The sequence below is a fragment of the Conexibacter sp. JCM 18997 genome, from assembly GCF_055391915.1.
The window spans coordinates 937,497-988,192 of the sequence record NZ_AP043885.1 but is presented as its reverse complement, the minus strand read 5'-3'; the positions used below and the strand labels follow the sequence as shown (position 1 = coordinate 988,192).

Here is a 50,696-nt window from a genome sequence, read left to right as displayed (position 1 = left end):
TCGCCCCCGCGATCGCGCTGCTCTCGGTCGCGGCCGCCGCCGGCGTCGGCCTCGGCTATCCGCTCAGCGGGCTGATCGCCGACGGGTTCGGCCTGTCGGCCGCCTACTGGTTCGGTGCGCTGGTCGGCGCCGTCGCGCTGCTGGCCACGCTCGCGGTCGTCCCCCGCAGCAGCAGCACGACGACCGCCTCGCTCGACATCGCCGGCGCGCTCCTGCTCGGCGCCGCCCTGATCGCGCTGCTGCTGGGCATCGCCGAGGGCAAGACGTGGGGCTGGTCCTCGCCCGAGATCATCGCCCTGTTCGTCGGCGCGCTCGTCCTGTTCGCGGTGTGGACCCGCCATCAGCTGCGCACCAGCGCGCCGCTGGTCGAGCTGCGCCTGCTGCGCCATCCCGCGGTCCTGACCAGCGACGCCTGCGCGATCGTCCTCGGCGTCGCGATGTACATCTACCTCTCGCTCGTCACCGAGTTCGTGCAGACGCCCGCGGTCACGGGCTACGGCTTCGGGGCCTCGGTCGTCGTCGCCGGCCTCTGCCTGGTGCCGTTCTCGGTCTTCAGCGTCGCGGCCACGCGGCTGCTGCCCTGGTTGAACCGCACGGTCGGCGAGCGCGCGATCCTCCCGCTCGGCTGCCTGGTCGTCGCGTTCGCCGGCGTGTTCTTCGCGCTGGCCCACGACGCGCTCTGGCAGGCGTTCGCGACGATGGCGATCATCGGCGTCGGGCTGGGCACCACCTTCGCCGTGATCCCCGGCCTGATCGTCCGCTCCGTGCCCGAGGACGAGACGGGCAGCGCGATGGGCTTCTACCAGGTGGTCCGCTACGTCGGCTTCTCGCTGGGCAGCGCGCTGGCGGCCTCGCTGCTGGCCGCGCACACCGCTCCCGGCGAGCACCTGCCCGACATCTCCGGCTACACGCAGGCCCTGTGGATCGCCGTCGGCGTCTGCGTCGCCGCCGGTCTGCTGGCCTGGTTCCTGCCCGAGCGCGGCGCTCGGCGAACCAGCAGCCGCCTGGGCGAAGAGGACGCCGAGCTGGGTGCCGCCGGCCTGGTGGGCATCGAGCGCCCGTAGCCTCTCGCGGCATGTGCACGCGGATCTTCTGGAACGACAACCCGCAGGCCAAGGTCGTCTCCCGCACGATCGACTGGGAGTTCAGCGACGAGCCGCGGATGTGGGTGCTCCCGCGCGGTCTGCAGCGCGGTGGTGACACCGGCGCCGGCACCGCGCAGTGGACCTCCAGGCACGGCAGCGTCTCGCTCAGCGCCTGGGACGCGGGCACCGGCGAGTGCTTCAACGAGCACGGGCTCGCCGCCCACGCGCTGTACCTGGGCGCGGCCGGCTACGAGCCGCCCGACGCGCGGCCCGGCGTCAGCAACGTGATGTGGACGCAGTACGTCGTCGACCACTTCACGACGGTGGCCGAGGCGCTGGACGGGCTGGCCGACGTGCGGGTCGTGCCCGAGCTGGTGGCCGGCCAGAACCTGCCGCTGCACCTGGCGCTCGAGGATCCCAGCGGCGACAGCGCGATCGTCGAGATGCTCGACGGCCGGGCGGTCGTCCACCACGGCCCCGAGCACACCGTGATGGCCAACGACCCCGACTACGAGCAGCAGTTGGCCAACGCGCGCCGCTACACGGCGTTCGGCGGCGACCTGCCGCTGCCCGGCGACATCGTCTCGGCCGACCGCTTCGTCCGCGCGAAGTACTTCCTCGAGCACCTGCCCGAGCCGGCCGACGAGCTGGAGGCGGTCGCGGGCGTGATCGGCCTGGCCCGCAACGTGGCCATCCCCTTAGGAGCGCCCGACAACCTGTTTCCGTCCTACCCGACGTGGTGGCTGAGCTGCGCCGACCTGACCGACCGCGTCTACTACTTCCAGTCGACGCGCTCGCCCAACGTGATCTGGCTCGAGCTCGACGCGCTGGACTTCTCGCCGGGCAGCGGCGTGCGCGCGCTGAACCCGCGCGAGGTCACGCTCGTGGGCGACGTGCGCGATCGCCTCGCGCCCGCGCAGCTGCCGTTCGGCCTGCCCACGGACGGCTGATCGGTCAATCAGCCGAACGGTGTAAAGAACCTGGGTCATCAGGCCGATGGCTCGGGGTGATGGCCACGCGCCTCGCCCACTGGCTGTGCCCGACGGAGCTCGACCGAGCGCGCATGCTCGACAACTCGGGTCGGATGCTGCGCGCCCGCGCGATCACCGCGGCGGCCGTGGGCGCGACGCTGATCTACTTCGCGCCGGAATACGGCTGGTGGACGCTGGTCCTCTTCGCCGTCGCGCTGGCCAACCTGCTGACGCTCGACCGGCGCATCGCCGCCAGTGCGCATCCGGAGCTGCACGTCGCGTCCAGCCTCGTGCTGATGGAGGCGGTGCTGGCCGCCGCGGTCGGCCTGTCGGGCGGCCCGTCCAGCCCGGCGCTGCCCTGGCTCGTCTTCCCGGCCGCGTTCTCGGCCGCGCGCTTTCGCGGCTCGGTCGTGTTCGTCTTCGTCGGCCTGGCCGTGGCGATGCTGGCCGCGGCCACGGCGGGCGTGGACACCGCCGCGTTCCTGACCGACCCGGCGCCTGTGCTGATCTCGACCGTGCTGCTGGTCGGCGTGACCGCGTGCGTGTACGTCCTCAACGCCGCCGAGGCCGAGCAGCGCGAGGGCGCGGGCCTGGACCATCTGACCGGCCTGCTCAACCGCACGTCGCTGCAGCTGCGCTTCGACGAGCTCGTCCAGCAGGCGTCGCTGTTCGGCGAGGCCGTCAGCGTGATCGTGCTGGACCTGGACCACTTCAAGGCGATCAACGACGAGCACGGCCACGCCCGCGGTGACGCCGTCCTGCGCGAGGTGGCCTACACGCTGCGCCGTCAGCTGCGCTCGTTCGAGCTCGTCTACCGGGTCGGCGGCGAGGAGCTGCTCGTGCTGCTGCCCGGAACCGACGTGATGGCCGCGGCCGCCGTGGCCGAGCGCCTGCGCCGCGCGATCAGCGGCGCGCAACCCGGCGGCCTGCCGGTGACCGCCTCCTTCGGGGTCGCCGAAGCCAGCGAGCACGCCACGCTGGACGAGACCTTCGACGCGGCCGACGGCGCGCTGTACGCGGCCAAGACCGCCGGGCGCGACTGCGTGCGCGTGGCCGGCGGCATGCAGGCCGCGCTGGCCGAGGCCGCTTGACGTCGCAATAGCCTGCCGTCCGGTGCTGATCACCGTCTCGGTCAATGGCCAGGAGCACACCCGCGACGTCGAGCCGCGGCTGCTGCTCGTCCACTTCCTGCGCGACCAGCTCGACCTGACCGGCACGCACTGGGGCTGCGACACGTCCAACTGCGGCACGTGCGTCGTGCTCATGGACGGCGAGCCGGTCAAGTCCTGCACCGTGCTGGCCGCCACCGCGACGGCCTACGAGATCACCACCGTCGAGGGCCTGGCCCGCGACGGCCAGCTCGATCCCGTCCAGCAGGGCTTCCACGAGGAGCACGGGCTGCAGTGCGGATTCTGCACCTCGGGCATGATGCTGACCGCCCGCGCGCTCCTGGACGGCAACCCGGACCCGACCGACCAGGAGATCCGCGAGGCGATCTCGGGCCAGGTCTGCCGCTGCACCGGCTACGCGATGATCGTGCGCTCGATCCGCTGGGCCGCCGAGCACCCGGACGCCTGACCGCCTCAACGACCCCGCCGTTGTCCGATTCGACCCGGATAGCGGGACCGAGCGGACAACGGCCGCGGGGCCGGCAGCGCGCGGCTCAGCCCTCGGTCACCCCGCGCCAGAGCGTGACGTGCGTCTTGGGCCGCACGCGGGTCGAGACGCTCCCGGCGCGGCCGGTGGCGATGGCCTGCGTCGCGTCGGGCGTCGTGGCGAAGCGGGCCAGCGCGAGGGCGGCGGGCAGCGCGCGGCCGACGCCGAGCGTGTTGGCGTGCCACAGCTCGACGACCGGGGTGCCACGCACGTCCAGGCGGACGAGGCCGTGGCGGCGGACCTCCTCGACGACCGCGTGGGCCAGCGCGAGCACGATCCCCTCCCCCGCCGCGGCGGCGGCCAGGGCGGCCGCGCTGCTGCTGTAGGTGACGATCTCCGCGGGGTCCAGGTCGTGGCGGGCGAAGAACAGGCCGGTCCCGGTGGACACGTCCAGCTCGGGCTGGCCGACGACCCAGCGCTCGCCGGCCAGGTCCGCCGGGGCGATGTCGCGCCGGCCGGCCAGCGGGTGGCCGGGCGCGGCGACCAGCACCAGCCGGCAGCGCAGGAACGGCGCGGAGGCGATCGCCGTGCGCTCGGGGCCGGGCGCCGGGCCGAGCGCGACGTCGGCCCGCCGGTGCTCCAGCGCGTCGGCGAACGCCTGGCCCGGGACGGTCTCGACCCCGATCTCCAGGCCCGCGTCGCGCGCGCTGAACGCGTCGATCATCGGGCCGATGTGCTCGGCCACCAGGCCGCTGGCCACGACCTGCAGCGTGCGCGCCGAGCCCGGCGAGTCCTGCACGGAGCGGCGCGCCTGGTCGGCCAGCCCGAGGATCTCACCGGCCAGGGCGGCCAGCCGCCGGCCGCCCGCGGTCAGCGCGATCCCGCGGCCCTCGCGCACGAACAGCTCGTCGCCCAGCTCCTTGCGCAACGCGGCCACGGCCACCGACACGGCGGGCTCGGTCACGTCGAGCTCGGCGGCCGCGGCCTTGACCGAGCCGTGCCGGGCCACCAGGACGAAGGACTGCAGTTGGGCGAGGGTCATTCGGGGTTGCGACTTTGGCCTAAGTGATCCCTTAGGTCACGTTTGACGCCACGACCCTAACAGCGGGATGGTTGCCCAGGAGAGAGGAGCTGAGGGTCCAACTTGCAGGTACCAGCACCGTTTGACTACGAGCGTGCGACCAGCGTCGACGAGGCGCTCGCGCTGCTGCAGCAGCTCGGTCCCGACGCGCGTCTGCTCGCCGGCGGCCACTCGCTGCTGCCCATGATGAAGCTGCGCCTGGCCGCGCCCGCGCACGTGATCGACATCGATCCGCTGGCCGCCGAGCTGGGCTACGTGCGCGAGCACGACGGCGAGGTGCGCATCGGCGCGATGACCCGCCATCGCGCCCTGCTGGAGTCCGACCTGCTGGCCGCGCGGATGGCCATCTTCGTCGACGCCGAGCGCCGCATCGCCGATCCGATCGTGCGCAACCGCGGCACGATCGGCGGCGCGCTGTGCCAGGCCGATCCCTCTGAGGACCTGTCGGCCGTGTGCGCCGCCATCGACGCGCTGATGGTCATCCGCGGCAGCGACGGCGAGCGCGTCGTCGACATGGCCGAGTTCCACGTCGGCCCGTACCGCACCGCGGTCGGCCCGGCCGAGATGCTGGTCGAGATCCGCGTGGCGCTGACCGAGCGCACCGGCAGCGCATACGAGAAGGTCGACCGGCGCGTCGGCGACTGGGCGGTGGCCGCCGCGGGCGCCGCGCTCACGCTGGACGCCGCCGGCATCGTCACCCGGGCCGGTGTCGCGCTGGCCGCGGCCGGCGGCGAGATCACCTCGCCCGAGGCCGAACGCTCGCTGGTCGGCCACCCGCCGACCGAGGAGCAGATCGCGCAGGCCGCCCGCCTGGCCGCCGCCGGCTGCTCGCCGGTGACCGACCAGCGCGGCTCGGCCGACTACAAGCGCCACGTCGTGGGCGTCCTCACCGAGCGCGCGCTGCGGCGCGCGGCGGCGCGGGCGCGAGGAGAGGAAGTCAACCCAGGAGGTGAGGCATGCCGGCGTTGATCGGCGCGTCCACGGGCTGGTACGTCGGGCTGGCCATCGGGATCGTGGTGCTCGCCGTCGTCGCGGCGATCGTCATCACCATCGTGGTGCTGGCCCTGCGGATCGCCAAGCAGGCGCGCACCGCCGTCGCGGGGCTGGAGGTCGTCCGGGCGCAGACCGCCGGGCTGGAGGGCATCGACCGCATCAACGACTCGGGCGTGCGCATCCTGCACTCGGCCCGGGCGCTGCGCAAGGTGGCGGTGGGCAAATGAGCGGCACCACCGTCTGGACCATCAGCCTGATCATCGGGCTGGTCGCCGCGCTCGTCGTGGCCGGCCTGCTGGTGATGCTCGTGCGCGCGGTGGCCGACATCCGCACCTCCACCGGGCGCCTGCTCGGCGTCGCCGTCGAGGTGGCCGGCCAGACCGCGCACATCCCCAAGCTCGAGGCGACCGCGCCCGTGCTCGGCCTGATCGTCACGGAGGCCGTCGTGCAGGACAGCTACATGAACGCGCTGACCGATGGCTACGGGCCGGTGAACGCCGGATGAGCACCCAGGACACCCTCATCCTGCTCAGCGTGATCCTGGCCGTCGTCGTGGTCGCCGTGCTGGCCACCGCGCTGATCCTCGTGCGCCGGGGCCTGGAGGCCGCCGCCGACGACCTGACCACGCTGGCCGGCGCGCTGACCGACGTCGAGGCCGGACACCTGCGCCCGCTGGAGCCCGCGGTCACCGCGATCAACGGGCAGTTCGCCACGATCCTCGGCGCGCTGCCGGGCATCGGGGCCAAGGCCGCGATCGTGGCCGAGAGGAGGCCGTCATGACCCTGCTGTGGATCGGCGACGCCGTGCTGCTGCTCGTCGTGCTGCCGATCGTCATCTACCTGCTGCGCGGCGTGCTGGGCGCGGTCAACCGCATCGTTCCCGCGGTCGAGCAGATCGGCACGGCGGCCGCGGCGCTGTCGCGCGATCTGGACGCCGCGCCCCTGCTGCTGACCACGCAGGACCAGGCCATCCAGACGATCGCCGGGGTCGCCGCGTACGGCGGCTCGCTGGACGTGATCGTCGACGACTACGTCCCCGAGGAGGCTCACGCATGAGCGCCGCCGCCGTCGTCCTGATCGTCGCGGTCGTGCTGATCATCGCCGCGTTGGCCGCGTTCCTGCTGCCGGTGATCGTCGGGCTGGTCCGGATCAACAAGGGCCTCGATGCGGCGATCGCCTCGGTCGGGGAGATCATCGAGAAGACGACCCCCGTCAACGACGTCGTCCAGACCATCAACGCCAACCTGGACGCGGGCGTCGACGCGCTCGAGGGTCTGCTGGTCAAGAAGGCCGGCCTGCCGGACGCGATGGGGCTGATCGACGGGCTGTACCCCGGCGCCGCCGCGGCCGGGCTGCGCAACTTCCCCGACAGCGCCACGACCCGGGGGCCGCGCATCGCCGAGGTCTACACGCGCGGCGTCCTGACCCTGGCCCGGCTGGGTCGCGAGGCGCCGATCGCCGCGCTGAGCCCCAACGGCCCGGCGCTGCGCAACCCGTCCTACGGCGCGCACGCGGCGATGGACCTGTACCCCGACGTGCGCCACACGCGCCCGTCGAAGCTGCCGCGCTCGCCGGTGATCGGCACCGACGCCCCCGTCCAGTACCCCGAGAGGAGTCTCGATGCAGACGCCAGCGCCGTTTGAGTACGAGCGCGCCACGAGCGTCGACGCGGCAATCGCGTCGCTGGAGCGCCTCGGGCCCGAGGCGCGCATCATCGCCGGCGGCCACAGCCTGCTGCCGATGATGAAGCTGCGTCTGGCCAACCCCGCGCACCTGATCGACATCAACGGGCTCGGCGAGCTCTCCTACATCCGCGAGGAGGGCGACGAGATCGCCATCGGCGCGCTCACCCGCCACGTCGACCTGCAGCAGTCCGCGCTGCTGGCCCAGTGGTTCCCGGTATTCGCCGAGGCCGAAGACGTGATCGCCGACCCGGTCGTGCGCAACCGCGGCACGATCGGCGGCTCGCTGTGCCAGGCCGACGCGGCCGAGGACCTGTCGGCCGTCTGCTCGGCGCTTAAGGCGCGGGTGGTCATCCGGGGCGCCGAGGCCGAGCGGGTGGTGCCGATGGACGGGTTCCACATCGGGCCGTACATGACCGCCGTGGGCGCCGGGGAGCTGCTCACCGAGGTGCGCCTGACCAAGCGACCCGGCGGCGGCAGCGCGCACGAGAAGGTCGAGCGTCGCGCGGGCGACTTCGCGATCGCCGCGGCCTCGGCCGCGGTGTGGCTGGACGGCGGCGTGATCGCCGACGCCGGGATCGCGCTGGCCGCGGTCGGGCCGACGACCGTCGACCTGCACCGCGCGGAGGAGCTGCTGCGCGGGCAGGCGCCGTCGGAGGACCTGTTCGCCCAGGCCGGCGAGATCGCCGCCGAGGACTGCTCACCCGTGGCCGACAGCCGCGGGCCCGTCGACTACAAGCGCCACCTCGCGGGCGCACTGACCAAGCGAGCGCTGCGCCGGGCCACGGCCAGCGCGCTGCGCCAGGAGGCCTGACATGCAGGTGACGATGACCGTCAACGGCGAGCAGGTCACGCGCGACGTGGAGCCCCGGCTGCTGCTCGTGCACTTCCTGCGCCAGGACCTGGAGCTGACCGGCACGCACTGGGGCTGCGACACGTCCAACTGCGGCGCCTGCGTCGTGCTGGTCAACGATCAGCCGGTGAAGTCGTGCACCACGCTGGCCGTGATGTGCGAGGGCGCCGAGGTGCGCACCGTCGAGGGGCTCGAGGTCGACGGCCGGCTGGACCCGATCCAGCAGGGCTTCCACGAGATGCACGCGCTGCAGTGCGGCTTCTGCACGCCCGGCATGCTGATGACCGGACGCGCCTTGCTGGACGAGAACCCCAACCCCACCGACCTGGAGATCCGCACCGCGATCTCCGGCGCCATCTGCCGCTGCACGGGCTACCAGAACATCGTCGCCGCGGTCCGCTGGGCCGCGGAGCACCCCGCCACCGAGACCCAGGAGGTCTGAGCATGGCGACCATCGAGAACCTCCCCTCCCCCGAGACCGAGCGTCCGATCGGCTTCGGGCGGCTGAAGCGCAAGGAGGACGCGCGCTTCATCCGCGGCCAGGGCAAGTACCTGGACGACATCGTCCTGCCCGGCATGCTGCACGGCGCGATCCTGCGCAGCCCCTACGCGCACGCCGAGATCGTCTCGATCGACACCTCCGAGGCGCTCGCGCACCCCAACGTCGCGGCGGTCGTCACCGCCAAGGACCTGGAGACGCTCGGGCTGGCCTGGATGCCGACGATCTCCTACGACACGCAGGCCGTGCTGGCCGGCGACAAGGTCCGCTTCCAGGGCCAGGAGGTCGCGTTCGTCATCGCCACCGACGAGTACTCGGCCCGCGACGCGCTCGCGCTGATCGACGTCGAGTACGAGCCGCTGCGGCCCGTGGTCAACGCGCGCAAGGCGCTGGACGCCGACGCGCCGCTGATCCGCGACGACAAGGTCGGCCAGGTCGACAACCTGGCCAGCCCGACCTGGGAGGCCGGCGACGAGGAGGCCACCCAGCGCGTCTTCGCCGAGGCCGACGTCGTGGTGACCCGCGACATCATGTACCCGCGCTGCCACCCGGCGCCGATGGAGACGTGCGGGATGATCGCCGACTTCAACCCGAAGACCGGTCAGCTGGACCTCTACAACGGCAACCAGGCGCCGCACGTGCACCGCACGGTCTACGCGCACGTGGCCGGGCTGCCCGAGCACATGATCCGGATCATGTGCAACGACATCGGCGGCGGCTTCGGCAACAAGGTGCCGGTGTACCCGGGCTACGTGTGCGCGATCGCCGGCTCGATCGTGGCCGGCGCCCCGGTCAAGTGGGTCGAGGACCGCAGCGAGAACCTGATGTCCACCGGCTTCGCCCGCGACTACATCATGCACAGCTCGATCTGCGCCAAGGACGGCAAGATCACCGGCCTGAAGGTCGACGTGATCGCCGACCACGGCGCGTTCGACTCGACCGCGCAGCCGACGAAGTTCCCCGCCGGGTTCTTCCACATCTGCTGCGGCTCCTACGACCTGGAGGCCGCGCACATCAAGGTCAAGGCGGTCTACACGAACAAGGCCCCCGGCGGGGTCGCCTACCGCTGCTCGTTCCGCATCACCGAGGCGGTCTACCTGGTCGAGCGCATGGTCCACGCGCTGGCGCTGGAGATGGGCATCGACGAGGTCGACCTGCGCATGGGCAGCTTCATCGGGCCCGAGCAGTTCCCCTACGAGACGACGACCGGCTGGACCTACGACTCCGGCAACTACGCGCATACGATGCGGGTGGCCATGGACATCGCCGGCTACGAGGATCTGCGCCGCGAGCAGGCCGAGAAGCGGGCGCGCGGCGAGCTGATGGGCATCGGCGTGTCGTTCTTCACCGAGGGCGTCGGCGCCGGTCCGCGCGCGCACATGGACATCCTCGGGATGTCGATGAACGACGGCGCCGACCTGCGCGTGCACCCGTCGGGCCAGGCGGTCGTCTCGCTCAGCGCCCAGACGCAGGGCCAGGGCCACGAGACGACGTTCGCTCAGATCGTGGCCGAGGAGCTGGGCATCCCGCCCGAGGACGTCGAGGTGCGCCACGGCGACACCGACAAGTCGCCCTACGGGCTGGGCACCTACGGCTCGCGCTCGACGCCGGTGTCGGGCGCCGCGGTGGCGGTCGTCTCGCGCAAGGTGCGCGACCGGGCCCGCCTGATCGCCGCGCAGATGCTCGAGACCCGGCCCGAGGACCTGGCCTGGACGAAGGGCCGCTGGCACGTCAAGGGCGACCCCGAGCAGGGCGTCGACATCGGCGACATCGCCGGGCGGGCCTACAGCGGCGAAGCGCTGCCCGAGGGCCTGGAGGGCGGCCTGGACGCGCAGGTCATCTACGACCCGCCGAACCTGACCTACCCCTACGGTGCGTACATCGCCGTCGTGGACATCGACCCCGACACGGCCTACGTGAAGGTGCGCCGGTTCATCGCCGTGGACGACTGCGGCGTGCGCATCAACCCGATGATCGTCGACGGGCAGATCCACGGCGGGCTGGCCGAGGGCATCGGCATCGCGCTGATGGAGGTCATCACGTTCGACGACGAGGGCAACTGCCTGAACTCGTCGTTCATGGACTACCAGATCCCCACCGCGCTGGAATGCCCCGAGTTCGAGCTGGGCGAGACGGTCACGCCCTGCCCGCACCACCCGATCGGGGCCAAGGGCGTGGGCGAGTCGCCCAACGTCGGCTCGCCGCCGGCGATCGTCAACGCGGTCATCGACGCGCTGCACCAGACGCACGGCGTCACGCACATCGACATGCCCTGCTCGCCGGCGCGCGTGTGGGCCGCGATGCAGGGCCGCCCGGAGCCGCCCCAGTGACACCGGGCGCCACCGGCGACGCGGCGGGCGAGGTCCGCCATCTGGTCCCCGACGTGGAGACGCTGGCCCAACGGCTGGCCGGCGTCGACTACCTCGTGGACGAGGGCCTGGCCACCGGCATGTTCCTCAGCCTGCGCCTGCCCCAGCCGCTCCTGTTGGAGGGCGAGGCGGGCGTGGGCAAGACCGAGGCGGCCAAGGCGCTGGCCCAGATCCTCGACACGCCGCTCGTGCGGCTGCAGTGCTACGAGGGCATCGACGCCGCCGAGGCGCTGTACGAGTGGAACTACCCGCGCCAGCTGCTGGCCATCCGGCTGGCCGAGGCCCAGGGCGAGGGCCTGCGCGAGGAGGACCTGTTCGGGCCCGACTACCTGGTCGCCCGACCGCTGCTGCGCGCGCTGCAGCACCCCGGGCCGCGGCCCGCGGTGCTGCTGATCGACGAGGTCGACCGCGCCGACGACGACTTCGAGGCGTTCCTGCTCGAGCTGCTGGCCGAGGCGGCCGTGACGATCCCCGAGCTGGGCACGATCCGGGCCACGCACCCGCCGGTGATCGTGCTCACCTCCAACCGCACCCGCGACCTGCACGACGCGGTCAAGCGGCGCTGCCTCTACCAGTGGATCGACTACCCGTCGCCCGAGCGCGAGGTCGACATCATCCGCCGGCGCGTGCGCGGCGCGGCCGAGACGCTGGCCGTGCAGGTGGCCGACGCGGTGGCCCGCATGCGCGACAGCGACGTGCAGAAGCCGCCGGGGATCGCCGAGGCGATCGACTGGCTGGCCGCCCTGGAGCTGCTGGGCATCGCCGCGCTGGACGCCGCCGCGATCGACCGCACGCTGGGCACCGTCCTGAAGTACGCCGACGATCAGGCGCTCGTGCGCGAGGCCGGCCTGGAGACGCTGGTCGGCGGCGATGGCTGACTTCGGCGTCGAGACGATCGAGCTGGACCTGGCGCTGCTGGCCGGCGTGTTCGGCCGCCGGCTGCACGACGCCGGCGTCCCGGTGACCGCCGAGCGCGCCGCCCGCTTCGCCCAGGCGCTGGCGCTGGTCCGCCCGCTCTCGCGTCGGCGCCTGTACTGGACGGCCCGCGCCGCGTTCGTCTCCGGCCGCGGCCAGGTCCCCGCCTTCGACGCCGTGTTCGCCGACGTGTTCGGCGCCCGCCACGAGGGCACCCCGCTGCCCGACGCCGAGCACCTGCGCCGCGTGCCCGCGCCGCCCGACGCGCGCCCGATGCACGAGCGCACCGCCAGCCAGGCGACCGGCGCTCCGGGGCTGAGCGCCTCGCCGGCCCCCGGCCACCAGGGCGACGGCGAGGACGAGCCCCCGCGCGACGTGACCGTGCCGATGGTGGCCAGCGCCGACGAGGTCCTGCGGGCCAAGCGCTTCGAGACGCTGGAGCCCGACGAGCTGGTCGAGCTGGACCGGCTCATGCGCCGGCTGCGGATCGCCACGCCCGAGCGGCGCACCCGCCGCCGCGTGCGCGAGCGCCACGGCGAGCGCATCGACCTGCGACGCACGCTGCGCGGCTCGCTGCGCACGGGCGGCGACCCGATCCGCCTGGCCCGCCGGCGCCGGCGCGTGGTCCCGCGCCGCCTGGTCATGCTGCTGGACATCTCCGGCTCGATGGAGCCCTACGCCCGCGCCTACCTGCAGTTCCTCAACTGCGCCGCGGGCGCCGGGCCGAACGCCGAGGCGTTCGTCTTCGCCACCCGGCTGACGCGCGTGACCCGCGCCCTGCGCGACGGCACGCCCCAGCGGGCGCTGCAGCGCGCGGCCGACGCCGCGCCGGACTGGTCGTCGGGCACGCGCATCGGCGACGCGCTGCGCGCGTTCAACGACCGTCACGGCCGGCGCGGCATGGCCCGCGGCGCCGTCGTGGTGATCCTGTCCGACGGCTGGGAGCGCGGCGATCCCGAGGCGGTCGGCCGCGAGATGGAGCGTCTGGCCCGCCTGGCCCACCGGATCGTCTGGGTCAACCCGCGCGTGGCCGCCGCCGGCTTCCAGCCCCGCGCCGGCGGGATGGCGGCGGCGCTGCCGCACTGCGACGCGCTGGTCAGCGGCCACACGCTGGACGCCCTGACCGCGGTCGTCAGCGCGATCGCCGGCGACGACCCCGACGCCCCGCGCTGGTCGCCCGAGCCCGAGCCCGAGGAGGAGGCGTGGGCCAGCGCCACGCCGCTGCCCGGGAGCTCGGTGGCGATGCCCAGCGGTCACGGCCCCAGCCGCGGCAACACGACCCCGGGATGGTCCCGATGAACGAGCCCCGCGTCCCCATCTGCATCTACCCCGGCTGCGAGCGTGCGGCGATGGCCGCGCACGCGCTGGGCGGCCCGCCGTCGGCGTTCTGCGACCGCGAGGACCACAACGCGCTGACCGCGCACCAGGAGCGCGTGCGTCGCGCCAACGATGAGGAGAGGAGTGCAACCCGTGGCTGACGAGGCCTATCGCGCGGTGTTCCTGCGCGTGCATCCGACGGGCAAGATGGTGCTGAGCCTGACCACCGAGCCCGACGGCAACGAGGGGCGCTACGCCCAGCTCGTGGCCGACCGGCTCGGCGTGCCGCCGCTCGACGTCAAGGTCGTGCCCGCCGACACCAACCGCTTCGGCGTCGGCCACGGCTTCAACACGGCGCCGTCGGGTGGCGTCGTCGCGGCGATCGACAGCGCCAGCGAGAAGATCCTGACCAAGGCCCAGCTGCTGGCCGGCGCGGAGCTGCAGACGCCGCCCGAGCAGCTCACCTGGTCCGACGGCGCCTTCCTGGCCGGCGCGGAGGCCAAGCCGCTGACCATCGCCGACATCGCCATGTACGCCCACGGCAGCGGCGCGCTGCCGCCCGGCGTCGAGGGCGGCCTGGACGCGCAGACCGTGTACCGCGACTGACCATGGCCATCCCGGCAGGCACCTACGTCCTCGGCCCCGACCAGGCTTCGCTGACCGTCCACACCCGCAAGGGCGGCGCGGCGGCCAAGGCCGGCCACGACCTGACCATCGCGGTGACCGACTGGCAGGCGACGCTGACCGTCGCCGACGACCCGGCCCGGTCCGCGCTGGAGCTGAGCGCGCAGGCCGACTCGCTGAAGGTCCTCGAGGGCCACGGCGGCATGATGGCGCTCGGCGCCGAGGAGACGTCCAGCATCGAGCAGTCGATGCGCGAGGACGTGCTCAAGAGCACCCCGATCGCCTACCGGTCGACGAGCGTGGCCTCCGACGGCAACGGCGGCCTGCACGTTGACGGCGCGCTGGAGCTGCACGGGCGCCAGGTCCCGATCGGCTTCGACCTGACCGTGACCGACGGCCATCTGACCGGCTCGGCCACCGTCAACCAGACCGCGTTCGGCATGAAGCCCTACTCCGCGCTGTTCGGGACCTTGAAGGTCCTCGACGACGTCCGCGTCGAGGTCGACGCCCCGCTGCCCCCACCTTCGTAGACCCACAGGAGCACAGACACATGGTTGAGCTGGATCACGCATTCCCGACGGGCCCCGACACCTGGGCGACGATCACCGACCTCGAGCGGGTCATCCCCTGCGTCGAGGGCGGCCGCGTCGTCGAGGCCACCAGCCCCGAGGAGGCCAAGGCGGAGATCGTCGTGAAGATGGGCGCGATGTCGATGACCTTCACCGGCACGGTCAAGCTCGTCGAGCGCGACGACGACGCCCAGCGCGCGGTGCTGAAGGTGCGCTCCAAGGAGAAGGGCGGTCAGGGCTTCGCCAACGCCGAGGCGACCTTCACGCTGAACGGCGACGGCGGCACCCTGCACACCGCGGCGCAGATCAGCGGCAAGGCGGCGTCGATGGGCGAGGGCGTCGTGCAGAGCGTGCTCGACGCGCTGATCAAGGACTTCACCGGGAAGCTGGCGACCGCTTGATCAAGACGATGCGCGAGGTGGGCGCCGGCGAGGTGCCGATGGGAGGCGGGACGGCGGTCCAGGACAACCCGGACCGCCCCGTCTTCCGCGGCAACGGGCCGGACGACTACGTGTGCGTGTCGTGCGGGAACGTGCTGGCGGCGGAGATGGACCCGGCGTACATGAGCAAGCGCGTGCGCATCAAGTGCGGGCGCTGCCGGACGGTCAACGTCGTCGCGCTCGACGAGTCGGTGGACCCGCGCACGCTGCGCGGGTTCGGCCCCAAGGGCGTGTCCTGATGAGCGCGACCGAGGAGCGCCCGATCGGGTTCGGCCGGCTGCGGCGCAAGGAGGACGCGCGCTTCATCCGGGGCCAGGGCCGCTACGTCGACGACATCAAGCTCCCCCGAATGCTGCACGGCGCGGTCCTGCGCTCGCCGCTGGCCCACGCGCGCATCGTCTCGATCGACACCACGGCGGCGCTGCAGCATCCGCGCGTGCACGCCGTGCTGACCGGCGCCGACCTGGACGCGCGCGGCATGGCCTGGATGCCGACGATGTCCAGCGACACCCAGGCGGTGCTGGCCACCGACAAGGTGCGCTTCCAGGGCCAGGAGGTCGCGTTCGTGATCGCCGACGACCACTACGCCGCCCGCGACGCCCTCGAGCTGATCGACGTCGACTACGAGCCGCTGGACGTCGTCGTCGACGCGCGCGCGGCGCTGGAGCCCGGCGCCCCGCTGATCCGCGACGACCACGTCGGGCGCACCGACAACCACGTGTTCGACTGGGAGTCGGGGGACGCGGCGGCCACGGCCGCCTCCTTCGCCGCAGCGGACGTCGTGGTCGAGCAGGAGATGGTCTTCCCGCGCTCGCACCCGGCGCCGATGGAGACCTGCGCCGCGCTGGCCGACTGGGACGCCGTCGGCGAGAAGCTGACGGTGTGGTGCACCACCCAGGCGCCGCACGCGCACCGCACGATGTACGCGCTCATCACCGGCCTGCCCGAGCACAAGATCCGCGTGATCTCCCCCGACGTCGGCGGCGGCTTCGGCAACAAGGTGCCGGTGTATCCCGGCTACATCTGCGCGATCGTCGGCGCGATGACCGTCGGCCAGCCCGTCAAGTGGGCCGAGGACCGCGCGGAGAACCTGATGTCGACCGGCTTCGCCCGCGACTACCGGATGGTCGGGCGCATCGCCGCGACGACGGCGGGCCGCATCACCGCGCTGGAGGTCGAGGTGATCGCCGACCACGGCGCGTTCAACGCCGCCGCCCAGCCGACGCGCTATCCGGCGGGATTCTTCAGCGTCTTCACCGGCTCCTACGACATCGACGCCGCGCACTGCCGCGTGACCGGGGCCTACACGAACAAGGCCCCGGGCGGCGTGGCCTACGCGTGCTCGTTCCGCATCGCCGAGGCGGTGTACCTGGTCGAGCGGATGGTCGACTGCCTGGCCCGCGAGCTGGGCACCGACCCCGCGCGGCTGCGGCTGGACAACCTCCTGCGCCCCGAGCAGTTCCCCTACGAGAGCAAGACCGGCTGGGTCTACGACTCGGGCGACTACGCGGCCACGCTGACCCAGGCGCTGGACCTGGCCGGCTACGACGCGCTGCGGGCCGAGCAGGCGCAGCGCCGGGCCCGGGGCGAGATCATGGGCATCGGCCTGGGCTTCTTCACCGAGGCGGTCGGCGCCGGCCCGCGCAAGCACATGGACATCATGGGCCTGGGCATGAACGACGGAGCCGCGCTGCGCGTGTACCCGACCGGCAAGGCGCAGCTGTCGATCAGCGTGCAGACCCAGGGCCAGGGCCACGAGACGACGTTCGCCCAGATCGTCGCCGAGGAGCTGGGCATCCCGCCCGAGGACGTCGAGGTCGTCCATGGCGACACCGACACCACGCCCTACGGGCTGGGCACCTACGGCTCGCGCTCGACGCCGGTCAGCGGGGCGGCCACCGCGCTGGCCGCCCGCAAGGTGCGCGAGCGGGCGCGGGTCGTGGCCGCCGCGATGCTCGAGGTCGCCCCCGACGACCTGGAGTGGGTCAAGGGCCCGCCCTCGCGCTGGGCGGTCAAGGGCGACCCCGAGCAGGCGGCCACGCTGCCGGACATCGCGCTGGCCTCCCGGGGCTCGATCGAGCTGCCGCCCGGGTTCGAGGCGGGCCTGGACGCCGAGGCGGTCTACGACCCGCCGAACCTGACCTTCCCGTTCGGCGCCTACCTGTGCGTGGTCGACATCGACCCGGGCACCGCCGCGGTGACCGTGCGGCGCTTCGTGGCCATCGACGACTGCGGCACGCGCATCAACCCGATGATCATCGAGGGCCAGGTGCACGGCGGGCTGACCGACGGCGTCGGCATGGCGCTGATGGAGACGATCGCCTACGACGAGGAGGGCAACTGCCTCGGGGGGACGCTGATGGACTACCTGATCCCGACCGCGCTGGAGGTCCCCGACTGGGAGACCGGCTTCACGGTCACCCCGTCCCCGCACCATCCGATCGGGGCCAAGGGCATCGGGGAGTCGGCGACCGTCGGCTCGCCGCCGACGATCGTCAACGCGATCTGCGACGCCCTGGAGCCGTTCGGCGTCCGGCACATGGACATGCCGTGCACCCCGTCGCGGGTGTGGGAGGCGATGCAGTCGTGATGAAGCCGGACCTGACCATGCGCGCGTCGCAGCTGATCGCCGACCGCGAGCCGTTCGTCTACGCCACCGTCGTGCGGGCGGCGGCGCCGACCAGCGTGCGGGCGGGCGACACCGCGCTCGTGCACCGCGACGGCGCGATCGACGGCTTCGTCGGCGGCGTGTGCGCCGAGGCGTCGGTGCGCCGCTACGCCGAACGCACGCTGACCACCGGCAAGGCGCTGCTGCTGCGCCTGGAGCCGTCGGTGGGCGAGGAGCACGACGAGGAGGATCGCGACGGCATGATCGTGGCCCACAACCCGTGCCTGAGCGGCGGATCGCTGGAGATCTTCCTGGACCCGCAGCTGCCCGCCGCCCGTCTGGTCATCGCCGGCGACATGCCGATCGCTCGCGCGCTGGAGGAGATCGGGCGCGCCGCCGGCTACGACGTCGTGCGCGGCGAGCCCGACGAGGTCACGCCCGCGGCCGGCGACGACGCCCTGGTGATCGCCTCCCACGGCCGCGGCGAGGAGGTCGTCCTGGCCACCGCGCTGACCGCCGGCGTCCCGTACATCGCCCTGGTCGCCTCGCCCAAGCGCGGTGCCGCCGTGCTCGCCTCGCTGGACGTCGCCGACGACGTGCGCGCCCGCGTGCACACCCCCGCGGGCCTGGACATCGGCGCCCGTTCCCCCGGCGACATCGCGATCTCGATCCTGGCCGAGATCATCGGCCTGCGCGGCTCGGCGCGGGTGCCCGTCCCCGCCGTGGTCGAGCCGCCCACCCTGGCCATCGACCCGATCTGCGGCATGGAGGTCGTGGCCAGCGAGTCGAGCATCCACCTCGACCACGACGGCGAGCGCTTCTACTTCTGCTGCGACGGCTGCCGCGCGATGTTCGTCAAGCAGCAGGCCACCGTCTGATCAGCGCTTCTGGAAGTGGAGGATGAATCCGCGGGTCGACGGGTCCGACGGGTTGTGGCCGGCCTCGTGACACGTCCACATGCGCATGAGCCCGTTGCTCGGGCGGCGCGCACACTGCCAGCCGTGCGGCGTGCGGTCGTGGATGACCTCCACGGCGAGCGGGGTCGCTTCCGCGCAGGGCATCCTCAGAGCCTCGAACTTCGTGACCCCGAAGCCCGGGACGTGCGGAAACGGGGTGCATGGGGTGGCCAGGGCGGCCGGAGCGCCGAGCGCGCCGATGGTGATCGCGGCGCCCGAGAGGGCCGCGCCGGCGAAGGCGGTGCGAAGTCCGTTGCGCATGACGCGAACGTACCCGCGCCGTGCGGGCTTGGTGGGGGAGCTAGCTCCCCAACAGCTCGCCGGCCCGGATGCGCGCGGCCATGTCGTCGGACTCGGCCCGGTAAGCCGTCCCGTCGGGCAGCTCGATCACCGGCAGGTACTTCTGGCCGCTGAGCGCGACGATGTCGGGCCGCTTGCCCTTGCCGTAGCCGTGCTTGACCACCTCGTAGTCGATGCCCTGCTCGTCGAGCGCGCGCTGGACCTTCCAGCACGCGTCCATGTCGGTGTGCAGGAACGTGTAGGAGCAGCGGTGGAGCTTCACGGTCGCCATGAACGCGACCCTACGCGAAACCTGCTGGGGCTCGCGCCGAACTTGGCGTGGAAGGAGCGGCTGAAGTGGGCCGCGCTGCTGAAGCCCCACCGGGTGGCGATGTCGAGCACCGGCTCGTCGCTCTGCCCGAGGTTCTCGCGCGCACGCTCGAGGCGGCGGTCCTTGATGGTGCTGCGCACGCCGTCGCCGGCGTAGAGCCGGTTGAGATAGCTGCGCGAGATGTAGTGCGCGCGGGCGATCGCCTCGGGGTCGAGCGCCGGGTCACCCAGGTGGCGGTCGATGTAGGCGTCGATGCTGTCGCGCAGCGTCGGCGCCGGTGGCGACAGCGCTCCCAGCAGGTCGACAAGCGCCTCGGCCAGGTGGTCGCGGGTGTGGGCGTCGAAGGCGTCGCCGTCGAGGCCGGCGTGCACGTGCGTGAGGTAGCCCGCGACGACCGCGCCGATCGAGGTCGTGCCGGGCAGCGTCTGGGCGGTGGAGCGGCACAGACGCTCGGCGTGGGGCCCGACCACGCGCCGGGGGACGTGGACGACGAGCGCCTCGAAGCGCGTGCGGCCGGCCACGATGTAGGGCCGCGAGGACTGCCAGGTCGTCAGCTGCCCGGGATGCACCAGGCAGGCGCGCCCGTCCTGGCTGACCGCGCAGGTGCCGCGCAGCTGCAGCATCAGCGAGACGAGCTCCGGGTCGCCCTGGCGGATGAGGCGCTCCGTGCGCACGGCGGCGGACGGGTCGGCGGCCATGTGGTCCAGCTCCACGGGGCCGACGCTGTGGCGCTCCAGGCGCGCCGAGAACGGGCGCGGCGTGTCGCGCCGGACCTCCAGCGGCTCGAAGACCTGCGACGAGACCTCCGCCCAGGCGGCGAATCCGTCGTCCGGTGCCATCTGCGCGGTATCGATCACCACGCTCACGCGGCGCTCCTCTCTCTCGCGCCGAACTGTAGATGGACGGGCAAGCCGGTGTGGCCGCGCGGTCATGCGGGCCCGCCCGGCTCGGCGTACCGTCGCATTCGTGCCCATTCCCGTGACCCACGTCGGGAGCCTGGTCCGCCCCGACGACCTGATCGCCTTCCTGCGGGCCATCGACGCCGGCGAGCCGGTGGACGAGGCCGCCTACGAGGCCTGCCTGACCTCCAGCGTGCGCGACGTCGTGCGCCGGCAGCTGGAGGCCGGCGTCGACATCGTCAGCGACGGCGAGTACGGCAAGTCGTCGTGGAACTACTACGTCTACCGCCGGCTGGGCGGCTTCGAGCTGCGCCCCGCGCCGCAGGTGCGCATGAACGCGGTCACCGAGGAGTCCCGCGCAGAGGACCCGACGATCGCCACCGACTGGGCCCGTTTCCCGGAGTTCTACGCCCACTACTTCGCCGCCGAGCAGGGCGACTACGAGGAGCCGGGCGGCGTCTGGGTCTGCACGAGCGACGTGACGTACACCGGCCAGGACGCGATCGCGCGCGACATCCGCAATCTGCGCGACGCGATGGACGCCGAGGGCGCGACCGACGGCTTCCTCCCGGTCGTCGCCCCGGCGTCCTGCTTCCCGACGCTCGTCGACGAGCACTACGGCTCCGAGGAGGCGGCGCTGATGGGCGTGGCCGAGGCGCTGCGCGAGGAGTACCGGGCGATCGTCGACGCCGGCCTGTCCGTGCAGGTCGACGACGCCTTCATCCCGTTCATGTACGACGTCCTCGTGCCCCCGGGCACCATGGACGACTACCTGGCCTGGGCCCGCCCGCGCATCGCCGCGGTCAACCACGCGCTGGAGGGCCTGCCGGAGGACAAGGTCCGCTACCACGTCTGCTGGGGCTCCTGGAACGGCCCGCACACGAACGACATCCCGCTGCGCGACGTGCTCGAGCTCGTCTTCTCGGTCAACGCCGGGACGTATCTCTTCGAGGCGGCCAACCCGGCCCACGAGCACGAGTGGCGCGTGTGGCAGGACGTCGCGCTGCCCGCCGGCAAGAAGCTCGCACCGGGCGTCATCTCCCACGCGACGAACGTCGTCGAGCACCCGGAGCTGGTGGCCGAGCGCCTGGAGCGCATCGCGCGGCTGGTCGGCGCCGAGAACGTGTTGGCCTCGACCGACTGCGGGTTCGCCCAGGGCCCGTACCTGCGCCGCGTGCATCCGACGATCCAGTGGGCCAAGCTCGAGGCGCTGGCCGAGGGCGCCGCGCTGGCCTCGCGCGCCCTGGCCCCTACGTCGTCTTGATCAGGCCGCCGTCGATGACGAACTGCGCGCCCGTCACGTTCTGACTGCGCGGCGAGGCCAGCAGCGCCACGAGCGTCGCCACCTCGCGCGGGTGGGTGAAGCGGCCGGACGGGATGCCGCCCATGCCGGCGACGATCTGCGCGCGCGCCTCGTCGATGCTCACGCCGGACGCCTTGGCCGCGGTGGCCGCGACGCCGTTGGGCCCGAGCCACAGGTCGGTCTCCACCGGCCCGGGCGAGATCGAGTTGATGCGGATCCCCTTCGGTCCCAGCTCCTGCGAGAGCGACTTGGCCAGGTTGACGCCCGCGGCCTTGGCCGCCCCGTAGTCGATCACGCCGCCGTCGGGCTCGTAGAACGCGTTGACCGAGGCGACGTTGACGATCGTCCCCTCCCCGCGCGGCAGCATGTCGGCCACCGCCGCCCGCGTGGCCCGCAACATCGAGAAGAAGTTGATCTCCATCGAGGCCTGGAAGTCGGCGTCGCTGACCGCCAGGAAGCCTTCGAGGCGCAATGGCGCCCGTCCGACGTTGTTGACCAGCACGTCGACGCGCCCGTGCTGCTGCACCGCCGTGGCGATCAGCGCGGCCGGCCCGTCGGCCGAGCCGAGATCGACGGCGACACCGGTCACGTGCTCCAGCTCGGCCAGCGCGTCGACGTTGCGCGCGCCGGCCACGACCTCCATGCCCTCGGCCACGAGCTCCTCGACGATCGCCAGCCCGATGCCCTTGCTGGCCCCGGTGACGACGGCGACCTTCCCTGCCAGTTCCAAGTCCATGGCGCGAACCTACGCCATCGCGGGCCTCGCGCCGACGCGACGCGCTACGGCTGGCTGGACCGGAGGATCTTCTCCATGGACTTCCCGCGGGCCAGCTCGTCGATCAGCTTGTCGAGGTAGCGGATCTCCCGCATGGTCGGCTCCTCGACCTCCTCCACCCGCACACCGCAGACGACCCCACGGATCAGCTCGCGTGCCGGATTCGGTGTGGGCGCCTGCGTGAGGAACGTCTCGACATCGGTCTGCGCCTCCAGCTGCGCGTCGAGCTCGGCCTGGGTGTAGCCCGTCAGCCAGCCGATGATCTCGTCGACCTCGGCCTTCGTGCGGCCCTTGCGCTCCGCCTTGGCCACGTAGTGGGGGTACACGCTCGCGAAGCTCGTGGTGTAGATCCGGTGCTTGGTTGGGCTCACGGACGAGATCCTGCCAGAACGAGAAAACCCCGCCGGAGCGGGGCTTTCGTGAGGTGGGCGATACTGGGCTCGAACCAGTGACCTCCGCCTTGTCGAGGCGGCGCTCTCCCAGCTGAGCTAATCGCCCTCAGCTGTGGCGCAGTAGGGTAGCAACGCGGCGCGGGGACCGCCGCGGAAGGGTCTCGGGGCGGCGGGCGATAGCCTGAGGCGCCCAACCTGGCGACGTGGCGGAGTGGCTACGCAGCGGCCTGCAAAGCCGTGTACACCGGTTCGATTCCGGTCGTCGCCTTATCGGGTGTTGCGGGGGTGGTGGTCGGGGGGTAGCCCCTGTAGGAGAAGCCGTGCACGCTGACGGCGATCTCGTCGAGGGTGGGCCGGTCGACGTAGGTCGTGGCGGTGGTGGAGACGTCTTGGTGGCCGAGGAGGGCCTGGGCGGCGCGTAGGCCGGCGTATTTGGCGACGTGGTCTCCGTAGGCGTGTCGGAGCAGGTGCGGGTGGACGTGCGCATGGATGCCGGCGCGTTGGGCGAGTTCGACGACGTTGCTCCAGATGGCGCGGGCGCTGGCGGGCCGCTTGCGGTTGAGCTTCCATCGGGTGTTGTGCGGCGGGTCGGCCGGGTAGCGGTTGGGGATGACGTGTTCGTCGTCGGCGAGTTCGGCGCGGATCTCGTCGACGATCGGGGCGAGTTCGGGCAGGACGGGTGCCCAGCGTTCGCGTCGGCCTTTGGCGATGTCGGCGCTGAACCAGACCCAGCCGGGGCGCGCGAAGTGGCGGCCTTGGAGGCCGCGGAGTTCTTGGTTGCGGGCGCCGGCGAGGACGCCGAGGTGTATGAGCCAGCGTTCGCGTTGGTCGCTCATGCTGGTGTCCATGAGCTGGATGACCTCGAGGCGGTTGAGGCGGTAGACGGTGGTGGCGCGCTTCTTGGCGCGGCGGACTTGGCGGGCGGGGTTGTCTTTGCGGATGCCTTCTTCCATGGCCCAGTCGTAGAAGCTGACGAGCACGGCGTGCGCGACGCGCTGGGTGTTGGGGTGGTCCCAGCGGCGGAGGGTCTTCTTGACGTCGTCGCGGCCGGTCTTGGCGGGGTCGCGGTTGTTGACGTCTTGGGCGTGCGCTTCGAGGCGGCTGCGGTAGCTGGTCTCGGTGCCGGTGCTGTTGATGCGGCCGTAGGTGCGCTGGTCGGCGAGGTAGCGGTCGATGGCGACGACGAATCTCATGCGCCGCCGCCTGGAGTCATCGCGTGCGCGCTCGCGCGAGGGGTCCTGTTGCGCGTTTGCCCGACTCCTGACTCCACCCCGCCGTTTTCCCTGTTGGAATCGGCGTTCACGGTGAAGTCACCGTATCGCTGCCCGCTGATTCCGTGACTCTGTCGGCTAGTCATCTGCGGCCGCCTCGAGGATGATCGCGGGGCCGCGGTAGTAGCGGGCGGTGGTGCGCTTGCGGTCCTTGCCGCTGCCTGAGGAGTTGTACTGGATCGCGGCGGCCTTGAAGCCGAGATCGGTGAGCGCGGTGCGCAGATCGCTGGCGCTGACGACCTCGCTGTACTCGCGCTTGAGCCAGCGCGACAGGTTCTCCGCGTGCACGTAGATGTCGCCGTCGCGCGTGAACGGCTCGCGCAGCGCGGCCGCGCCGTCAGGGTCGTTGGTCGAGATGCCTGCGACGTACTGATCGAGCCAGTCGAGGAGGCGGTCGGCGAGCGCCTCGTGCGGGGCTTCCTCGACGTCGATCGCGTGTAGAAAGAGCGCGCCGATGGCGGTGCGCCAGTCGGCGGGCTTGCACGGCAGGACGACGCTGCCGATGGTGACGGCCATGACCTTGGCGAGCTCGGCCTGGGACCAGAGCGTCTTGATGGTGCCGACGCGGACCTTGGTGCCGTCGTCCATGTGGAAGGTGAAGGTGGCGGTCTGCGGGTCGCGGCCGCGTTGGGTGACGACGCCGATCGGCGGCAGCCCGGTGAGGGTGCTGAACTCCTCGAGGACCTCGGCGCGCAGCTCGCTCATGCGACTGTCTCGGCGTTGCGCAGGTCGATCGCGTCGAGCGCGTTGCGGACGTCGTCGGCGCTGCAGGCGACGATGGCGATGCCACCGGCGCGTTCCACCTGGCGCATCTCGTGCGCCTGCAGGGGCTGGACGCGGCCGCCGGGCTGCTTGTACTCGATGGTGAGGCCGACGCCCTGGTAGATGACGACGCGGTCGGGGGTGCCGCGCCGGCCGGTGACGGTGCCGTGCACGTTGATGAACCAGGCGCCGCGGCGGCGGAGCTCGCGGTCGCAGGTCTGGGCGAGGTTGGTCTCCATCAGGCGGGGTCCTTCTTGAGGCGGGGCGGCAGGCAGGGCTGCAGGATGGTCTGGGCGCGGTGCTCGTCACCGACGGCGAGGGTGACCGCGGCGAGCGCCTTGCGGTAGCTGACGCGAACGTCGGGGTTGCGCTTGCGTTGGCCTTGGCGGCGGCGCAGGGCGTCACCGTTACGCGGGCGCGAGGGGTTGGTCTGGTTGCGCACCGCTTCGAGGCTGAGGCGGATCTCGATGCCGGCGTCCTGGGCGGCCGCGGCGACCTTGCGGCGCTGGGCGCGCTGACGGCAGCGGTCACGCAGGTTGTACTTCGATCCGGGCGAGGCGGGCTTGCCGCACAGGCAGGCGCACTTGCCCGCGGCGGTGGCGGCGTCCTGGTCGGCGGCGAGCTGCTCGAGCGCGCTCACGCGGCGGCCGCCTCGAGGTCGAAGAGGACGGTCTGGCGGCGGGCGGCGCGCAGCTGCCCGAGTCGCGGGCTGGTGATCAGCCACAACAGCAGCGGGGCGTCGCCCTTGCTGCTGTTGCACTGCAGGCAGGCGCCGGTGAGGTTCTCCCACTCTCCCCCGCCGCCGGCGGCGAACGGCACGATGTGGTCGGGCTGCATGTGCCCGTCCGAGGGCGCCCCGCAGTAGGAGCACGGGTCGCGGGCGAGCATGACCTCGTAGAGCAGGGCGGCGTCGTCGCTGTCGCGGAACCGGGCGCTGAAGCCGCGGTAGGCCGGCGGGTCGAAGCTGGGCTGCAGGCGGTCGTCGAGGAAGACGCCCTGGCGCGGCGTCATGCGGTGCAGGCGCTGGCGGTAGGCCTTCCAGGAGCGGCGCGCCTTCACGCGGCGCTGGCACTCGGGGTCGGCGCAGTACAGCCGGGCCGGGCCGGTGCTGGGGAACGCGAACGACCGGCCGCAGCCGCGGCACGTTCCGGCGCGATTGGCTGTTGCTACGGCGGTCACGCGGCGACCGCCTCGAGGTCGGCGGTGAGCAGCTGCAGCGGCACGTGCTCGGCGCCGGCCCCGTTGAGGATGGTGACCTTGTGGCGGGCGCGGGTGAGCGCGACGTAGATCATCCGGATGATCTGGTCGCGGCCGGCGCCTCCGGGGTGCCAGCCGCTCCACATGCCGGTGCGGCTGAGGTCGGGGAACACATAGACGCTGTCGGCCTCGCCGCCCTTGACGGAGTTGTGCACCACGGCGCCCCCGCTGACGTAGTAGTGGTGCGGCGGGACGTCGAGCCCGTACACCGGCCCGGCGTACGGCTCGAAGCTCGCCGTGGCGGGCATTGCGATCGTCGAGCGCGCGGCTCCCGAATGGGTCGCCATGGCGACGCGGCCGCTGAGCGGGACGAGGTTCGCGGCCTCGGTCACGAACCAGCCGCGGAGGTTGCGCTTCGACTTGCCGTCCTCGTCGACGCCGCGCTGGTAGAGCGGCCACGCAGGGTCCATGCCCATGTCCCGTAGCGCCTTGACCGCTCGCGGCGCAACATCGCCGGCGGTTGCCGAGTGGACGGCGTGCAGCGCGGCGCTGTCGAGGGCCCGGGTCTTCGCAGCTTCGAACGTCAGACCGGGGATGCCCCAACGGGACTGCACGTAGGCCTCTGCGGCGAGGGCGCTGCGGCGATCGTCGTGCACGCTGAGGATCCAACCCGCATCCGCCTGCTCGGTCGCGAGGCGTCCGCTGACACCGCCGGACCGATACGGCCGATGGGCGGAGGTGCAGATGCCGACGCGCCACCAGTCGCCGCGACGCATCATGTACACGACCCAGCGCTCGCAGAACTGTTCCTCGTCAAACCGGGCCAGCACGCGGTGGTTCGGGGTCACCCGGGTCTTGCTGGCGGCCGTGACGATGGTGACCAGGTCGCCCTTGAAGGGTCGCACGCTGCGCTGGAAGGTGTAGCCGCGCGTATTCGGATGGGTGCCCGCGCCGAGGACGCTGTTCGTTCCGCGGTGGTAGCCGACGAGACGATCATCCTCGCGGAGCTCGGCGATCGGGACGGGCCCGCGCTTGGTTGAGACGAGCTCGTCCGGCGGTGAGCAGTGGATGGTGCCGATGACGACCTTGGGCTTGTCGAGCAGCACGCCGGGTCGGCTGGGGTTGCGGCGCAGGACCTCGAGCGGGTAGTCGAGGCTCTTGCGCTTGGACGCGAGGAGGTTGTCGGCCCACCAGTCGTAGTTGAGGCGGAACACCGGGTGGCGGAGGCTGGCGCCGCCGAGCAGGGTCATGAGCGTCTCGGTCGGGACCTCCTGGTCGGCGAGGCTTTCGCCGAAGCGGTCGGGCCGGCACTTCTCGGCGATCGACTCCTTGGCGCCGCGGGCGAGGACGCCGCGCGCCTGGAGCGGCTCGGTGAAGAGGCGGAGGTCGTCCCAGGTCCACAGGCGTGACTGCTCGGGCCCCCAGACGCGCTCGTCGGGGCGCAGGAACGCCAGTAGCCGGTTGGCGGCGCGCATCGGGTTCCAGGCGCCCTGCTTGACGCGGTAGGGGTTGTGGAACGGGATGCCTTCGCGGCGCAGGACCTTCAGCACCGGGGCGAGCATGTAGCCGCAGCTGGTGAGGACCATCACGGTGCGCCCGGCGTCGAGGTCTTCGCGGATGGCGGGGATGAGCCGTTCGGGGTGGTGGAGCGTTGCCGTGTGGCGGAGGGTCTCCCCCGGCTGGTCGGTGGGCTGGTAGGCGCGGACGATGTCGGGGCCGAGCTGGTTGACCCAGCGGACGGCGATGTCGTGCACGGCGCGCGGGACGCGGTAGCTGCGGTCCAGGACGCGTTCGCCGGCGAGCGGCATGTTGGTGAGCGCGTCGGGGTCTGAGCCGCGCCAGGCGTAGAGGGCCTGGCAGGGGTCGCCGACGACGACGGTGGTGTCGGTGTGCTCGGACCATTTGAGGGCGAGGTCGAGCTCGAGGCGGCTGAAGTCCTGGGCCTCGTCTAGGAGGAGGACGCGCGGGTTGGCGGGGTGGCGGGGTACGTCGTGCAGGCAGCGTTCGATGAGGTCGGTGAAGTCGAGGAGCTCGTGGCCGGCTTTCCAGTCGGTCCAGGTGTCGTGGTAGTCGCGCTGCAGGGGCGTCCACAGGTTGGTGGGGGTGCGCCGGGCCCGGTGGTTCATGACCTGGGCGTGGAGGTCGTCGCCGGCGCCTTGGCCGCCGTCGAGGTCGATGGTGTCCTCGAGCTGGTCGCGGGCGCCGCCGCTGAGGGCGAGGTGCGGGTGGGCGGTGTTCCAGGCGCGGATGCTTTCGGGGGTCTCGGCGAGCTTGGGCCGGTCGAGGGCGCGGAAGCAGTGGGCGTGCATGGTGCCGACGAGGTCGTCGGGGATGCCGGTGTCGCGCCCGCCGATCTCGGCGGCGGCGGTGCGGGTGAGGCTGGCGATTGCGACGCTGCTCGGGGAGTGTTCTTGGGCGGCGCGCTTGGCTTGGCGGGCGAGGTAGGTCGTTTTGCCGGTGCCGGGGGGCCCGTGGATGAGGAACATCTTGGAGCGGGACTCCGCCTGGCTGGTCGCACCGGTCATCCGGGGAAGCCTCCGAGGTCGTTGAAGCCGCAGTGGGGGCATGCGACGCCTGTGTTGCTGACGAATAGGCGGCAGCTGCCGCAGCGGGGTTGCTGGCCGTGCCGGCCGCGCGGCTGCCGGCGGATGCGTCGGTCTTCGGCTTCGAGGTAGGCGTTGTCGACGTGCTCTTCGGCTTCTTCGGTGGGGTGCGCGTGGAGTTCGGCGATGGCGGTGTCGACCTGGGCGCTTAGTTGGGCCATGTACTGCTGGTCGGTCTGGGCGGCGGCGCGGATCCGGGCGATGGCGAGGGTGAGGGCTTGGCCCATCAGAACGGCTCGGTTTCGGGGAGTGGGTTTCGGGGTGCGCGTTCGGCGAGGGCGAGCTGTAGGCGGGTTTTGATGAGTTCGGCTTCGTAGCGGGTCTCGGGTCGTTCGGCGTCGAGGAGTTCGATGGCGAGTTCGGCGATGGTGCGCCATTGGCCGCGGCTGACGGGGAGCTGGGTGCTCCATTGGTCGCGTGCGCTGGTGGTGCTAGCCGCGCCCATTGGGCTTCTCCTCGGTCATAGCGGCGGGCAGGTCAGTCTCGGCCGGGCTCCAAAGTCGTGGCTGGGTCGACGCGCGGATGTAGAGCGGATGCCGTGGGTGGCCGTCCTTCGTCAGCCCGAGTACGTACACGTCCCGGTCTCGCAGCGGACCCCAGAACATCGCCTTCTCGCGGTTGACGTAGGTGCCGCGGTTCGGGTTGGCGCCCCACGCGGCGACGATCAGCCCGAGGTTGCCGCCCTGGAGGATCGCCCAGAGGTGGTCCTCGTTCTCCCGGCCGATCGGGTCCGCCTCGTCGTCCAGTGCAGTCGGGTCGGTGGCGCGGTAGGCGTAGAGGTTCCACACGACCAGGCCGCCGTAGCCCCAGGAGCGGGCGAATCCGATGCACCGGCGGATCGTCGGGTCGTCCTGCAGCGCGTCGGCGGTCGACGGGTTGAGCATGAGGAACAGGACGAACGGCCCGTCGCCCCAGCTGCGCCCGAGCGTGTAGCGGTAGACGCCGTCGTCCGAGAGCGTGGCGGCCTTCCGGATCTCACCCGTGCCCGTGAAGAGCGTCTCGCTCATCCTGCTGCCTCGTTTCGGCTCTTGGCGAGCGCGACGGCGCGGGCGCGCAGGTCATCGGCAGTCTCCGTGTCGCCGGCCAGCGCGGAGTCCGCGCGATCGAGCGCCTGGACCGCCAGCATCTGCCACTCGTCGCGCTCGGCGAGGAGCGTCTCGTAGTCGTCACGCAGCACGACCTCGTGCATCGTGACCGTGGTCAGGTCGTCCTCGTACTCTCCGGGCTCCGGGTAGCCGCGTGGGTCCTGGATGATCGTGACGTACCGCCGGGCGCTCATCCTCGTGGCTCCTGCGTGCTGGATGCATCGCACTCGCGCGCCAGCGCCCGGAGCAGTGCGTCGTAGGCGTCCTGCGCGAGCGGTGTCATCTCGGTGAGCGGCAGGTCCTCCGCTCGCCCTTCGTTGAAGCCGGACTCCAGCAAGATGATCGTTGGCGGGTTGTGCGTGTAGGACGGCACGTGGTCGGCAACGACCTGCTCGAGGACCGTGGAAGCGAAGTCGCCGCTGGACTCGGTAACGAACAACGTCGCGCGATCCATGATCGTCACGCGGCTGTAGATGCTCTTGGGGAGATCCGGCGGAGAGGTCACGATGCGTAGCCCCCTCGCCCCTGTGCTTGGGACTCCTCCAGCTCGTAGTCGTACTGCTCGCTGAAGGTCGTCGCGCCCAACCGCTCGGCGTGCTTCACGATCTTGTCGTGGCGCTCCACGGCGTCAGGGCCGGGCTTGATCGTGATGCTGATGCTGTAGGCCAGCGCGGAGTCGTCAGTGGGCGGCACGGATCGCCTCCAGCATCTGCCGCTTCTCGGCCTCGATCTTCTTCTGGTCGATGCCGAAGTACTCGGCGAGGGCGTCCTGGATGTTGACCGGCTGGAAGTTCTGGATGGCTGTGCCGTTCCACGCCCGCGTGCCGGCGTCGCGCAGCTCGCAGAGGGTCCATCGGCCGCAGTCCAGGAACTCGCCGATCTCCTGCGAGACGTCGGAGATCGCCTGGAGCTTCTCGTGCTCGGGGTACTGCGTCAGCACGGTTTCGTTGGAAGGTGTCGCGCTCACGCGGCGGCCTCGCGAGCGTCCGGCGCGGCGACGACCAGGCCGTGGTGCTGGATCCAGTCCTCGGTGATGTCGAGGCGCCGGCCGCCGGCGATGAGGACGGCACCCTTGTCGCGGGTGACGGTGAGCGTCGTCACCGGATCCTCTGACAGCGTGACGGTCGATTCGATACCGCCGGTGAGCTCGAGGATGTCGCGGGTGGCGAGCACACGGGCTCGCAGCTGATCCTGGATGTTCATGGTGAGGGCGTCCTGAACGTCGGGTCGGCCGCAAGGGCCGCGGCGGCCTTCGCGGTGATCGAACGAGCGGTGTCGTCGCCGGCGCCGTCAAGCGCTTCGTGAACGCGACGGATCTCGGGCAGCGTCAGCACCACGTGCGGGCCCAGATACGCGGCGGTCATGCCGACCCCGTCCTTGCCAGCTGGGCCAGGCGCTCAGCGGCACTGCTGCGCTGCCCGGTGGTGCGCGCCCGGGCGATCGTCCGGCGCAGGTAGTCCAGGCGGGTCGCCTTCGCGTCAGCCGGATCCCAGAGGCGCCGGTGGTGGGCGATGAGGTCAGCGAGCTCCTGGTCGGTGAACCCGGCCTGGGCGGCCTGGGTGGCGATCGACAGGTCGTACTCGCTCATCGTCCAGCCGGCGCCGCGCTGGTGCCGCCACGCGGACGCGAACTCGGGGCTGTTGGTGACGAGCGCGTTCAGGCGGTCGGAGTCGATGCGGCCGTCACGGGCGACGATCTCCGGGAGCGCGCCGCCGGTGTCGGGGTCGCTGCTGGAGGCGTCGACGAGGACGGCGCCGGCGGTGTCGCACAGGGCGCGCAGGACGGTGAGGACCTGGCGGGGTCCCTGGTCGATGAGCTCGACGCGGGCCTGTCCCCCACCCTTGGCGTTGATCGTGCCGGGCAGGCGCAGCAGGCGGGCGAGGTCGTGCGTGTGGTCCAGGCCCCAGCCGTGCTGCTGGGCTTCGGCGCGGTGAAGTGCGTACCACTGCGCGCTCATCTGGCCAGCTGTCTGCTGCTGCTCGCGGCTGGTGAAGCGCCACGGGCCGCCGTCGAGGAGGTACCAGGCGTGCACGCCGTAGCCGCTGTTGATCAGGAGCGTCGGCGCGGCGTAGTGGTGGGCGAGCGTGATCGCGTCCTCGACGGTGGGGACGCCGCCGGTCTTGCGGTTGGGGCCGCCGTCGACGTCGATGTCGAGCCACAGGCCGGCGATGGCGACGGCCTGGTCGGCGCGGGCGCGCTTGCTGGCGCCGAGGTTCTTGTGGGCGAGTGCCACCGCGGTGTACACGTCGGCGCGTCCGTTGAGGCCGGCGGTGCCGACGGGGGCGCGGTAGTAGCCGGAGCGGCGGCGCTGCAGCTCCCAGATCTGGATGAGTCCGGGCGGGGTGCCGCCCCACAGCTCGGTGAGGAACTCGACAGGGTTCACGGGCGCGACCTCACGCGGCGCTCCACACCGCATCGCCGGCCGCGTTGGGCTCGGACGCGACGGCACCCTCGGCGAGCAGTTCCTCGAGCGTCTGCTCGAGGTTGCCGACACGGATGTCCTTCTTGGCGATCTGGAAGCGGAGCTCCGTGGTGGTCACGCCGCCGCCGATCCGCTTGATGAGCTCGACGAGCCGGGTGCGTGGGTTGTCCCCGTTGTGGGACCCCCCCCCAGCGGTCGTTGTGGCACGGTACGTGCCGTTCGGATCCAGCGCGACCTGGTCGTCGACGAGCAGCTCGCCGACAGCGAACGCGACGTCTTCGCGGTCGACCTTGAGGCGGGTCGCGAGGTCCTGCTCGCTCGCTGGCCGCGCCTGCAGGTGGGCGACGATCGCCTCCTTCAGCTCAGGCAGCGGAACGGTCGTGGCCGTTCGCGTTGGGGATGCGGCCGCGGCGTCGGAGATCTCCGGGACCGCGTAGAGGATCGGCCGTCGGCCGTTGCTGTTGCCGTTCGCGCGCTCCCCGTGACCGGCGACGACGAGCGTCCCGGCCTCGACCATGTCGCGCATCGTCGATGCGACGGTCGCCTCCCGCAGCCCGACGAGCTCGGCGACTTCGCGGGCGATCGCGGGCCGGCCCAGCTGCTGGAACGCCCAGGTGACGCCCGCGGGCCCCGGCCGGGCGGTCCTGGCGTCGGCCGGCGCCGCGCTGCGCCGTGGCTTGCGCGGCGCGCGGGCCGAGGCCGCCGGCGGCACCTCGGCTTCCTCCACGGCGCCGTCCTCGCTGCTGCTGGGGTCGAGCTGGCGCGCCAGCGTCTCCAGCTCGCGCAGAACGCCGAGGCGCTGCTCGAGCGGCTCGATCTCCGACCGGATCGCTTCGAGGATGGCGGTCATGCGGCGGCCGCCTGTGCGTTCTCGAGGAAGGCACGGCGGACGTCGTTGCCGGTGACGCCGGCCATGAGCTTGGCGTTGGCGTGATCGGCCAGGCCGGCGAGCGCCTTCTCGACCTCGGCGTTGGTCGGTGCGGGCTTGCCGACGCTCTGTCGCGGCTCGGCGCCGAAGTGGCGCGCGAGGGTGTTGACCCAGGCGGCCTCGAGATTGGAGAGGGCCATGACGTCAGGCCGCCTGCAGCGCCTTGGCGATCAGCGCTCGCGACTCGGTCCACTCATCGATCCAGCGAACGGCGATGGTCGCACGGAACGCACCTTCGGAGTTGTGGTCCGCCCCGTCGGCGGTGGGCACGTCGCCGCGGGTGATCGGCATGAACCACTGCTCGGCGGGTCGATTGGCATCGCGTTCGATGCCGATCGCCTCGAGCGTCTCACCGTCTTCCGCGTCGCCGCCCCGTAGCTTGGCGATCGTTCCGACGAGGCAGCTGCACTCGCCGGAGTAAGTCGACCCGTCGACGCGTCCTTCGGCGAGCGCGGCGCGCATGCCGGCCACCTCTCCGGGGGCGTGATCGAGCACGTCCCACAGGTCCACACGGAAGCCGCGCAGGTCCGCGGAGCGCAGGTCCGCGTAGCCCAGGTTCGCGGAGCGCAGGTCCGCGGAGCCCAGGTTCGCGGAGCGCAGGTTCGCGTAGCCCAGGTCCGCGGAGCGCAGGTCCGCGGAGCGCAGGTTCGCGTAGCCCAGGTTCGCGGAGCCCAGGTTCGCGTAGCCCAGGTCCGCGGAGCGCAGGTCCGCGGAGCGCAGGTTCGCGTAGCCCAGGTTCGCGTAGCCCAGGTCCGCGGAGCGCAGGTTCGCGTAGCCCAGGTTCGCGTAGCCCAGGTTCGCGGAGCCCAGGTTCGCGGAGCGCAGGTTCGCGGAGCGCAGGTCCGCGGAGCGCAGGTCCGCGGAGCGCAGGTTCGCGTAGCCCAGGTCCGCGGAGCGCAGGTCCGCGGAGCGCAGGTTCGCGTAGCCCAGGTTCGCGGAGCCCAGGTTCGCGTAGCCCAGGTCCGCGGAGCGCAGGTTCGCGTAGCGCAGGTCCGCGGAGCGCAGGTTCGCGTAGCCCAGGTTCGCGTAGCCCAGGTTCGCGCGCTGCCGTGTGGCCTCCTCGAGCGCCGTGCGGATGTCGCTCGCGTTTTCGGCGACGTAGAGGACTCTGCCGTCCTTCCAGGACTTGATCTCGATGCTCACGGTTCAGTCCTCCAGCCACGCGGCGGGCGCGGCGACGATGGTTCGCGGCCGGCTCTTGGCGCCGACCTTGACGGTGACCTGCTCAGCGACGACCTGCTGGGCGTCCAGGTCGATGTCCCGTTCGATGAGGACCTCGACGCGGCTGCCGTTCTGCTGGAGCTCCGCGCGCAGTTCGGTGAGGCCGCGGTCGCGGGCGATGGCGACGAACGACCGGGCGAGCTCGCGGAGCTCCTGGGGTGCCGGGGCGTCGGGCACGGCTACGCCTGGGCGGGCTCGGGCGCCGGTGCCGCGGCGGCGGCCGCTGCAGCCGCCTCGAACGTCGGGCGCAGCGTGTCGCCGTACGCGCGGGCCTTCTCGGCCGTGTCCGGGTCCAGGCGGCCGCCGACCCGAGGCGAGATCTGCGCGTATTCGGTGCCGCCCTGGTTGGCCTTCTTCTCCAGCGCCAGGATCGTGAGGACCTGGTCGTAGCGCAGGCCGGCGTTGGCGAGGGCGAGCATGTACTTCTTCAGCGCGCCGAGCGACATCGGGGAGACCTGCACGACGCTGGGCAGGAAGCCGGTGCCCATGAGGAGGAACAGCTGGCCGTTCTGCTTGCACGCCTGGCCTCGGCCGCCGTCGGAGCCGAACTGGGCCTTGGGGCACAGGGCGCAGGCGAGCTCGCGGGCGTCACCGTCGGGGTCGGGGTCCTCGCTGGTGGCCCACTGCTTGCCGAAGCCGGTCTTGGCGTCGGGGCTGCTGCAGGACGGGGGCATGCTGCCGCCGCCGTCGTCGATCGACCGCGGCCAGAACGACCGGGTCTGCTTCTGGAAGACGATGATGCCGCTGATCTCGTCGACGGTCTCGCTGCCGTCGAGGGTCGGCACCTCCCAGCGGTACTTGGTGGCCTTGCCCGACGGGACGGACAGGCGGGTGAGGTCGAACTCGTTGACGTCCTGGCCGGCGAGGTTGTCGGCGATGAAGCCCTTGACCTCGCTGATGTCATGGTTCAACGCGAGGAAGCCGCCGGGTTCGATCGTGGCGATCGCGGTGCTGGTCATGGTGACTCGTAGTTCCTTTCGAGGGCCGGCGCCGGTCAGGCGCGGGTGGAGATGACCGGGGACAACGTCACGTCGAGCAGGCCGCGCAGCTGCTCGGGGATGAGCGCGCGCAGCGCGTCCTCAGTGACCGGGGTGCCGGCCTCCTCGAGCCCCTTCTTGCGCTCGCTGAACCACGAGCTGACGGTCTGCAGGTTGAAGCCGAACTCGACGAAGTCGCTCATCTCGTCGACGTCGCGCATGACGATCGCGACCTCGGACTTCTCGGCGAGCGCCTTGGCGAAGACGCGGGTGTTGATGTGCGCGAGCCGGCCGCTCTTGGAGTGGCGCTTGCTGCTGACGCCCTCTTCGGCGAACTCCTCCAGGAGGGCGCCCATGAGGCCGCTCTCGCGGTCGCCGATCATCTTCTGCGCCTTGTCGCTGATCGCCTTGGCCTGCTTCTTCAGCTGGTCCAGCGCGATGAATAGGTCGAGCGTGGTCTCGTCGGGGGCGCTGTCGAGCTCGTCGGCGAGGCGGCGCAGGGCGTCGCCCTGGGCGAGGATGGTGTGCCGGGCCTCCGTTGGGAGTACGGCGTCGAACGGGTCCCGCACGGGTGCGGCGGGCGCGGTGGCGGTGGTGTCGCTCACGGCGTGTCCTTCCGGTTGAGGTTGTTGAGGTGGGCGAGGAACTGCTCGACCGTGTCGCGGCGCTCGATCAGCGCCCGGTAGATCGCCTCGTCGACGGTGCCCTCGGCGAGCAGGTGGATGTAGGTGACGCGGCGCTGCTGGCCGGGGCGGTGGACGCGCTTGCGTGACTGCTGGTACTGGCCCAGCGCGTGGCTGACCGTGTAGTAGATGCAGTAGCGGGCGCGGCTGAAGTCGACGCCTTCGGCGCCGGCCTGGATCTGGACGCCGAGGACGTCGACGTCGGGGTTCATGGTGCTGTCGGCGGTGAGCCCGTCGGCGCGTCGGCCGGACAGCTCGCCGTAGCGGCGGCCCTGGCGCTCGGCGACCTGGCGGATCTGGTCGAGGTCGTGGTGGAAGCGGGCGATGACGACGATCGGCTCGCGACGGGGGAGGTCCTCGAGCGTGTCGGCGAGCAGGCGCGCCTTCTCCGGCGTGTCGGTCAGCTGGTGGGTGACGCCGGTGTCGGCGTCCTTGGCGAAGCCGCTGGTGGCCTGCGCGAGTCGCAGGACGAGGACCATGGCGTTGGCGGCGGTGACGACGCCGGCGTCGACCTGGGCGATACCGTCGCGCTCGAGCTCGCCGTACACCTTGCGGGTGGCCGGCTCGAGCTCGCAGGTGCGGTAGTCATCGACGGGCTCGAGCAGGCCGAGCTGCTCGTCGAGCTGCTGCTGGGGGACGCGGAAGATGTGCGGTGCGACCCGCTGGAGGAGCTCGTCGCGGCGGTCTTCGCGGACGCCGTCGTAGATCGGCTGGCCGGCGGGCCCGTCGAGGTAGACGGGCGTGCCGTCGGCGTGGCGGTACTTGACCTTGCGGGCTCCGTAGCGGGCGCGGAAGGCGGCGTTGCTGGTGCCGAGGATCGACGTGTCCAGTGCGCGCATCTGCGCGTACAGGTCGAGCTCTGAGTGAGGGCAGCTGGTGCCGGTGAGCTGCAGGATGCGGTCGCCGTGGCGGCGGACGCGCTCGCACAGCTGGTGGGCCTTGCGCGACTGGACGCCGCCGGCGGCCTTGAGGCGGTGGCTTTCGTCGAGGATGACGAGGTCCCAGTCGGTGCCGTGGAGGATCTTCCACATGTCGCCCTGGTAGAACGCCTCGTAGTTGACGACGACGGCGGCGGGCCGGCGGGTGATGGTGCCGAGCTTGCAGTGGTCCAGGACGGCGACGGCGCGGCGGGCGACGCTGGGGTTGCGCAGCGGTCCGCGGGCGCCGACGACGTGCCCGTTCCACACGGCCCAGTCGCGCTGGGCGTGGTCGGCGAACTGGCGCGGCCAGACGCCGAGGACGCTCTTGGGGCAGAGGATGAGGACCTGGCTGGCGTGGACGTGCTCGGCGAGCGCGACGCCGCAGAGGCCCTTGCCGCCGCCCATGCCGATCTCGAGCATGCTGGCCTTACGGGCGGCGGTGAACTCGAACGCCTCGACCTGGTGAGGCCACGGGCTGGTCTTGACGGGTAGCTGCACGGCCGGCTCGGCGGTTGCAAGGGTCATCGCGCCAGCGCCATTCGGTCAGCCCACACGCGGTAGTACCGGGCGCGGGTCATGCTTGCGGCGGCCTCCGCCCGGTCGGCCTTGTCGTAGAGCTCCATCGCGCGGCGAACGGCGTCGTCATGGCCAGCCCAGGCGAGCGCCCTGGTCACCGCGCCGAGCGGATCGCGTTGAATTCCGATCAGTCGATTGACCGCAACGACATGCGCGCGGCAGGCGTCTTGGCGGTTCATAGCCCGCGGTCCCCCAGCCAGTTGGCGTACCGGCCCTCTCGGGCCTCGTCGTTGAGCTCGACCAGGCCGACGCGCGCGACGGCCGGACGGGCCGGCTTCGGCTCCGGCTTGGCGGCGTGACGGGCGCAGACGCGCAGCGGCCCGAACAGGCCCTGGACGACCGTTTCGGCGGGCCGGTCGCAGCCGCGGTCGCAGAGGTCGTCGGGCAGGATGTCGACGCTCATGCGACCACGAGCTCCCGGTCGCACTCGGGGCAGGACTGGACGGTGCGGCCCTCGTCGTTGACGACGACGTGCTCGCGCTTCCACCCGTCGCAGTCCCACACGGTGAACGCGCCGTGGCCGCACCGGCAGGTGTGCGCGCCGCCGTCGTCGGGGATTCCGACTGGCGCGTCGTCGTCCTGCTCGGCGCGCATCTGCTCGTACTCGGGCGCCCACTTCCAGGGCTCGTCGAGGAAGTAGGCGACCTCGTTGTGCGGGGCGTCGCAGCGGTCCTCGAGGAAGCGCCAAAGGTCGCTGAGGTTGGTCCGGTTCTCCCACCAGTCGGCCGCCTGGCCGGCGTCCGCACGGTCAGGAGAGGAAGGGCTCACCGCGGGTGCGCCGGCGACGCTCCGGGCCGGTGCCGTGCGACGGGTATTCAGGTCGTCGCTGTCGGTGAGCGGTTCGTGCGGGCGCCGGCCATGCGGCCGGGTGATCGGGATGACGGTCACGACGACGTACCGCCTTCGCGGTAGTGGACGGCGACACGGGCGGGGACGTATTGGACGCCGTCGGCCGGGTTGCACCAGGGGCAGTGGCCGTCGTCGCGGATGGAGCCGCAGGCGCAGGTGTCGTCTTCGAGGTCCTCGACGGTGTGGTCGAGGCGCTCGAGCACGTCGCCGCGGCTCATCGGGTGCTCCTGCCGTACAGCTGCGCCTGGACTTCGCGCTCGGTGAGGCCGGGCTGGGCACGGAGCTCGCGGCCGAGGTCGACGGCGCACCAGACGAGGCAGACGATGGCGGCGATGATGCCGAGGCCGTAGATGAGGCCGCCGGTGACGGTCATGCTTGCGTCTCCTGGACCATGCGGGTGATGCCGGCCGGGGTGAGGTCGGCGCGCGCGGCCTGCCACCAGCCGTCGTGGCGGCCGGCGTCCTGGTGGCTGAGGATCGAGAAGCGGCGGCAGTGCTCGCGCTGGGAGGCGGGCAGGGCCGGGTTGAAGTCGACGAGGTCGCCGGTGAAGTGAGGGGCGGGCTTGCCGGCGGCGTAGTTGGCGCCGCCCTCGTCGAAGCCGAGGTCGTAGGCGGTGCGTTGCGCGATGGCGTGGTCGCGGATTTGGAGGCGTCGGCGGATGGCTGCGGTGAGCTTGTGGGCGAGCCAGCCGAGGACGGTGATGCTGGCGGCGATGACGAGCGGGCTCATCGTGCGTTGCTCCAGGAGGCGTGGACGCGCTGCAGCTGGCCGTAGGCGGTGTCGCGTAGCTCGTGGGCGATGCTGCCGGTCAGCAGTTCGCAGGCGGGTACCTGGCTGGCGATGTCGTGGAAGGTGCGGTGCGCGCGCATGATCGCTGCGGCGTCGTGGCCGGCGGGCTGGTCGAGGATCGGCAGGACGGGCCGGAGTCGGCGGGCGATGGCGCGGACGGTGAGCGTCTTGCGCAGGCCGCTGTTGAGCTCGCGGTGGCGGAGGTGTTCGGCGAGTTCGTCGGCGACGCCGGCGATGGCGCGTTCGTGTTCGCCTTCGCTGGCGTTCAGCTGGGCGATTCGTTGGGCGTAGGCGAGGAGGCGGGCGCGGACGCGCGGCGGGACGCCGTATTGCTTGGTGGCGAGGATCTCCTCGATGAGGGAGTCGACTTCGGGGGTGTCGCGGGCGTCGATGAGGCGTTGTTCGGCGAGGTTGGCGCCGCGTGCTTCGAGGGCGGGTTCGAGGATCTGGCCGCGGATGGTGTGGCTCGCGATCGGGTTCATGCCGCCATCGCCTCCGTCTGCGCCGCGTTGAACGCGGCGATGGCCTCGTCGTCGTCCATGCCGGCGGGGATCGACCAGCCCTGGTCCTCGCGCAGCCAGCGGGCCATTCCGATCGGCGCGCCACCCCAGCTGAGGGTCGGCGCGACCTCGATCACGGTCCCGTCTGGCAGTGGGCCGATCGTGCCGCCATCGTCGGCGGCGTGTATGGAGATCCCGGGAGCGTTGCGAGTGAGCTCGCCGATCGCGGCCCGCTTCTCCTCGAGCGTGGCAACAGCCCGCCGCGTCACCGTTGGTTCAAACGCGTGGGACGGAGCATCGCCGGCGTCGCTGCGATAGGGCGTCGTGACAGTGATGACGTACGGCCCGCTCGCCGCGGTACCGTTATCGGTGCTCATGGAGTTGCGTCTCCGTGGGTCGTGGCGCCGGGCCTGCCAGGGCCGCGGCGCCGATCTTGTTCAGGGGTGCGGTGGTGGTCATGCCGCCTCCGAAAGCGCTGAAGAACTCGGCACGGGATGGCGGACCTCATCGATCCGCCGACCAAGGGCTGCGGCGATCGCGGCCCAGGTAGCGTCGTCGGCGTGCAGCCCGTTGACGACTCGCGACAGCTGGGACTCGTGCATCCCGATGCGGTTGGCGAGCCAGCTCTGGCGACGGCCCTCCTCCTGGAGGATCCGCTTGAGCGGGGTCATGGGCTGAGCGGCCATGACCCAAGTTGTATCAACCCACGACGTCTCGTGTCAAGAGGTCTTGAGACTGCTCGTCTATTGCCAGCCGGTCTCAACCCCGCTTGGATCACGCACGGCGTGCGAGGAGACGATCAAGCCCAGCCCTTCAGCGAACGCCTGCGCGCGCTGGCAGCCGAGCGCGGGACGAGCGTCGAGCGCGTTGGGACTGCGGCCTATGACCCTGCCGTTGAGGGCACCAGCCTGGGCATGCTGCGTAAGGTCATCGGCGGACAGCGAGCGCCTAATCGGGCACTCATCGAGGCAGTGGCCACAGCGCTCAGCGTGCATCCCGACGAGTTCGCGGAGTACCGCCTACTGGTTGCGCGCGAGTCGCTGGATGAGCGCGTCGTCGGCCTCGACGCGGCCCTAGATCAGCTCAGGCGGATTGAGAGCGCTCTTGAAGAGCGGGGCGCGCGCCGCGCAGTGACGCCTGCGCCAGGAAGTGATCAGCGTCCCGCAGCAGCGAAGCGCGCTCGTCACAGTCGGGGAGACTGAGGGCGACGGAACGAGCCGTGGTGCCGACCTCGAGGAACGCCTCCCCCAGCAGTGAACGGGTCGACTTCGGCGCAGGTTTGGTGATGGCCGGCGCGTCAGCGACCACACTGAGGCGGGGCTGCGCAGGTGGCCCTTCCCACCCGCCGGGCATCGGGACGTCGATGACGACGTCGACGGGCTCGCCGTTGAGGCCGACGACCGTTCTCGTGATCACGATCGGTCGCAGCTGGCCCAGGTCGAGTTGGTCTTCGTTGATGCCCACTAGCGCTTCCTCCGGCGCTGCGGTCGCGGTATCCCCTCCCGCCTGGTGCGGGAGACCCCCGGGGCCGGCGACCGGCGACTCCGGATCGCGAAAGCTAGAACGCTCATCGGACGGAGCAGGAGAACGCGTGTTCCCCTCGACGGGACCCTCGTTGACCGAATCGCCAATAGGCACGGAGACCAGCGTGGCACAAGACGCCGCACCTATGTCGACGCATTTGTTCCCTCTTTGCGGCAATCGTGCGAAGACCTCGCGCCGAAACGGCTGCAAATCGACCTGGCTCAAGCATGTATTGAGGGTCTTGGCGTTCGCGGCAGTCGCCCTGGCAGCGAGTCCTATGCCCTCTGAGGCGGCCGCCGTGCCTCTCCGCTCATGCGGCATCAAGACCGTATCGGCGATTTCTGGTTCGGTCCGCGCAGCGATCCGCGTCCGTTTCGTGAGATGTGCGCGAGCCAAGCAAATCGTCCGGGCCTATGTCTTCGGCCAGGGGTCCCAGCCGCCTGGGTGGACCTGCGGTGAGGCGAGAGGGCAGCTGCACTGGCGATGCACGAGATCGACGTCCAGCTATCCGTCGCTGGATCCATCACCCACCGTCGATTTCACCTACGCCTAGCAATGCCGTTTGGCTTCGATGGCGAGACTCAGGCCGTCCTCGTCCACGGCTCGGCCCTACTCCAAGCGATTGCGCGAATCCAAGATGCTTCGATCGCCGCGACCGACGCGTTCTTCCGCCTGATCGAGCGGCCGGAGTTCGTTCATCTCGATATCGGTGGCGCCGATGAGTTCAGCGACGTCCGAGAGCGACGAGACGAGCTCTTCGAGTTCTACACGGCAATGCGCGCGGACCTAGCAGACCTCCTTGCCCGCGCAGAAACGGCCCACAATCGGGGCCCCGCAGGGCCTGCGATTGCATCTGGGGCGGTCTCGATCCATCCGCCAGAGCCACTATCTGGCCTGGTTCTGACGGTCCCAGAGGGCATGCGCGTAGCGGCTGAGATCCAGGCATGGGTCCGACAGCAGCAGTCACTCGGTCGCAAGGACGCAGGACGAGCGCTAAACGATCTCATCATCTCGCTCGCGCAGTTCCCAGAGGAGGCCGACATGCGGCGTCGCCTGGGGCGATTTGCCATGACGCTCAATCGCGGAACGGTCTAGGTCGTTCGGCTCCGCCGGCGCGTCGGCTTTGAGATCGGGCGTAGGCCGGCCAGCGCCGCGACGGTCTCGCGATCGGCCGGCGGCAGGTGCTCGGCGAGGTGCTCGAGCTCGAGGGATGCGTTAGCGGCGCCGATCCATCGTGCCCACCTGGCGTTCGCGGCCCACTCGGTGGCCACGGGTACCTCGGTGAGCTCGGCCCAGTCGGCGACGTCGACCCACCGCCACAGCCGGTTGCGCTCGCGCAGGTGACTGATCGGCGGCGGGAAGTTGCCGACCCCGCGCCGGCCGGCGATCAGTAGCCGCACGCTCTCGCGGGTGCGGCCGAGTCGCTCGGCGATCTCGGCGGCGGTGACCAGGTCGTCGGGCTCGATGCGCGTGACGCGCAGCCCGCCGACGCTTTGGACGTTGGCGATCGCGGAGCTGATCGCCGCGGCCAGTGATGGCGCCTCGCGGTCGAACTCGGCGTAGTGCACGCCGTCGACCTCGCCGAACGTTGCGTCGTCGCACCCAGCCTCGAACAGCTCGTCGAGGTGGTCCTCCGGATCCCCGGAGAGGATGAGGGTGAAGTTGTGTTCGGTCATGCGCTTATTTCCTGTCATGAGGGCAGTTCCTGACAGCCCGGTCAATCGCCTTGGCGTGATTACCCGGGTTCTTCGGAGTCGACCAGATGGAGACGCTGCAACCGCAGCCGCACTCCGCCTTGCCCCAACGGTGCCCAGCGGTCGTCTGGGTGATCTTCCAGTCGGCGGCCTCGGCGCGCTGAAGGGCGGCCTCGACCTCCTTCTTCGGATGCTTCTTCGGGGGCACTCGACAAAGATAGCGCAACTGTTGGCAGTTGTCAACACTTCATTGTAAGTGAAGGGGACCCCGTCGCCTGTCCGGCATCGGGGTCCCCTCGTCACTCACGCCTTGAGAGTGCGCGCATTCCGGCGCGCTGCGCGTCACCGTTACGCGCGCAGGTCCTCCCCTACAGCTTGCGCGTTGGCGTGACCTTGGCGCGGACGACGCCGACGAACACGTAGAGCGCGATGACGAACGCGGCGATGGCGATCTTCTGCTCGTCGGTCACGGTGACACCGAACGCGACGAGCAGGACGATGCTCGCGGCCACCAGGGCGGTGATCGCGGTGAGCAGCGGCTCGTTCTTCAGGGTCTCGATCATGGGAGGTCCCTCCTAGAGGTCGATGCGGAAGAAGCGGGCGCCGGCGACCATGTCGATGTCGCCGAAGTCCACAGGCGGGCTGCCGTGACCGACGGTGCGGTCGCGGTACGTCGACCCCGCCCTGGCCAGCGCCCGGTAGGACGTCTTGCCGTCCCCATTGCCGACCCACACCTCGATGTGATGCGCGGTGCCGAGCCCGTACAGGACGAAGTCGCCGGGCTGCAGGTCGTCGCGCCCGATCTCCTTGAGGTGCGCAACCAGCGTGCCGGTGTAGCCGCCCTTGTAGCTGTTGCCGTTGGGGTCAGGCAGCCCGGCCGACCAGCACATCGAGGTTGCCAGCTGGGAGCAGTCCGACCGCTGCCCGGCGTGCTCACCGGTGATGCCGAGCTCGACGGTCCAGGTGCCGGGCTGGCTGTAGAACCGGCGGGCGACGCCCGAGTAGTACAGCCTGGCGGCCTCGAGGCACGCGAACACGACGCGCAGCCGCGGGTAGCGGACGGCGCCGGTGATCTTGTTGTCCTTGCGGGCCGGCTTGGCGGCGGCCGCGGCGGCGCGTTCCTTGGCGCGCTTGGCGAGCCACCGCTTCTGGCGACGGTACTCCGACGGGACCCGCAGCCATGGGCGGCGGATGATCGTCTGGGCGCGCTTGCCGAGACCGCTCTCGCCGATGTCGACGCCGAGCGAGGCGGCGGCCTTGCGGCCGACGGCGATCGTCTGGCGGCCTGCCTGGCCGTCGACGACGAGGCGTGTCAGGCCGCGCTGGGCGTTGCCGCGGCCGCGGGCGTTGATGGCCTTCTGGACCGCGACGACGTCGCCGCCGGTCATGGGCGGCACGGCCGGCTCGTCGCCGTCGGTGCCGCGGAAGCGCAGGATGCGATGCACCCTTGTGCTGGGCATGGTGTTCCTCCTCGAGAGGGCCGAGGGCAGTCAGCTGCCCAGCCCGCGCCCTCGAGCGGGCCGGGCAGCTACTTGGTGTCGGGGAACGGCAGGCCGCAGTCGAGCGACGGCACGAGCCGCAGCGACCGGCGCGCTGACCGGGCGCCGGCGAGGTCGAGCGAGCGCTCGAGGCCGACATCGAACTGGGCACGCTGGGCGAGGCGGTCGGCCTGGCCGCGGAACTGCTCCTGCAACGCCTCGCGGACGCCATTGGAGCGGACGCACGAGTTGCGGTCGGTCTGGTAGCCGACCAGGCCGACGACCAGCAGTGCAATGGCGACGCCGACGATGATTCGGCGAAGTGGACTCCAGCGGGCAACGCGCTCGCCGAAGCTCACGGCAGGACCTCGTCGGAGATCCCCACGGGCCGGACGCCGCAGTCGCGAGGGACGCGCTTCTTCGCGGTCAGCTTGCGGTAGTTGGCCAGTGCGTCGTAGAGCTCAGGGCTGCGGTCACGCGGAAACGGGCTGATCGCCAGCACGATGGTGCGCAGGGCCCGAGCGGTCCCGGCCTGGCGGTTCTGGACCTGGCACGTGATGTAGTTCCCCTGGGCGAGACGGAGGTCCTGGGCCCTGTTCTCGGAGACCTGGTCGCGGGCGGTCGTCGCCGCGTCGCGGGCGGTCTGTCCGCTCCACAGCGAGACCACGCCGATGATGACGGTGATCGCGTACAGCACGTAGATGCTGCGCGGCACCCGCGACCACCGCCGCCGCTCCGACTTGCGGGGCACGTCGTCAGGCGCGTCGGCCGTGTGGATGTACTCGCTGCGCTGATCGCTCACAGGTGCCCCTCGAGAACGAGCTGCAGGACGATGAGGACCGTGACCGCCGCGGTGGCTACGGCGGCCCAGATGCGCTCGAGGCGGCCCATCATTCGCCGCCGCCCTTGTCCGCCCACTTCGCGAACTGGAAGCCCATCAGGCCGAGCGCGGCGGCCATGACCCAGTAGCGGCGGTCGTTGGCGTCGAGGACCTGCCAGCCGAAGGCTCCGAGGCCAGCGAAGAATGCGATGGCCCTGGTGACCCGCGAGTAGATCTGATCCCAGTTGGACCAGATCCGGTGCCACAGGCCGCGGCGCGGCGACGTGGGCGGGGCAGGCGGACGCGAGGGGCACTCCGGGGTGGGCTGCTTTCCGGTCACTCACGGGCCATCCCTTCCAGATCGCACCATTCAGCCCAGCCAGCGAGGGATCAGCTCGAGGCGACGGTCGCGAAACTCCGCGAATGTGCCGCCGTTCTTGCGGTACTTCGCGAGGACCACGTCCCCTGCTGAGAGCGTCTTCGGACCGATCGTGCGGCCGATCGACGCCTGGCCGTTGGTACCACCCGAGCGCATCACGAGTCGATCAGCGTTCTGCGCCGCCGCAGCGCCGAGCGCGACACTCATCCACGCGTCCTGGTCGGCGTCACTATTCACCGCCAACGCCTCAAGGTGAATGTCGTACTCGCCGGAGAGCGGCACCGAGATGGACGGGCCAGTCGTAGCGAGGTTCGTGTACGTCTCGCTTGTCGTCTGCTCGCCGGCTGCGACGGCCGACGAGAGGCACGACCGCCCAAGGCCCTCCCACTTCAGCGCGCCCGCCTTGCTCGCGTCGTAGCGCAGGTGCCACTTCACGCGCGACGTCGCGTCGGCGAGGAAGAACAGCTCCTGACCGTCGAACGGGCTCGCGGGCAGCGTGTTCACCAGGGCGGCGTTGCTGATCGCCTCCCAGCTCGTGCCGGTGTCGAGGAACAGCGGCTTGCCCGCGAGGTCGGTCGCGCGGAACAAGCGCCCCTTCACGCCGGCATTCGACACGCTCGACTCCCACGACCCGCCGGCCTGGATCGTGGAGTAGGGGCCCTGGTCGTACAGGGAGGTCTTCTTCAACTGGTCGGCGTGCTGGCCGATGCTGCCGCGGAGGTCCGACACCTGGTCGGTCGTCGCAGGCTTGTTCAGCGCCACGGGCGTGGTGGTGTCCATCAGGGCTCCTCGGATTCGAGCTCGGCCAGGTCAGAGAAGTCGCCTTCGAGATCGCCGATCGTCTGCCCGTCGTAGGCGGCCTCGAGCTGGCCGATCGTCCAGCCGTCGAGCGTCTCGAAGATCACGCGCCACGCCGAAGGCGCCGCACGCTTCGCGGCAAGCTCGGCCGCGGCCGGGTCCGGGGTCTCGCTGGTGTAGGTCTGCACGAGCAGCCGGAAGAACGCGCCCTGGTAGCGCGGGGTGACCATCACGCGAGACACGGCGTCGACATCGGCGGCGACGTCGAGGTGGGAGGCGACAGCGCGCTGAATCCCACGCACCGTGGACCGGTCCTTCGCACCGCCGTGCGCGAGCAGCTGGCGGCGCTGATCGGCGGGCGTGCCGGGCAGCAGGTACTCGCCGATCACGCACGCGATCCACGGGAGCGCCTCGTCGGGTAGCGCGTCGAGATGCGCGAGGCGTGCCCAGCCGCTGCGGTTGTCGAAGATCTCGGTGACGAGCAGCACGTCGCGGAACGCGGCCGCGCGCGCAGCGCAGCGATTCGCGAGCACGTAGCCGTTCGCAGCTTCGGCGTGCGTCCACGGCTCCAAGCGCTCGTACTGGCGGCCGGCGAGCGCAGGGGAGAGGTCGATCACGTGAGCTCCTGCGTGGTGATCGAGCCGTCCGGCAGCTCGGGCAGCGCGGCCGGGCCCGGGATGGTGAGGTTCGCCGACTCCAGCTGCAGCGCCCAGCCCACGGTGATGTCGGCGGTGATGTCGATCGCCGTGCCGCCCGAGGTCAGCGCGACCTTGAACGCGTCAGCGGTCTCGTCCCGCACGAAGTAGGTCGTGTCATCCACCAGCGGGGCGCCGCCGACGAGGCCACGGAAGGTGATCTCGTCGGTGTCGACGAAGCCGTGCCCGACCGCTGTGATGACGTTCGACGACGCCAGCCCGGTCACCGCGCGGCCGCGACTCAGGAGGATCCCGTCGACCTGGTCGACGCCCTGGACCTGATCGACAGCCGATCCGATCTCGAACGGGCGGATCACCGGGGTCTCGATCCACGTGACGTAGCGCAGCGCGCCCGGGTTGCCGTAGGTCGACTTGCTCAGCTTCACGCCCATCGCCGCGCGCACCCGAGGCGCGACCTCCAGGTACGTGTAGCCGGGCAGGACGCTGAAGATCGCGTGGGCGAACACCGGGGTGCGCGTCGCGCCGTTGACCGGCGTGTTGATCCCCGGCAGCACGTTGGCCTGCAGGTCGGCCTCGATGGCGTCCATGTCATCGCCCGAGAGGTCGTTGCCGTTGGCGTCGACCACGGCCAGCCAGACCCAGCCCTCGCCCGCTTCCTCATCGTCAGGGTCGGCGGGGTTGTAGAGGTTCTTCACCAGCACCCGGGCGACCGCGGGATGGTTCAGGGCGTGCGCGGCGTAGTCGTCGTCCTGTGTCGGCCGGCCGCCGATGCGCTTCAGCCGCGTCACGCGGTCGCGGAAGTCGGCCAGAGACTCCTCGTCGCGGCCGTTGACGGTCTCGTCCTCGTCGAGCGTCGCGGTGATCCCCGCGAGCGCGTCGAGGATCTGCACCGGGCCTGAGAGACCGGTGGCCTGGGAGCCGACGATGGCCGCCGCGATCGTCACGCCGCTGACGGCGTCCTCGCCGTCCTCGAATGTTGCGTCGACGGTGGTGAGGAAGCCCTGGCCGCCGATCTTCAGCTGCACGGGCGCCTCGAGCACGAGCTCACCGTCGTCGTCGTCCCGGGTGAAGGTGACGTGCGCGGTCGCCGTCGTCGCACGGTTGCGCAGGATCCCGTCCCACTGCTCGGCGAGCTCGACGAAGAAGTCGTCGGCGCGACCGATCAGCAGCTGCTCCTGAAACGACGCCTCCTCAGCGACGCCGTCGGCCTCCAGCCAGCTGAGATCACCGGGGACGAACGTGATCCCCGGGTAGGCCTGGCGCAGTCGGTCCAGAATGCGCTCGCGGATCGCGTCGGGGTCGCCGCCGGCCTCGGTGCGCAACTGCTGATAGAAGCCGCCGGCCTCGCTGAGGGACTCAGACATTGCGCGCCACCGTGCGGACCTCGATCACGACGGCCGCGAGCTGGCTCGAAGTGTCGGGTCGGCGTGTGAGAACGGACTGGGCGTCGGGCTGCTGCATCCGGATGACTTCCTCCAGCACGTCCACGGGGTCCTTGATCGACTGCGCGACGTCGGGGGACCCGAACGTCTCGCGGCTCTCCACGAAGCCCCGAGGGCAGCGCAGCGTGGCCTCCACACGGCCGATGACCTCCTCGTCGGAGCGTTCCTCGACGAGCTCGAAGCCGGTGCCCGCAGCGTTCAGACGCGGCGGATAGGCATGATGGGGGCGCTTCAGGGCCACGAGAGCGGTCCTCCTCCGTCAGCTCGACCACACGACCGCGTACACAGCGCGGCCCTGGTGGTCGGCATGGATCACGGCAACGTCTCCAGGAGCCGGCGGCCCGTCACCCGAGGCGAGCAGATAGCGGACAGGCCCCCACGGGGATGCGCCCCACGTCGGCACCGTCAGCAAGATCCGGCCGGCCGAGTCGGGTGCGGTGTGCACGACAGCCCGGGTGGCGGCGGCCAGGACCCTCTGGCGGGGCCGCTCGGCCCGCCGGACGCGGTCGTACGTGTCGCCCATCAGGTCCCTGGCCAGTGCCGAGGGACGAAGCCGGCCGTCGGTCGATCGGTGTAGCGGAGATGCGGGCCACTGCCGCCGGACCCGTAGGCCGAGGTGTCGAAGCGCTTGGCGTCGAAGCCCTTGAACTGGATCCACACGTGGCCGTTCGGGCCCGAGCCGGGCTTGACCCACACGGTCATGTAGTCGCCCTCGCCCGCCTCTCCCCACGTGAGGAAGTAGTCGCTGATCTGCGGGCCGGTGATCGCCTTCGGCATGAGGCCGCCACCGTGAAGCGCGATCGACGTCGACGACGAGCAGTCCAGCGTTGACGAGCTGTTGGCAGCAGCCCACCCGAGGCCGTGGCCACCAGCCCCGTACGGCAGGTTGCGACGGTCGATGTCCTTCGCGGCGGCGTAGACGCCTTGGACGCCCTCGCCGGCCGGTCCTGAGCCGGGGGCAACGGTCGAGGCCTGGTCGCCGAACTCGTCGTCGGGCGTGGCGGTGATGACGTCCGCCGTGGGCTCGGGCTTCGGAGCCTGCGCCCGACTGAGTCGGAGCGTGGCGGTCTGGACGTCGGCACGGGGGTACTGGTCGATCTCGCGGACGATCCAGCGGCCGTTGGCGCCGGGCTTCTTCTCGATGATCACGCAGGCGCCGGTCCAGAGCGCCCAGTCGCCGGCGCGCAGCACGACGGTCAGCTCGTCGATGACCTTGCGCTGGGACCAGGTGCCCCGGATGGACTCGACACCGGGCAGGTCCTCGCTGAGCGTCAGGACCGCGGGTGCCTGGGCGAGCAGGATGTCGTTGGTGAACATCACCTGGTCGCCCCAGTCGAACAGGGACCACTCCACGTCGTCGGCGAGGTCGCGCATGGCGTCCCAGTCGAACGCGTCGGCCTCCTTGTAGAACTCGAACTCGTCGAGATAGGAGCGCTCGCCGGCGGCGTCGACGCGGCTGGAGAAGCCGTCGTTGTCCAGCGCCACGTTGAAGGCGGACAGAATGGCGCGCGCCTCCCCGGCGTGCTGCTGATAGAAGCGCACGCCCTCCTCGTACGTGGCGAAGTTGCTCTGCGGCCCCCCGACGTTCAACGCGATCTCGCCCGGTGACCAGTCCGGGTGCTCGCGCGCCGCGGCGATCGCACCGTTGACCTGGTAGCCCTTGCCGCCCCGCCAGAAGTAGTAGGCCATCCCCTCGGTGTCATTGATGTCGAACAGGGCCGGGCCGAGCGCGTTCGCGCGGTACCGGCCCTGGAGCACCCCGCCGTACGCCGAGCCCGCCTGGTTCGCCACGACACGGATGGCTGACTCGCCGATCGCTGCGCAGAACGCTGCGACCGCGGCCCGGCCGACCGCCCCGACCTGCTGGCGCACCCGGAGAAGCACGGCGGTGTTCTGGCGCTGGTGGGCGTCCATCGCGACGCCCTTCACGGTGAGGTTCGCCTTCGAGATCCGCGACGACGTCTCCCGCTGCGCGGCGACGCGCCGATAGGACGCGGTCTCCAGCGCGGTGATGTCGTCGTCGGTGAGCCCCTCGACCAGCTGCGGTGCGTCGCCGCCTGGCGAGGTCACAACGGTCACGCCACTGGCCGCGGCGATCGCGCCGACCGCGTCGTAGCGGGTGAAGTCCGCGCTGCGCGTCCACTTGCGCGGCTTGCTCTTGTGGCGCATCGGCTTCGCGATCGGCGCCGGGAAGAAGATGAGGTCGTAGCCCTGATCGGTGTCGGGCATCTCCATCAGTTCCCACGACCGGCCGTCGGGCGTCGTGACCTTGATGCCGACCTTCAGCTTGGAGTCGCCGAACAGCTCGGTGTTCGCCACGAGCTCGCGTCCCCGGTCGATGATCGGGATCGTGAGGGTGGATGCCTCCGACATCTGCCGGTTGACTCGGACGCCCGCGCCGACAGCGGACGCGATACGCACGTCGACGGTCTTGCCGTCGAGGACGAGCTCGTGTGGCCGCCAGCCGCGCACGCGCAAGATGTCGCTGTTGCGGCGACGGTTGGCCATCAGAGGTTCTTTGCGTTGGGCAGCACGATCGTGGCGCCCGGCGTCAGCGCACGGTCGGGATGCGGGTTCTCGTCGTTG

At 71.4% G+C, this 50,696-nt stretch carries 75 protein-coding genes, 2 tRNA genes and 1 pseudogene (2 of these 78 cut by a window edge); 25 read left to right on the top strand and 53 right to left on the bottom strand.

What is annotated here, in order from left to right:
• The 4 genes in view from ACZ5UI_RS05205 to ACZ5UI_RS05190 are tightly spaced (at most 59 nt apart) and all read left to right on the top strand, a layout consistent with a single transcriptional unit that may run on beyond the window.
• On the top strand, positions 1–1,064 hold the 3' portion of the coding sequence (locus ACZ5UI_RS05205) for an MFS transporter (protein WP_464194926.1). The gene continues 391 nt to the left of window position 1, outside the view; only the last 1,064 of its 1,455 coding nucleotides appear in the window; its start codon lies beyond the left edge, outside the window; the stop codon is at positions 1,062–1,064.
• An 11-nt stretch (positions 1,065–1,075) separates the two neighbouring features.
• Positions 1,076–2,035 (top strand): linear amide C-N hydrolase, encoded by a 960-nt coding sequence (locus tag ACZ5UI_RS05200; RefSeq protein WP_464194924.1) that lies wholly within the window; start codon positions 1,076–1,078, stop codon positions 2,033–2,035.
• 59 nt (positions 2,036–2,094) lie between these two features.
• Positions 2,095–3,147 (top strand): GGDEF domain-containing protein, encoded by a 1,053-nt coding sequence (locus ACZ5UI_RS05195; protein ID WP_464194922.1) that lies wholly within the window; start codon positions 2,095–2,097, stop codon positions 3,145–3,147.
• A 22-nt stretch (positions 3,148–3,169) separates the two neighbouring features.
• Positions 3,170–3,634, top strand: coding sequence for a (2Fe-2S)-binding protein (locus ACZ5UI_RS05190; RefSeq protein ID WP_464194920.1), 465 nt, complete (start codon positions 3,170–3,172; stop codon positions 3,632–3,634).
• A gap of 85 nt (positions 3,635–3,719) precedes the next feature.
• Here ACZ5UI_RS05190 and ACZ5UI_RS05185 read toward each other — a convergent pair whose 3' ends face one another.
• Positions 3,720–4,694, bottom strand: coding sequence for a LysR family transcriptional regulator (locus ACZ5UI_RS05185; protein WP_464194918.1), 975 nt, complete (start codon positions 4,692–4,694; stop codon positions 3,720–3,722).
• Between the two features lie 102 nt (positions 4,695–4,796).
• On the opposite strand from ACZ5UI_RS05185, the gene ACZ5UI_RS05180 reads away from it, so the two are divergent.
• Genes ACZ5UI_RS05180 through ACZ5UI_RS05095 form a run of 18 tightly spaced genes read left to right on the top strand, consistent with a single transcriptional unit; the run spans position 4,797 to position 18,479 of the window.
• Entirely contained in the window at positions 4,797–5,702 is a 906-nt protein-coding gene (locus ACZ5UI_RS05180; RefSeq protein ID WP_464194916.1) for an FAD binding domain-containing protein, read from the top strand.
• Positions 5,690–5,953 carry a hypothetical protein gene (locus ACZ5UI_RS05175; RefSeq protein ID WP_464194914.1) on the top strand — a complete coding sequence of 88 codons (264 nt, stop codon included), beginning with the start codon at positions 5,690–5,692 and terminating at the stop codon, positions 5,951–5,953. Before ACZ5UI_RS05180 ends, ACZ5UI_RS05175 begins: the two co-directional genes overlap by 13 nt.
• Entirely contained in the window at positions 5,950–6,231 is a 282-nt protein-coding gene (locus ACZ5UI_RS05170; RefSeq protein WP_464194912.1) for a hypothetical protein, read from the top strand. The genes ACZ5UI_RS05175 and ACZ5UI_RS05170 overlap by 4 nt, the downstream gene beginning before the upstream one ends.
• Positions 6,228–6,506: a hypothetical protein gene (locus tag ACZ5UI_RS05165; RefSeq protein ID WP_464194910.1), complete on the top strand. Its 279-nt coding sequence runs from the start codon at positions 6,228–6,230 to the stop codon at positions 6,504–6,506. Before ACZ5UI_RS05170 ends, ACZ5UI_RS05165 begins: the two co-directional genes overlap by 4 nt.
• Complete coding sequence (locus ACZ5UI_RS05160; RefSeq protein WP_464194908.1) at positions 6,503–6,781, top strand: hypothetical protein; 279 nt, start codon at positions 6,503–6,505, stop codon at positions 6,779–6,781. Before ACZ5UI_RS05165 ends, ACZ5UI_RS05160 begins: the two co-directional genes overlap by 4 nt.
• Positions 6,778–7,368 (top strand): hypothetical protein, encoded by a 591-nt coding sequence (locus ACZ5UI_RS05155; RefSeq protein ID WP_464194906.1) that lies wholly within the window; start codon positions 6,778–6,780, stop codon positions 7,366–7,368. The genes ACZ5UI_RS05160 and ACZ5UI_RS05155 overlap by 4 nt, the downstream gene beginning before the upstream one ends.
• Entirely contained in the window at positions 7,346–8,221 is an 876-nt protein-coding gene (locus ACZ5UI_RS05150; RefSeq protein ID WP_464194904.1) for an FAD binding domain-containing protein, read from the top strand. The genes ACZ5UI_RS05155 and ACZ5UI_RS05150 overlap by 23 nt, the downstream gene beginning before the upstream one ends.
• A gap of 1 nt (position 8,222) precedes the next feature.
• Positions 8,223–8,702 carry a (2Fe-2S)-binding protein gene (locus ACZ5UI_RS05145; protein ID WP_464194902.1) on the top strand — a complete coding sequence of 160 codons (480 nt, stop codon included), beginning with the start codon at positions 8,223–8,225 and terminating at the stop codon, positions 8,700–8,702.
• A 2-nt stretch (positions 8,703–8,704) separates the two neighbouring features.
• On the top strand, positions 8,705–11,089 hold the full coding sequence (locus tag ACZ5UI_RS05140; protein WP_464194900.1) for an aerobic carbon-monoxide dehydrogenase large subunit: 2,385 nt from the start codon (positions 8,705–8,707) through the stop codon (positions 11,087–11,089).
• A complete protein-coding gene (locus ACZ5UI_RS05135; protein ID WP_464194898.1) occupies positions 11,086–12,006 on the top strand; it encodes an AAA family ATPase in 921 nt (306 codons plus the stop codon). The genes ACZ5UI_RS05140 and ACZ5UI_RS05135 overlap by 4 nt, the downstream gene beginning before the upstream one ends.
• Positions 11,999–13,342: a vWA domain-containing protein gene (locus ACZ5UI_RS05130; protein WP_464194896.1), complete on the top strand. Its 1,344-nt coding sequence runs from the start codon at positions 11,999–12,001 to the stop codon at positions 13,340–13,342. Before ACZ5UI_RS05135 ends, ACZ5UI_RS05130 begins: the two co-directional genes overlap by 8 nt.
• A complete protein-coding gene (locus ACZ5UI_RS05125; RefSeq protein WP_464194894.1) occupies positions 13,339–13,521 on the top strand; it encodes a hypothetical protein in 183 nt (60 codons plus the stop codon). Before ACZ5UI_RS05130 ends, ACZ5UI_RS05125 begins: the two co-directional genes overlap by 4 nt.
• Positions 13,514–13,966: a molybdopterin cofactor-binding domain-containing protein gene (locus ACZ5UI_RS05120; protein ID WP_464194892.1), complete on the top strand. Its 453-nt coding sequence runs from the start codon at positions 13,514–13,516 to the stop codon at positions 13,964–13,966. The genes ACZ5UI_RS05125 and ACZ5UI_RS05120 overlap by 8 nt, the downstream gene beginning before the upstream one ends.
• A gap of 2 nt (positions 13,967–13,968) precedes the next feature.
• Positions 13,969–14,514, top strand: coding sequence for a YceI family protein (locus ACZ5UI_RS05115; protein WP_464194890.1), 546 nt, complete (start codon positions 13,969–13,971; stop codon positions 14,512–14,514).
• 20 nt (positions 14,515–14,534) lie between these two features.
• Positions 14,535–14,954 (top strand): SRPBCC domain-containing protein, encoded by a 420-nt coding sequence (locus ACZ5UI_RS05110; protein ID WP_464194888.1) that lies wholly within the window; start codon positions 14,535–14,537, stop codon positions 14,952–14,954.
• Positions 14,951–15,232 (top strand): hypothetical protein, encoded by a 282-nt coding sequence (locus ACZ5UI_RS05105; protein ID WP_464194886.1) that lies wholly within the window; start codon positions 14,951–14,953, stop codon positions 15,230–15,232. Before ACZ5UI_RS05110 ends, ACZ5UI_RS05105 begins: the two co-directional genes overlap by 4 nt.
• Positions 15,232–17,583 (top strand): aerobic carbon-monoxide dehydrogenase large subunit, encoded by a 2,352-nt coding sequence (locus tag ACZ5UI_RS05100; RefSeq protein WP_464194884.1) that lies wholly within the window; start codon positions 15,232–15,234, stop codon positions 17,581–17,583. Before ACZ5UI_RS05105 ends, ACZ5UI_RS05100 begins: the two co-directional genes overlap by 1 nt.
• Entirely contained in the window at positions 17,583–18,479 is an 897-nt protein-coding gene (locus tag ACZ5UI_RS05095) for an XdhC family protein (RefSeq protein ID WP_464194882.1), read from the top strand. Before ACZ5UI_RS05100 ends, ACZ5UI_RS05095 begins: the two co-directional genes overlap by 1 nt.
• On the opposite strand, the gene ACZ5UI_RS05090 is transcribed toward ACZ5UI_RS05095, so the two are convergent.
• The 3 genes from ACZ5UI_RS05090 to ACZ5UI_RS05080 are packed head-to-tail and all read right to left on the bottom strand — an operon-like array spanning position 18,480 to position 20,033.
• Complete coding sequence (locus tag ACZ5UI_RS05090) at positions 18,480–18,818, bottom strand: hypothetical protein (protein WP_464194880.1); 339 nt, start codon at positions 18,816–18,818, stop codon at positions 18,480–18,482.
• Between the two features lie 40 nt (positions 18,819–18,858).
• Positions 18,859–19,128 (bottom strand): glutathione S-transferase N-terminal domain-containing protein, encoded by a 270-nt coding sequence (locus ACZ5UI_RS05085; RefSeq protein ID WP_464194878.1) that lies wholly within the window; start codon positions 19,126–19,128, stop codon positions 18,859–18,861.
• On the bottom strand, positions 19,116–20,033 hold the full coding sequence (locus tag ACZ5UI_RS05080; RefSeq protein ID WP_464194876.1) for an AraC-like ligand-binding domain-containing protein: 918 nt from the start codon (positions 20,031–20,033) through the stop codon (positions 19,116–19,118). Before ACZ5UI_RS05080 ends, ACZ5UI_RS05085 begins: the two co-directional genes overlap by 13 nt.
• A 100-nt stretch (positions 20,034–20,133) precedes the next feature.
• Between ACZ5UI_RS05080 and ACZ5UI_RS05075 the strand changes: the two genes are divergently transcribed.
• Positions 20,134–21,330: a cobalamin-independent methionine synthase II family protein gene (locus tag ACZ5UI_RS05075; RefSeq protein ID WP_464194874.1), complete on the top strand. Its 1,197-nt coding sequence runs from the start codon at positions 20,134–20,136 to the stop codon at positions 21,328–21,330.
• Here the strand turns inward: ACZ5UI_RS05075 and ACZ5UI_RS05070 are convergent.
• The 3 genes from ACZ5UI_RS05070 to ACZ5UI_RS05060 all read right to left on the bottom strand — a co-directional run bounded on the left by ACZ5UI_RS05070 (position 21,317) and on the right by ACZ5UI_RS05060 (position 22,642).
• A complete protein-coding gene (locus tag ACZ5UI_RS05070; RefSeq protein ID WP_464194872.1) occupies positions 21,317–22,105 on the bottom strand; it encodes an SDR family NAD(P)-dependent oxidoreductase in 789 nt (262 codons plus the stop codon). The two genes, ACZ5UI_RS05075 and ACZ5UI_RS05070, sit on opposite strands and share 14 nt — an antisense overlap.
• 44 nt (positions 22,106–22,149) lie before the next feature.
• Positions 22,150–22,515, bottom strand: a complete 366-nt coding sequence (locus tag ACZ5UI_RS05065) for a DUF2200 domain-containing protein (protein ID WP_464194870.1) — start codon at positions 22,513–22,515, stop codon at positions 22,150–22,152.
• Positions 22,516–22,569: 54 nt separating this feature from the next.
• A tRNA-Val gene (locus ACZ5UI_RS05060) sits at positions 22,570–22,642 on the bottom strand.
• 91 nt (positions 22,643–22,733) lie between these two features.
• Here ACZ5UI_RS05060 and ACZ5UI_RS05055 point away from each other — a divergent pair.
• Positions 22,734–22,804, top strand: a tRNA-Cys gene (locus tag ACZ5UI_RS05055).
• Positions 22,805–22,952: 148 nt separating this feature from the next.
• Here ACZ5UI_RS05055 and ACZ5UI_RS05050 read toward each other — a convergent pair.
• The 33 genes and pseudogenes from ACZ5UI_RS05050 to ACZ5UI_RS04890 form a co-directional block, all read right to left on the bottom strand.
• Positions 22,953–23,372: pseudogene (locus ACZ5UI_RS05050) on the bottom strand (tyrosine-type recombinase/integrase); the annotation flags it as partial.
• A 513-nt stretch (positions 23,373–23,885) separates the two neighbouring features.
• Positions 23,886–24,512 carry a hypothetical protein gene (locus ACZ5UI_RS05045; RefSeq protein WP_464194868.1) on the bottom strand — a complete coding sequence of 209 codons (627 nt, stop codon included), beginning with the start codon at positions 24,510–24,512 and terminating at the stop codon, positions 23,886–23,888.
• Positions 24,509–24,808: a VRR-NUC domain-containing protein gene (locus tag ACZ5UI_RS05040; RefSeq protein WP_464194865.1), complete on the bottom strand. Its 300-nt coding sequence runs from the start codon at positions 24,806–24,808 to the stop codon at positions 24,509–24,511. Before ACZ5UI_RS05040 ends, ACZ5UI_RS05045 begins: the two co-directional genes overlap by 4 nt.
• On the bottom strand, positions 24,808–25,209 hold the full coding sequence (locus ACZ5UI_RS05035) for a hypothetical protein (RefSeq protein ID WP_464194863.1): 402 nt from the start codon (positions 25,207–25,209) through the stop codon (positions 24,808–24,810). Before ACZ5UI_RS05035 ends, ACZ5UI_RS05040 begins: the two co-directional genes overlap by 1 nt.
• The gene (locus ACZ5UI_RS05030) at positions 25,206–25,748 is read right to left on the bottom strand and encodes an HNH endonuclease (protein WP_464194861.1); all 543 of its coding nucleotides are present in this window, start codon (positions 25,746–25,748) and stop codon (positions 25,206–25,208) included. Before ACZ5UI_RS05030 ends, ACZ5UI_RS05035 begins: the two co-directional genes overlap by 4 nt.
• Positions 25,745–28,291: a UvrD-helicase domain-containing protein gene (locus tag ACZ5UI_RS05025; RefSeq protein WP_464194859.1), complete on the bottom strand. Its 2,547-nt coding sequence runs from the start codon at positions 28,289–28,291 to the stop codon at positions 25,745–25,747. The genes ACZ5UI_RS05030 and ACZ5UI_RS05025 overlap by 4 nt, the downstream gene beginning before the upstream one ends.
• The gene (locus tag ACZ5UI_RS05020; protein WP_464194857.1) at positions 28,288–28,596 is read right to left on the bottom strand and encodes a hypothetical protein; all 309 of its coding nucleotides are present in this window, start codon (positions 28,594–28,596) and stop codon (positions 28,288–28,290) included. Before ACZ5UI_RS05020 ends, ACZ5UI_RS05025 begins: the two co-directional genes overlap by 4 nt.
• Entirely contained in the window at positions 28,596–28,814 is a 219-nt protein-coding gene (locus ACZ5UI_RS05015; protein ID WP_464194855.1) for a hypothetical protein, read from the bottom strand. The genes ACZ5UI_RS05020 and ACZ5UI_RS05015 overlap by 1 nt, the downstream gene beginning before the upstream one ends.
• A complete protein-coding gene (locus tag ACZ5UI_RS05010) occupies positions 28,801–29,376 on the bottom strand; it encodes a DUF1643 domain-containing protein (protein WP_464194853.1) in 576 nt (191 codons plus the stop codon). The genes ACZ5UI_RS05015 and ACZ5UI_RS05010 overlap by 14 nt, the downstream gene beginning before the upstream one ends.
• Positions 29,373–29,648: a hypothetical protein gene (locus tag ACZ5UI_RS05005; RefSeq protein WP_464194851.1), complete on the bottom strand. Its 276-nt coding sequence runs from the start codon at positions 29,646–29,648 to the stop codon at positions 29,373–29,375. The genes ACZ5UI_RS05010 and ACZ5UI_RS05005 overlap by 4 nt, the downstream gene beginning before the upstream one ends.
• Complete coding sequence (locus ACZ5UI_RS05000; protein WP_464194849.1) at positions 29,645–29,959, bottom strand: hypothetical protein; 315 nt, start codon at positions 29,957–29,959, stop codon at positions 29,645–29,647. The genes ACZ5UI_RS05005 and ACZ5UI_RS05000 overlap by 4 nt, the downstream gene beginning before the upstream one ends.
• Positions 29,956–30,147, bottom strand: coding sequence for a hypothetical protein (locus tag ACZ5UI_RS04995; protein ID WP_464194847.1), 192 nt, complete (start codon positions 30,145–30,147; stop codon positions 29,956–29,958). The genes ACZ5UI_RS05000 and ACZ5UI_RS04995 overlap by 4 nt, the downstream gene beginning before the upstream one ends.
• Positions 30,134–30,421 carry a hypothetical protein gene (locus ACZ5UI_RS04990; RefSeq protein WP_464194845.1) on the bottom strand — a complete coding sequence of 96 codons (288 nt, stop codon included), beginning with the start codon at positions 30,419–30,421 and terminating at the stop codon, positions 30,134–30,136. The genes ACZ5UI_RS04995 and ACZ5UI_RS04990 overlap by 14 nt, the downstream gene beginning before the upstream one ends.
• Entirely contained in the window at positions 30,418–30,627 is a 210-nt protein-coding gene (locus ACZ5UI_RS04985) for a hypothetical protein (protein WP_464194843.1), read from the bottom strand. Before ACZ5UI_RS04985 ends, ACZ5UI_RS04990 begins: the two co-directional genes overlap by 4 nt.
• Before the next feature lie 26 nt (positions 30,628–30,653).
• Positions 30,654–30,818 (bottom strand): hypothetical protein, encoded by a 165-nt coding sequence (locus ACZ5UI_RS04980; RefSeq protein ID WP_464194841.1) that lies wholly within the window; start codon positions 30,816–30,818, stop codon positions 30,654–30,656.
• On the bottom strand, positions 30,815–31,837 hold the full coding sequence (locus tag ACZ5UI_RS04975) for a hypothetical protein (protein WP_464194839.1): 1,023 nt from the start codon (positions 31,835–31,837) through the stop codon (positions 30,815–30,817). The genes ACZ5UI_RS04980 and ACZ5UI_RS04975 overlap by 4 nt, the downstream gene beginning before the upstream one ends.
• 10 nt (positions 31,838–31,847) lie before the next feature.
• The gene (locus ACZ5UI_RS04970) at positions 31,848–32,726 is read right to left on the bottom strand and encodes a hypothetical protein (protein ID WP_464194837.1); all 879 of its coding nucleotides are present in this window, start codon (positions 32,724–32,726) and stop codon (positions 31,848–31,850) included.
• The gene (locus tag ACZ5UI_RS04965) at positions 32,723–32,944 is read right to left on the bottom strand and encodes a hypothetical protein (protein ID WP_464194835.1); all 222 of its coding nucleotides are present in this window, start codon (positions 32,942–32,944) and stop codon (positions 32,723–32,725) included. The genes ACZ5UI_RS04970 and ACZ5UI_RS04965 overlap by 4 nt, the downstream gene beginning before the upstream one ends.
• Before the next feature lie 4 nt (positions 32,945–32,948).
• Complete coding sequence (locus tag ACZ5UI_RS04960) at positions 32,949–33,947, bottom strand: pentapeptide repeat-containing protein (protein ID WP_464194834.1); 999 nt, start codon at positions 33,945–33,947, stop codon at positions 32,949–32,951.
• 3 nt (positions 33,948–33,950) lie between these two features.
• The gene (locus ACZ5UI_RS04955) at positions 33,951–34,202 is read right to left on the bottom strand and encodes a hypothetical protein (RefSeq protein ID WP_464194832.1); all 252 of its coding nucleotides are present in this window, start codon (positions 34,200–34,202) and stop codon (positions 33,951–33,953) included.
• Between the two features lie 2 nt (positions 34,203–34,204).
• Positions 34,205–34,984, bottom strand: coding sequence for a hypothetical protein (locus tag ACZ5UI_RS04950; RefSeq protein WP_464194830.1), 780 nt, complete (start codon positions 34,982–34,984; stop codon positions 34,205–34,207).
• A 35-nt stretch (positions 34,985–35,019) separates the two neighbouring features.
• Positions 35,020–35,607, bottom strand: coding sequence for a hypothetical protein (locus tag ACZ5UI_RS04945; protein WP_464194828.1), 588 nt, complete (start codon positions 35,605–35,607; stop codon positions 35,020–35,022).
• Positions 35,604–37,130 (bottom strand): SNF2-related protein, encoded by a 1,527-nt coding sequence (locus ACZ5UI_RS04940; protein ID WP_464194826.1) that lies wholly within the window; start codon positions 37,128–37,130, stop codon positions 35,604–35,606. Before ACZ5UI_RS04940 ends, ACZ5UI_RS04945 begins: the two co-directional genes overlap by 4 nt.
• A complete protein-coding gene (locus ACZ5UI_RS04935) occupies positions 37,127–37,360 on the bottom strand; it encodes a hypothetical protein (protein WP_464194824.1) in 234 nt (77 codons plus the stop codon). The genes ACZ5UI_RS04940 and ACZ5UI_RS04935 overlap by 4 nt, the downstream gene beginning before the upstream one ends.
• The gene (locus ACZ5UI_RS04930) at positions 37,357–37,584 is read right to left on the bottom strand and encodes a hypothetical protein (protein ID WP_464194822.1); all 228 of its coding nucleotides are present in this window, start codon (positions 37,582–37,584) and stop codon (positions 37,357–37,359) included. Before ACZ5UI_RS04930 ends, ACZ5UI_RS04935 begins: the two co-directional genes overlap by 4 nt.
• Positions 37,581–37,949, bottom strand: a complete 369-nt coding sequence (locus tag ACZ5UI_RS04925) for a hypothetical protein (protein WP_464194820.1) — start codon at positions 37,947–37,949, stop codon at positions 37,581–37,583. The genes ACZ5UI_RS04930 and ACZ5UI_RS04925 overlap by 4 nt, the downstream gene beginning before the upstream one ends.
• A 116-nt stretch (positions 37,950–38,065) precedes the next feature.
• Positions 38,066–38,248, bottom strand: a complete 183-nt coding sequence (locus ACZ5UI_RS04920; RefSeq protein ID WP_464194818.1) for a hypothetical protein — start codon at positions 38,246–38,248, stop codon at positions 38,066–38,068.
• On the bottom strand, positions 38,245–38,403 hold the full coding sequence (locus tag ACZ5UI_RS04915) for a hypothetical protein (protein ID WP_464194816.1): 159 nt from the start codon (positions 38,401–38,403) through the stop codon (positions 38,245–38,247). Before ACZ5UI_RS04915 ends, ACZ5UI_RS04920 begins: the two co-directional genes overlap by 4 nt.
• A complete protein-coding gene (locus ACZ5UI_RS04910; protein ID WP_464194814.1) occupies positions 38,400–38,759 on the bottom strand; it encodes a hypothetical protein in 360 nt (119 codons plus the stop codon). Before ACZ5UI_RS04910 ends, ACZ5UI_RS04915 begins: the two co-directional genes overlap by 4 nt.
• Positions 38,756–39,301, bottom strand: coding sequence for a hypothetical protein (locus ACZ5UI_RS04905; RefSeq protein ID WP_464194812.1), 546 nt, complete (start codon positions 39,299–39,301; stop codon positions 38,756–38,758). The genes ACZ5UI_RS04910 and ACZ5UI_RS04905 overlap by 4 nt, the downstream gene beginning before the upstream one ends.
• The gene (locus tag ACZ5UI_RS04900; protein ID WP_464194810.1) at positions 39,298–39,696 is read right to left on the bottom strand and encodes a hypothetical protein; all 399 of its coding nucleotides are present in this window, start codon (positions 39,694–39,696) and stop codon (positions 39,298–39,300) included. Before ACZ5UI_RS04900 ends, ACZ5UI_RS04905 begins: the two co-directional genes overlap by 4 nt.
• Before the next feature lie 78 nt (positions 39,697–39,774).
• Positions 39,775–39,990, bottom strand: a complete 216-nt coding sequence (locus ACZ5UI_RS04895) for a helix-turn-helix domain-containing protein (protein WP_464194808.1) — start codon at positions 39,988–39,990, stop codon at positions 39,775–39,777.
• A 412-nt stretch (positions 39,991–40,402) separates the two neighbouring features.
• Positions 40,403–40,783, bottom strand: a complete 381-nt coding sequence (locus tag ACZ5UI_RS04890; RefSeq protein ID WP_464194806.1) for a hypothetical protein — start codon at positions 40,781–40,783, stop codon at positions 40,403–40,405.
• Between the two features lie 543 nt (positions 40,784–41,326).
• On the opposite strand from ACZ5UI_RS04890, the gene ACZ5UI_RS04885 reads away from it, so the two are divergent.
• Positions 41,327–41,938 carry a hypothetical protein gene (locus ACZ5UI_RS04885; protein WP_464194804.1) on the top strand — a complete coding sequence of 204 codons (612 nt, stop codon included), beginning with the start codon at positions 41,327–41,329 and terminating at the stop codon, positions 41,936–41,938.
• Here ACZ5UI_RS04885 and ACZ5UI_RS04880 read toward each other — a convergent pair.
• The 13 genes from ACZ5UI_RS04880 to ACZ5UI_RS04820 form a co-directional block, all read right to left on the bottom strand.
• Positions 41,935–42,519 carry a helix-turn-helix transcriptional regulator gene (locus ACZ5UI_RS04880; RefSeq protein ID WP_464194802.1) on the bottom strand — a complete coding sequence of 195 codons (585 nt, stop codon included), beginning with the start codon at positions 42,517–42,519 and terminating at the stop codon, positions 41,935–41,937. The genes ACZ5UI_RS04885 and ACZ5UI_RS04880 overlap by 4 nt on opposite strands.
• Positions 42,520–42,523: 4 nt before the next feature.
• Positions 42,524–42,745, bottom strand: a complete 222-nt coding sequence (locus ACZ5UI_RS04875; RefSeq protein WP_464194800.1) for a hypothetical protein — start codon at positions 42,743–42,745, stop codon at positions 42,524–42,526.
• Positions 42,746–42,905: 160 nt separating this feature from the next.
• Entirely contained in the window at positions 42,906–43,100 is a 195-nt protein-coding gene (locus tag ACZ5UI_RS04870) for a hypothetical protein (RefSeq protein WP_464194798.1), read from the bottom strand.
• Between the two features lie 12 nt (positions 43,101–43,112).
• Positions 43,113–43,997 carry a hypothetical protein gene (locus ACZ5UI_RS04865; RefSeq protein WP_464194796.1) on the bottom strand — a complete coding sequence of 295 codons (885 nt, stop codon included), beginning with the start codon at positions 43,995–43,997 and terminating at the stop codon, positions 43,113–43,115.
• Between the two features lie 68 nt (positions 43,998–44,065).
• The gene (locus tag ACZ5UI_RS04860) at positions 44,066–44,374 is read right to left on the bottom strand and encodes a hypothetical protein (protein WP_464194794.1); all 309 of its coding nucleotides are present in this window, start codon (positions 44,372–44,374) and stop codon (positions 44,066–44,068) included.
• Positions 44,371–44,817: a hypothetical protein gene (locus tag ACZ5UI_RS04855; RefSeq protein ID WP_464194792.1), complete on the bottom strand. Its 447-nt coding sequence runs from the start codon at positions 44,815–44,817 to the stop codon at positions 44,371–44,373. Before ACZ5UI_RS04855 ends, ACZ5UI_RS04860 begins: the two co-directional genes overlap by 4 nt.
• Positions 44,818–44,905: 88 nt before the next feature.
• Entirely contained in the window at positions 44,906–45,175 is a 270-nt protein-coding gene (locus ACZ5UI_RS04850; protein WP_464194790.1) for a hypothetical protein, read from the bottom strand.
• Between the two features lie 30 nt (positions 45,176–45,205).
• A complete protein-coding gene (locus ACZ5UI_RS04845) occupies positions 45,206–45,994 on the bottom strand; it encodes a hypothetical protein (RefSeq protein ID WP_464194788.1) in 789 nt (262 codons plus the stop codon).
• Entirely contained in the window at positions 45,994–46,629 is a 636-nt protein-coding gene (locus tag ACZ5UI_RS04840) for a hypothetical protein (RefSeq protein ID WP_464194786.1), read from the bottom strand. The genes ACZ5UI_RS04845 and ACZ5UI_RS04840 overlap by 1 nt, the downstream gene beginning before the upstream one ends.
• Positions 46,626–48,032, bottom strand: a complete 1,407-nt coding sequence (locus ACZ5UI_RS04835; protein ID WP_464194784.1) for a hypothetical protein — start codon at positions 48,030–48,032, stop codon at positions 46,626–46,628. Before ACZ5UI_RS04835 ends, ACZ5UI_RS04840 begins: the two co-directional genes overlap by 4 nt.
• Positions 48,025–48,351: a hypothetical protein gene (locus tag ACZ5UI_RS04830; RefSeq protein WP_464194782.1), complete on the bottom strand. Its 327-nt coding sequence runs from the start codon at positions 48,349–48,351 to the stop codon at positions 48,025–48,027. Before ACZ5UI_RS04830 ends, ACZ5UI_RS04835 begins: the two co-directional genes overlap by 8 nt.
• Positions 48,352–48,632: 281 nt before the next feature.
• Positions 48,633–50,618 (bottom strand): hypothetical protein, encoded by a 1,986-nt coding sequence (locus ACZ5UI_RS04825; RefSeq protein WP_464194780.1) that lies wholly within the window; start codon positions 50,616–50,618, stop codon positions 48,633–48,635.
• Positions 50,618–50,696: the final stretch of a LysM peptidoglycan-binding domain-containing protein gene (locus ACZ5UI_RS04820; protein ID WP_464194778.1), read on the bottom strand. Its footprint extends 710 nt past the window's final position; 79 of the gene's 789 nt are visible here — the last part of the coding sequence; its start codon lies beyond the right edge, outside the window; it ends in the stop codon at positions 50,618–50,620. Before ACZ5UI_RS04820 ends, ACZ5UI_RS04825 begins: the two co-directional genes overlap by 1 nt.

Excerpts from the sequence above, each read along its gene's own strand:
- ACZ5UI_RS04980 (WP_464194841.1), bottom strand. The coding sequence starts at position 30,818 with ATGACCGCCGCGTATCTGGGCCCGCACGTGGTGCTGACGCTGCCCGAG.
- ACZ5UI_RS04935 (WP_464194824.1), bottom strand. The coding sequence starts at position 37,360 with ATGAACCGCCAAGACGCCTGCCGCGCGCATGTCGTTGCGGTCAATCGA.
- ACZ5UI_RS05010 (WP_464194853.1), bottom strand. The coding sequence starts at position 29,376 with ATGAGCGAGACGCTCTTCACGGGCACGGGTGAGATCCGGAAGGCCGCC.
- ACZ5UI_RS05185 (WP_464194918.1), bottom strand. The coding sequence starts at position 4,694 with ATGACCCTCGCCCAACTGCAGTCCTTCGTCCTGGTGGCCCGGCACGGC.
- ACZ5UI_RS05070 (WP_464194872.1), bottom strand. The coding sequence starts at position 22,105 with ATGGACTTGGAACTGGCAGGGAAGGTCGCCGTCGTCACCGGGGCCAGC.
- ACZ5UI_RS04885 (WP_464194804.1), top strand. The coding sequence starts at position 41,327 with ATGCACGAGATCGACGTCCAGCTATCCGTCGCTGGATCCATCACCCAC.
- ACZ5UI_RS05125 (WP_464194894.1), top strand. The coding sequence starts at position 13,339 with ATGAACGAGCCCCGCGTCCCCATCTGCATCTACCCCGGCTGCGAGCGT.
- ACZ5UI_RS04950 (WP_464194830.1), bottom strand. The coding sequence starts at position 34,984 with ATGACCAGCACCGCGATCGCCACGATCGAACCCGGCGGCTTCCTCGCG.
- ACZ5UI_RS04865 (WP_464194796.1), bottom strand. The coding sequence starts at position 43,997 with ATGCCCAGCACAAGGGTGCATCGCATCCTGCGCTTCCGCGGCACCGAC.
- ACZ5UI_RS04970 (WP_464194837.1), bottom strand. The coding sequence starts at position 32,726 with ATGACCGCCATCCTCGAAGCGATCCGGTCGGAGATCGAGCCGCTCGAG.
- ACZ5UI_RS05145 (WP_464194902.1), top strand. The coding sequence starts at position 8,223 with ATGCAGGTGACGATGACCGTCAACGGCGAGCAGGTCACGCGCGACGTG.
- ACZ5UI_RS05040 (WP_464194865.1), bottom strand. The coding sequence starts at position 24,808 with ATGGAGACCAACCTCGCCCAGACCTGCGACCGCGAGCTCCGCCGCCGC.
- ACZ5UI_RS04825 (WP_464194780.1), bottom strand. The coding sequence starts at position 50,618 with ATGGCCAACCGTCGCCGCAACAGCGACATCTTGCGCGTGCGCGGCTGG.
- ACZ5UI_RS05195 (WP_464194922.1), top strand. The coding sequence starts at position 2,095 with ATGGCCACGCGCCTCGCCCACTGGCTGTGCCCGACGGAGCTCGACCGA.
- ACZ5UI_RS05175 (WP_464194914.1), top strand. The coding sequence starts at position 5,690 with ATGCCGGCGTTGATCGGCGCGTCCACGGGCTGGTACGTCGGGCTGGCC.
- ACZ5UI_RS05005 (WP_464194851.1), bottom strand. The coding sequence starts at position 29,648 with ATGAGCGCCCGGCGGTACGTCACGATCATCCAGGACCCACGCGGCTAC.
- ACZ5UI_RS05165 (WP_464194910.1), top strand. The coding sequence starts at position 6,228 with ATGAGCACCCAGGACACCCTCATCCTGCTCAGCGTGATCCTGGCCGTC.
- ACZ5UI_RS04940 (WP_464194826.1), bottom strand. The coding sequence starts at position 37,130 with ATGACCCTTGCAACCGCCGAGCCGGCCGTGCAGCTACCCGTCAAGACC.
- ACZ5UI_RS05095 (WP_464194882.1), top strand. The coding sequence starts at position 17,583 with ATGAAGCCGGACCTGACCATGCGCGCGTCGCAGCTGATCGCCGACCGC.
- ACZ5UI_RS04910 (WP_464194814.1), bottom strand. The coding sequence starts at position 38,759 with ATGAGCCCGCTCGTCATCGCCGCCAGCATCACCGTCCTCGGCTGGCTC.
- ACZ5UI_RS04880 (WP_464194802.1), bottom strand. The coding sequence starts at position 42,519 with ATGACCGAACACAACTTCACCCTCATCCTCTCCGGGGATCCGGAGGAC.
- ACZ5UI_RS05025 (WP_464194859.1), bottom strand. The coding sequence starts at position 28,291 with ATGACCGGTGCGACCAGCCAGGCGGAGTCCCGCTCCAAGATGTTCCTC.
- ACZ5UI_RS05200 (WP_464194924.1), top strand. The coding sequence starts at position 1,076 with ATGTGCACGCGGATCTTCTGGAACGACAACCCGCAGGCCAAGGTCGTC.
- ACZ5UI_RS04965 (WP_464194835.1), bottom strand. The coding sequence starts at position 32,944 with ATGGCCCTCTCCAATCTCGAGGCCGCCTGGGTCAACACCCTCGCGCGC.
- ACZ5UI_RS05115 (WP_464194890.1), top strand. The coding sequence starts at position 13,969 with ATGGCCATCCCGGCAGGCACCTACGTCCTCGGCCCCGACCAGGCTTCG.
- ACZ5UI_RS04930 (WP_464194822.1), bottom strand. The coding sequence starts at position 37,584 with ATGAGCGTCGACATCCTGCCCGACGACCTCTGCGACCGCGGCTGCGAC.
- ACZ5UI_RS04835 (WP_464194784.1), bottom strand. The coding sequence starts at position 48,032 with ATGTCTGAGTCCCTCAGCGAGGCCGGCGGCTTCTATCAGCAGTTGCGC.
- ACZ5UI_RS05130 (WP_464194896.1), top strand. The coding sequence starts at position 11,999 with ATGGCTGACTTCGGCGTCGAGACGATCGAGCTGGACCTGGCGCTGCTG.
- ACZ5UI_RS04845 (WP_464194788.1), bottom strand. The coding sequence starts at position 45,994 with ATGGACACCACCACGCCCGTGGCGCTGAACAAGCCTGCGACGACCGAC.
- ACZ5UI_RS05085 (WP_464194878.1), bottom strand. The coding sequence starts at position 19,128 with ATGGCGACCGTGAAGCTCCACCGCTGCTCCTACACGTTCCTGCACACC.
- ACZ5UI_RS04895 (WP_464194808.1), bottom strand. The coding sequence starts at position 39,990 with ATGACCCCGCTCAAGCGGATCCTCCAGGAGGAGGGCCGTCGCCAGAGC.
- ACZ5UI_RS04920 (WP_464194818.1), bottom strand. The coding sequence starts at position 38,248 with ATGAGCCGCGGCGACGTGCTCGAGCGCCTCGACCACACCGTCGAGGAC.
- ACZ5UI_RS05160 (WP_464194908.1), top strand. The coding sequence starts at position 6,503 with ATGACCCTGCTGTGGATCGGCGACGCCGTGCTGCTGCTCGTCGTGCTG.
- ACZ5UI_RS05110 (WP_464194888.1), top strand. The coding sequence starts at position 14,535 with ATGGTTGAGCTGGATCACGCATTCCCGACGGGCCCCGACACCTGGGCG.
- ACZ5UI_RS05100 (WP_464194884.1), top strand. The coding sequence starts at position 15,232 with ATGAGCGCGACCGAGGAGCGCCCGATCGGGTTCGGCCGGCTGCGGCGC.
- ACZ5UI_RS05045 (WP_464194868.1), bottom strand. The coding sequence starts at position 24,512 with ATGAGCGAGCTGCGCGCCGAGGTCCTCGAGGAGTTCAGCACCCTCACC.
- ACZ5UI_RS05020 (WP_464194857.1), bottom strand. The coding sequence starts at position 28,596 with ATGGGCCAAGCCCTCACCCTCGCCATCGCCCGGATCCGCGCCGCCGCC.
- ACZ5UI_RS05090 (WP_464194880.1), bottom strand. The coding sequence starts at position 18,818 with ATGCGCAACGGACTTCGCACCGCCTTCGCCGGCGCGGCCCTCTCGGGC.
- ACZ5UI_RS04905 (WP_464194812.1), bottom strand. The coding sequence starts at position 39,301 with ATGAACCCGATCGCGAGCCACACCATCCGCGGCCAGATCCTCGAACCC.
- ACZ5UI_RS05155 (WP_464194906.1), top strand. The coding sequence starts at position 6,778 with ATGAGCGCCGCCGCCGTCGTCCTGATCGTCGCGGTCGTGCTGATCATC.
- ACZ5UI_RS05170 (WP_464194912.1), top strand. The coding sequence starts at position 5,950 with ATGAGCGGCACCACCGTCTGGACCATCAGCCTGATCATCGGGCTGGTC.
- ACZ5UI_RS05140 (WP_464194900.1), top strand. The coding sequence starts at position 8,705 with ATGGCGACCATCGAGAACCTCCCCTCCCCCGAGACCGAGCGTCCGATC.
- ACZ5UI_RS04900 (WP_464194810.1), bottom strand. The coding sequence starts at position 39,696 with ATGAGCACCGATAACGGTACCGCGGCGAGCGGGCCGTACGTCATCACT.
- ACZ5UI_RS05015 (WP_464194855.1), bottom strand. The coding sequence starts at position 28,814 with ATGGGCGCGGCTAGCACCACCAGCGCACGCGACCAATGGAGCACCCAG.
- ACZ5UI_RS04870 (WP_464194798.1), bottom strand. The coding sequence starts at position 43,100 with ATGATCGAGACCCTGAAGAACGAGCCGCTGCTCACCGCGATCACCGCC.
- ACZ5UI_RS05150 (WP_464194904.1), top strand. The coding sequence starts at position 7,346 with ATGCAGACGCCAGCGCCGTTTGAGTACGAGCGCGCCACGAGCGTCGAC.
- ACZ5UI_RS04915 (WP_464194816.1), bottom strand. The coding sequence starts at position 38,403 with ATGACCGTCACCGGCGGCCTCATCTACGGCCTCGGCATCATCGCCGCC.